Below are 46,222 nucleotides of genomic sequence, written 5' to 3'. Positions count from 1 at the left end.
GAAAACCAACAGTTCTAACCTGCCGTTTTCCTACATTTTACGGGTGCCTTTTACAAACACTTAAACATTAGTTTTACATCATAAAAATGCTACTTTTGTCTATATTCTGATAGTTAATTAGTTGTTTTAAGCTGTTTTTTCACATCTATTTATAATGAAATACCTTTAGTCATAGTAATTATTTAATTGTTTAACTGTAATTAGCTAAAAAGTTTTGAAAACGGGGTTATTTTTAAAGCTCATGCCCACTATGCGAGCTGTCTCCCTAGAAACAGTAGGCGGGGGGTCTATAAAGAAATAGAGAGCATACAATTAAGTACACACTCTATTAGATCGTATCTATTCTATTTTGATGTATTAATACACTCATGTGTAATAGCTATTTGTTGCTTGCTCTCAATCGTTTCATGAAGTCTTCATATGATTCTGTATGTAATTCAAACTTAGCACGTTCATAATAACAACTATCAATAGTATTTTTATCATAGGGCAAATTCTATAATTAATCTGAACAGAAATTAAAAAGCCCAAAGCAATCACTTACAATGGTAGTAGCTAATTCCAACCAATATAGGGAGTGATTACTTTGGGTACATCTACTTTATCACGTTTTCAACGTGGCGCACTAGCACAACTGGTCAATGAGGGGAATAAATCTTACCAAGTAATGGCTGACGCCTTAGGCGTCGCCAAAGCTACGATTAGCTATGAGTTGGACCGGGTTAAATCTTATGATCCAGAATTAGCTCAGCAAGATGCAGATCGCAAAAGGCGGAATTGCGGTCGTCGTTCGATGCTGACGGCAGCATTAGCGACTTTAATTACCAATCACTTACGATTAACCTGGTCACCAGAAACCATTGCGGCCGCTTATAACTTGAGCACTGCGTCAATTTATAATTGGCTTAATCGTGGCTGGCTTCCCTTCAAATTGACTGATCTACCCAATCGAAATGTCCGCCAGCACCGAGTGAGCGAAAATCGTGGGAAATTTACAAGTGGGACTTCCATCGAACAACGGCCAACAACTGTTAATCAACGGTTAGCTTTTGGTCATTGGGAAGTAGATACGGTGCTTTCTAGTCGAAGTGAGTCACGATCATGTCTGGTTACATTCGTAGAACGTAAGACCCGACTTCTATGGGCCATCAAAGCCCCTAATAGAACGGCTAAGGCTCTAAACACCGCCTTTGGCAAGTTTATGGGGGCCTTCGGTCCCCAAGTAAAATCCATTACTGTTGATCATGGTAAAGAGTTTGCCAATTATCAGGCCTTAGAACAGGATTATCAGATCAAAGTTTATTTTTGCCATCCATATTCACCATGGGAGCGAGGTTCCAATGAATATTTTAATAGACGGTTACGCTGGTTCTTCCCGAAAAAGACCAATTTTAGCCAAGTAACGACTGATGAGATCCTAGCAGCACTTGAACTAATTAATCAACGACCATTAAAAATACATCATCAACAGACTGCCATTGAAAGATTCCGGGCTTGTTCGGATTAAACTTGTAATTTGCCAATTGATGATAATGTAACAAAGCAATTAATGACGACCCTATATTCAATTAAGCAAAATACCTCAGTAGATCAATATGGGGTTTACGTGATTCAAAGTCCCAAGTTGAAATTATCGGAAACATTAAATAATTTTTGCCAAAAATTAGGAATGCATTATCATCCAGTGGTAATTGATGATAATCAATTTAATGATGCACCAACGACAGACCGTTACCCTAAAACAATTTATTATCGCTTATTGGCTTATAAATATTTACCAAAGAATTTGAAACGAATTCTCTATTTGGACGTTGATATTTTGGTTATTAACGATTTAATGTCTTTATATGAATTGGATTTAAAAGATTATTGGTATGCCGCAGCAAGTCATACATCATTAGATGTAACTGATAATTTGAATAAATTACGATTAGGTAATTATGAAACTGAAAGTTACTATAATTCAGGCGTGATGTTGATGGACCTAGAAGCAATTAGAGAACACGTTAAAGCCAATGATATTTTTAATTATATTGAAAAAATGGGTAAGGCACTTTTTTTGCCAGATCAAGATATTTTAAATGGACTATATGGACAACATATAATGAAGATTCCTGATGAACTCTATAATTATGATGCACGTATGAATCCTCTGTACTTTGCTAAAAGCAATGGTGAATGGGATATTGATTGGGTAATTGATAATACAGTTATTTTACATTTCTGTGGTCGAGATAAACCATGGCGCTCGGAATATAAAGAGCGTTATTCAGGATTATATAAGCATTATCAACACCGAGCAAAAAAACTAAGATTTGAATAAATACAGGAAAAGAAGTTAGGACATAACCCTAGAACAGTATAAATTGGCAGTCTAAACGTGGAACAGAACATAGCCTTCGAGCATGTTTTGTTCTATTTTTTTACAATTTGTCAATATTATTATGATTTTACTTTGATATAATGAAGCCATGGCAGATAAAACAATAGCATTAAGATTAGACAAAGATTTGTACGACTGAATAGCAGAAGATGCCAGTCGTGAAAATCGCAGTGTTAACAATTATATTGTCACTAAATTAAGTGATACGGTACCAACCAATAACCTTGAACAGCGCCAAATAGTAGGATCTGTGGTTAAAGGGGACAAGATCAATATGGCAAATGACTTGATTGAGGTTAAAGGTATCTATTATCGCATACTTATGGCTTTTCACAGAGATGGATTAAAAATGCAATTTCGAAGGGAGATAAGTAAGTTCTGATAAAAAATTATCTTTTATAATGATTTTTTAGTAAGAAGACTACGAATATGTATATTCAAAATATTGGAAACGCTTCTTTAATGCTAATTTAATTTGATATATTGTCGCAATATGTCAACAGGTCTATACTTTCTTATATGTATTAGGATTAATTTATATATATTTTGGGATTTATTAGGAGGACGAAGTGGGATCAGAACAAACTATCAGTATGATTCAAATATTTGGCATACTACGTAAACATATAAGGGCTATAGCCGGGACAACATTAGTTGTAACGCTGGCCGCAATTTTTGTGACTTTTTTTGTTATGACGCCTAAGTATAGCGCCACAACAGAGATTTTGGTTAATCGTAAGTTATCATCAGACATGCAGGCGGCACAGTTTCAACAAGTGCAAGCTGACGTGCAAATGATCAGTACATATAAGGACATTATTACTAGCCCAACTGTTTTAAGGGATGTGAATAAGCAGATTAGAGATTACCCTGGATATCCTGGATCAATGAGTGCATTGAAAGATTCACTATCAATTAGTAATTCTCAAAACTCTCAAGTATTTTCAGTAACGGCGAAGTCAACCGATGCAGGAACAGCAGCTGCAATTGCTAATGAAACGGCAAAGGTTTTTAAGAAAAAGGTCGTTAAGATCATGAGTGTCAATAATGTTTCAATTGTTTCTGAGGCTGAGACGAATACTAAACCAGTAAGCCCTCGTAAGACGTTAAATATTTTGGCGGGAATCATTTTAGGATTGATATTGGGGATAGCATTAGCCTTTATTCGTGAATTAACAGATCGAACAGTGAGTGATGAAAGTTTCTTAACTGACGATTTAGGCTTAACCAGTTTAGGAATTGTTAGTGAGATTGATCAAAAAGATATTGAACGTACTGCTGAACATAAGGACTTACAAGTACCAATGAACAACAGTGAATTTTCATCTAGAAATCACAGAAGGGTCTAGGTAAACTAATGCCATTATTTAAAAGTAAGACTAAAAAATTAGATAAATATAGCTTGAAGCATGGTGTTGGATTAATTACTTATGATGATCCGACCAGTGCTACATCTGAGCAATTTAATACTATTAGAATAAATATTCAGTTTTCATCAGTTGATAAAAAATTAAAGTCGATTTTATTTACATCTTCTGCACCATCAGAAGGTAAATCGACTGTCAGTAATAATGTGGCCGTAACTTGGGCCAATCAAGGTGAAAAGGTCATTCTAATGGATGCTGATCTAAGAAGACCTACAGTCCATAAAATCTTTAATGTCAGTAATAGAGTAGGATTATCCAGTTATTTATTGGGTAATGCTTCATTTGAAGAAATTATTCAACCTACAATGGTTAATAATTTATTTGTCATTACAAGTGGACCAATTCCTCCTAATCCTTCTGAATTGTTGGGAAGTATGCGTACAAAAGATCTATTGACAAGGCTTGAAGATAAATCGGATTTGTTGATATTGGATGCTCCACCAGCTAATTCCGTAACTGATGCTCAAGTTCTAGCTGCCCAAGTTGATGGCGTAATTATGGTTGTTCCACAAGGTATTGCTGAAAAAGCAGGTGTAGCACATGCTAAACAGGCTTTAGAAACAGTTCATGCCAATATTTTAGGCGTAATCATGAATCGAGTAACTAAAGAAAAATATTCCGGATATTATGGTGGATATTACGGTGGTTATTATGGAGCTGAGAAGAAAAAATGAAATTAATTGATTTGCATTGCCATATTTTGCCAGGAGTTGATGATGGATCTAAGGATTTACAGATGTCGCTGGATTTGGCTAGGGTGGCTGTAGATCAAGGTATTAGTCATGCACTTTTGACACCACATCATATGGATGGTGAATATGTTAATCATAAGCAAGATGTAATAGAAAAGACTAATGAGTTTCAAAAGAAACTAGATAGCAATCAGATATCGTTGACTGTTTTTGCAGGGCAGGAAGTTCATTTGACTGGTGAGTTGATTTCGGCCATAGTTGAAGATGACGTTTTATTTATGGATGAAACCAATCGATATTTGTTATTGGAATTGCCACATAATGGGATTCCTGAATATACGGCCGATATGATTTTTGATTTGACCACTAGGGGAATAGTACCAGTTATCGCCCATCCGGAGAGAAATTTGGGCTTTCAAGAAAAACCAGATAAATTGTATGAATTTGTAAAAATGGGTTGTTTGACTCAACTGACTAGTAGTAGTTACTTGGGTGTGTTTGGGAAACACGTTCAAGAATTAACTGAGCAAATTATCAAAGCAAACTTGGGATTTGTTTTTGCTTCGGATGCACATAACTTTAAGGGACGAAGGTACTTGATGAAAGAGGCCTTTGATAAGTTAGAACGCGAAGAAGGAAGAAATAAGGCCCAACAATTTAATATAAATGCAAAAAACATCATCAATGGCGATGATGTTGGGGATACAGATTATGTTCGTATTTCTGAATTAACTAAGAAGAGAAAGAGATTCTGGTTGTTTTAGATAATTCGATTGATAAAGGGGAATAAGGATATGGAGTATTTTGATGGTAGTAATAATAATAATAATTTATCAATTGATCCTGCTTACCAAAATAGACGATATGTTTATAAAGCGATTAAAAGGATATTTGATTTTGTCGCTAGTTTTTTAGGGCTAATATTATTGTCACCATTATTTTTAATTGTGGCAATTGCCATAAAACTTGAAGATTCGAAGGGGTCGGTATTTTATTCACAGGTTCGTTTAGGAAAAAAACAAGAACCGTTTAAGATGTATAAGTTTAGATCGATGGAAGTACATGCTGATGAACATTTGAAAGAGTTACTTTCTGAGAATGAAGTTGAAGGTGCCATGTTTAAAATGAAAGACGATCCTAGAGTTACTAAAGTCGGACGATTTATTCGTAAATATAGCATTGATGAGCTTCCTCAGTTAGTTAATGTTTTACTGGGGAATATGAGTTTAGTAGGTCCGAGACCACCGTTGCCCCGTGAGGTTAAAGACTATACAGATTACGATAAACAGCGTTTGGTTGTAAAGCCTGGTTGTACTGGATTGTGGCAAATTAGCGGCCGTAATGATGTTGGTTTTCCTGAGATGGTTCAATTGGACTTGAAGTATATAAATCATCGTGGATTAATGTTTGATTTGTATATAATGTTTAAAACTATAGGTGTGTTTGTAATGCCAAATAGTGCATATTGATAGACTAAAATTAGGGGATAATTATGAAAAAAATTGTACATGTGGTAGAAGCGTTTGGTGGTGGAGTATTTACATATTTAGCTGATTTAACTTCAGGACTAGTTGGAAAGTATGATGTATATATATTATATGGTAAAAGAAAGCAAACACCTGAGAATTTTCAAAATTATTTTGATAAAAGAGTAAAACTTATTAGAATAAATAATTTTACAAGAGGTATGAACTTATGCAAAGATTTCGCAGCCTATTGTGAAGTAAATAGATATATTAATTCATTAAAACCAGATATTATACATTTGCATTCGTCAAAGGCGGGGGGCATTGGTAGATTAATAAAATATAATGGAAAGCAAAAAGTTTTTTATACGCCACATGGTTATTCGTTCTTAGACTCGGGTAATGGTGAAATGAAGCTCAAAGCAAAAATATATTTTCAATTAGAAAGAATTCTGGGAAAAAAGAATGCAACCACAATTGCCTGTAGTTATGGAGAGTATATTGAGAGTGAAAAAGTGACAAAAAATGCTATATTCATCAATAACTCAGTCAATAGTAAAGAACTTTTGAATTACGAAACAAAGAATTCTAATACTCAAAAAGTTATTTTTACAATTGGCAGAATAAGTGATCAAAAAAATCCTAAATTATTTAATAGTATTGCTAAAAGATTACCTAATACTAAGTTTGTTTGGGTTGGAGATGGACCTCAACGGAATCTGTTGACGGCAAAAAATATCGAAGTAACAGGGTGGTTAAAAAGATCATCAGTTTTAAGACTAATTCAACCTTATGAATATTTCATTCTAACTTCAAAATGGGAGGGCTTACCAATATCATTACTGGAAGCAATGTTTTTTTCAAAAATCTGTTTTGTCACAAATATTATTGGGAACAAAAATGTTATAACAGATGCCAGCGATGGATATATTTTTAATAATGAAATTGATTTTTTATCCAAGTTTAAAAATTTTGAAAAAAAAGTTGGTCCGAAGGCAAATGAAATAATAAGAAAGAAGTTTTCAAAGGAAAAAATGATAGGAAAATATGTTAACGCATATGAAAAGCTTAATCAATGATAAAAAATGAAAGTAAATTAAATAGAACTCTGTTTACAGCAATTATAAATTGTATTTTTTTAATATTTTCTTTGTTGTTTTTTAACGAATGTCGTAATTTATTACCAAGTTATTTTTATAATGATAATTTGGTAATAAGGACATATATGCAAAACAACTACTTGAATACAGATAGAAGTTTTGCAAATACGGCCAAGTTCTTTACGGCTCTTAATTTTAATTACGATACGTCATATTTCATGGAATCATTTTTTTCGTGGATTGTTTTTTTAGCGTTATATTTAATAATAGTAATTAAATATAAAATTGATTTTTCAAAATATAATAATCTTATTTTGTTATTTATGTTTAGCATATTCTATGGTGCATATGCTGCACAATTTTCTAAAGAATTGGTAGTATTTATTTTAATGGACTTTGTATTGTTGATCTCTACATCTAAGTCTTTGAAATATAATTTGCTGATTTTTATATTAATATATGGAATTTTCTTTAGGACATATTGGATTTTAATATTTGTCCTATCAATATTATTTTACTTTGTTGCTAGAAATAAACATACAAATCTTTGGAGTTGGATAGCTTGTTATTTTTTAATAATTATTTGTATGGAATTATCTTATAATTTTGTTACTGGAAATTTTTTATCTAATTATAGATATAGTGTAAATGTATGGCGAGTAATGGATGTAAACTCAAATACTATTATTAATAATCCATTAATTAATAGCAATATATTGACGGACTTCTTAAATTTTTTGTATGGGTTATTAAATATTTTCATTCCAATTAATGGTATCAATTCTAGTAATGAAATTATTTATTATTTATGGATCTGGATTATTGTCTGGATAACATTTAGATCTATTTTGAAGAACAAGGACGACTTAATGGATTATAAGTTATATTTTCTTATTGGAATGATTAGTGTTCAGGCTTTTTTTGAACCTGATATTGGATCAATGCTGAGGCATCAAATAGTATTATTGCCAATATTACTTCTTTTTATTAATAGAGACACGTTTTTGAAATCTAATTTTGAAAGGAGTAAACCTAATTGAAAAAAAGCGTATGGTTTGTAGCAAGTAATCCGTTTAATCCTGATCCTAGAGCAGAAAAGCAAATGAAGTTTTTAAGCAATAATGGATTTAGAGTATCAGGTATTGGATGGGATAGGAGTAATAATAACGATTCAACTTTTAGTGTAAGTAATAATGTTAATGTTGAAGAAATGGGTATAAAAGGAGCTTTTGGAAGTGGTCTTAAGAACCTATTTCCTTTAGTTAAGTTCAATATAAGATTATTTTTTAAGTTATTAAAGAATAATGAAAAGATAGATATAATACAATCGGTAAATTTAGATACGGGGTTGACATGTCTGTTTTTTTCTAAGATTTTTAATAAAAAAATGACATATGATATCTATGATTATTATGCGGATGCCTTTCCAGTTCCTAGTATATTCAAGCCCTTAGTAAAAAAAATCGAAAATTTTGTAATTGATAAAAGTGACTCTGTAATATTGCCTATTGATTCCCGTAAAGCACAAATCAAAGGCTCCCATCCTAAAAGTCTTTTAACGATTTATAATACACCAGATATTAATGCAACTGAAGTATCTAATAAATATTATAAACTTTACCGAAAGGGAAAAATTAATATTTCGTTCGTTGGATCTTTAACACCTAATAGATTTTTGGATGAATTAATAGATATTTCTCGAAGGAGAAATGATATTTTTTTACATATAGCGGGATTTGGCAATGAAAAAATTGTTGATAATATAAAAGATAAGAGAAATGGAAACGTTAGATTTTATGGTAAGGTTCCTTATAAGGATGGATTAGCAATATCTAAAATGTCGGATATGATGGTAGCAATTTATAATCCCACTATTACTAATCATAAATATTCTGCTCCAAATAAATTTTATGAATCTTTATTATTAGGAAAGCCAATAGTGGTGGCAAAAGGTACAGGTATTGATAATCTTGTTGATGCATATAATGTAGGTTATTCGATTGATTATAATGAAAATGATTTCGAAAGTTTACTTAATGTATTAAATTACTCTAAATTAGAGAAATTTAAAAAGAATAATCAAAAAGTATATATGGACCATTTCAGTTGGTCAATGATGGAGAAAAGATTGTTAAATCAATATAGAAAATTGTAATTGATTTTCTTTGCTAATCAGGAGTTTTTATGAAAGTTATTAAAAATTATTTGTACAATGTCTCGTATCAGGTATTTGTTCTTCTAGTTCCCTTTATTACAATTCCATATTTAGCAAGGGTGTTAGGTCCTCAAGGAGTAGGAATAAATTCATATACTAATTCTATAATTCAGTTCTTTATCTTGATGGGAAGTTTAGGAACAAACTTGTATGGTAATAGGCAGGTAGCATTCGTTAGAGATAATAAGAAGAAGTTGTCCGAAACCTTCTATGAGATTTCATTGGTGAGATTAATAACATTTTCTATTTCATTCCTTTTGTTTGGAGTATTCATGTTATTAAATAATGAATTTCAAGTCTATTATTTAGCACAGGCAATATCTATTTTGGCTGCTATGGCAGATATAGCATGGTTTTTTATGGGAGTAGAAAACTTTGCGGTTACTGTTCTAAGAAATATAGTTGTTAAAATATCAACACTGATTTTGATTTTCATTTTTGTGAAAACTTCAAATGATTTGTTGACGTATATTTTTATTGTTTCTTTATCATTGATTGTAGGGAATCTGACTTTATTTCCGGATTTAAAGAGGTATATATATGCACCTGATTTTTCTAATATAAATATAGTTAAGCATATCATGCCATCATTAATTTTATTTGTTCCACAAATTTCTACGCAGATTTATGTAATAATTAATAAAACTCTACTTGGAATTATTGATAATGTACAAGTTTCGGGCTTTTTTGATCAATCTGATAAAATAGTAAAAATGATTTTAGCAATTGTCACGGCAACGGGTACAGTAATAATGCCACATGTGGCTAATGCATTCGCTAAGGGACAGAATGAAAAGACAAAGGATTTGCTGTATAGTAGTTTTTCGTTTGTATCTCTGATCTCGATACCAATGATGTTTGGTCTTGCTGCTATAGCCAGTGAATTTGTACCACTATTCTTCACATCAAAGTTTAATAGTGTTATTCCAGTAATGATGGTGGAATCGATGGTAATTGTATTTATAGCGTGGAATAATGTTATCGGAACTCAATACCTTTTTCCAACCAATCAAACTAAATTTTATACGAGGTCTGTCATATATGGGATAATTGTCAATTTAATAATGGATGTTCCGCTTATTATGATTTTTGAGGCCATTGGTGCAGCTATAGCAACTGTGTTATCGGAGTTTGCGGTGACTGCTTATCAATTGTGGTATATAAGAAGCCAAATTAATTATCATCGTTTATTTGAGGACAGTTTGAAATTTTTTATAGCAGGAATAGCAATGTTCATTGTTGTCTTTTTTATGAATATCATGTTGAAACATTCGTGGATTATGATAATATTTGAAGTCTTTGTAGGTATATTTATTTATATAATTTTTTTGGCTTTATTTAAAACAAAAATGATTTTAAAAATCAAAAAATTGATTTTAAACCATACTTTTTTGGGGGAGTAATATATGGGTAATAGTCATAGAAATAAAGGAAAAAAGAAACATACATTAAGAAATGTATTTCTAGTATTAATTTTGTTAATAGTTTTGGGGGGATCAGCATACGGTATGACCAAATATCGTAATGTAAAAAATGCTGTAAACAGCTCATTTACACCATCTGGTGTGACTAAACAACGAAATGTAAGTAAAGAGTTACAAGAAAAAAAACCGATATCTATTCTCTTAATGGGAACAGATACCGGTGCATTGGGAAGAGATTATAAAGGTAGAACCGATAGTATGATGGTTATAACGTTAAATCCATCAACTAATAAAACTACTATTACAAGTATTCCTCGTGATACGGCCGTTAATATTCCAGGTTATCAGAAGGATTCACCTGCTAAAATAAATGCAGCTTATTCTTATGGTCAAGCTAAGACCGCCATCACAACTGTTCAAAAGTTATTGAATGTTCCAATTGATTATTATGCACTTATTAATATGGGCGGTATGGAAAAAGTCATTGACCGAGCTGGGGGAGTTGATGTGACTCCAACTTTAACTTTTACATATCAAGGCTATACTTTTACTAATGGTGAGAAAACTCATATGAATGGTAAAAAAGCTCTGGCATATTCGAGAATGCGTTATGATGATCCTCAAGGGGATTATGGTCGTCAGACACGTCAAAGAGCTGTTCTAACAGCACTATTGAAGAAGAGTAGTTCGGTTAAGACGTTATTGAATCAATACTTCATTAACTCAATTGCCAATCAAACACAAACGGATATGACCTTTAATGATTTAACAAAACTTGCTAAGGATTATAATTCGGTTAGAAAGAATACTTCCGAAACTCATTTACAAGGTACTAGTGCACAAGTAGCTGACCAAAGTATGGAAGTTATGAAGAAATCCGAATTACAACGAGTAACTGATTTTATTCGTAAAAACTTAGATTTGTCAAAGGCTAAGACAGGTGATATACAATATGACCCTGCAACTCAAAGTTCTTCTACAACAAAAACTGATGAGGAAATTAAGAATATAGGTTCACAGCGTTCGACAACCTCTAGAGCAGGTTCAAATAGTTCGACATATGGTTATTCAAGTACTGGTTATTAGAATTTGAAAGCTAAATAATAAAAAAGTTACAAGGCAACGGCAATTAAGCTGAAGTTTTGTGACTTTTTTGTTTCTAATATTAACCAGATATTTTTAGTAAAATGATATGTATAATTTTTCGAATTTATCCTAAAATGTCCCCAATTTGAAATTGACTAAGTATAATTCCTCTGTTAGGCAATAAAACAAAATATTTATGGGGAATATAAAATGAGTAAAGATCATAAAATAACTAAATTTTTTTTGTTTAGTAATGCTGTTTTAGGGGGATTCTTCTTATGGAATTCGCAAATTATATTAGCTGATACTATTAATACATCTGATAAAGTAACCTTAAGCCAAATATCTAATTCTGATACAGATCAAAGTGGTATACAAAGTGATCAAGGAAAATCAAATAATAGTAATTATTCAATCAATAATAATACTCCATTGACTAAGAGTGTTACTACACAGAATCAGAATATAACTTTTATTGAAAAGGATAATCAGTATTATATTTATAATAACGAAAGCAAGAATTTCATATTGGCAACGCCTAGCCAAATACAAGACATTAATAATGCCAAGAATACAAATAGTATTCAAAACAATTATTTACCTGTTGATCGCCAGAATGAATTAGATAATGCAGTTAATGAAAAACAAAATACTGTTGATGATTATCAAATCAAACATGACGATGGTTATGATAAAAATAATGGTGATATTGCACTTCATTCTGATGAAAGTAAAAACAATTATTTGAATTGGTCTGATAACACAAATTTAGTTAATAGATTACAATCAGGAGAATTGAAGGCTGGAGATGATTTGGGGAATGGCTATATTTTACATATCGTTGATCAATTATCTAAGGTGCCAGCTTCGATAAATAATGATACTGATTATTATCAAACCATATCTAAAAAGATAAATGACCAAACTATCTATTTTTATGCTGATAAAAATGGAACTCTTCAAAAGTGGGATGACGGTAAACAAGATTTTAGTGATGTGACAAAAGATGATCAATTATATTCAGATTATAAAAATGAAAGTTATAATACTGAGTATCTTAATGGAGATAGTCGAAATGCGCCAATAGCAGATGCAGTTGAGAATAATAAGAACTATATTATTGAGAACGGTATTGTTTATAAAATTATTAAATCCCAAATTGCAAGAACAAATTAGTCACACGATAAATCCTATTAAATCAGTATTTTCATTAATATTCATATTTTATGGACTTAACTTAACCGGCGGAAGCAGCGGAGAAAAGCTCTTTGGGTGTTTGATAGCCAGTTTGCCGGCGCGGTAAATTGTTTAGCTTTGACTCAACTGCTTGAATATCATGAGGACCCAAAATATCCATGGATAGACCCTTGGGTACATCGTGGCGGATCATTCGATTATGCGCTTCGTTAGTCCCACGCTCAGAGGAACGATATGGATGGGCATAATAAAGGTCAGCGACACCGGTAAGTACAGCGCCAACTTCCGAGAACTCAGCGCCATTATCGGCAGTAACTGACTTCATGATTGATCCGTATTCTTGACAGATCTTGGCCAGCTCATAGTTGACCGAATCGGCATCACGACCATCGATCAAACGTAGAATTTGGCAGCGGGATTGACGCTCGATCAGCGTTAAGATCACACTCTCTTGACCGTTGCGCTTGCCCACCACGGTGTCCAATTCGAAATGGCCAAACTCTTGGCGCTGGTCGATACTTTTAGGCCGTTCATCAATACTCCGTCCGGCCAGACGCTTGTGCTTGATCGAGTGATGATGTTTGGCACGGTGGCGCGTTTTTTCGAGTAGATCAAGATTACGGACTTCAAGTAACTGGGCATCAATATAGTGGTATAGCGTCTTGGTCGAGACCATCTCCTCAGGTTGATATAAGCCTTCAAGTTTGGCCCGTCCTACTGCTGCATCAGGCGACCAACCATCTTGACGCAAATGAGTCGTAAAATAGTCGATAAAATCAGCGACACCGACGAGTTTCAAAGGTCGATGACAGTGGGCTCGATTAGCTTCGTACTTAGCTTGTGCTGTTTCTGGTGAGTATACAGCGTAATATTGGCGTTGACCATTCACTTTTTTTACTTGGTCGATCTCGCCGCGGCACAATTCATTATTGATTGTTTGATGACAAACATTAAGCGCTCTGGCAATTGCACGATTGGAATAGCCTTGGCTGTGCAGCGTAGCAATTCTGCCTCGTTCAAACGAAGTTAGGTGCTGACCTTTTTTTCTGACTGTGGTATTCTGTTCTTGCATCAAGACAATAACCTCTTTCATTGTTTGTGTAGGAACATCAATGATAACAGAGATTTGTCTTGGTGTTTTTTATTTTATCAATTAGCTAAAAGTATTTGGCTAACTTGATTATAAAACGCGCGTAATAATTGTATTGTCTTCTGCCAAATGTATTTCTTTACAATCTTTAACTTCACTAATAGTAATAAAGTTTTTACCATTAAAATATTCAAGTCGTTTTATATTATTGTCCTCCTTAATAGTATTATTGATTGTTTTATTCAAAATACTGACACAACTGACACAAGACTGACACAGACCACCGCCTTACTCTACCAACGCTTACGCCTAATTATGTGTCAGTGTGTCAGTTATTTTTAGAAAAACTTCCACTGTATAATTATTTCGTTTTATACTACTATTACTATCTATTATTTATTTTTTTATTTATATTATAAAAGTTAAATAAAGTGACACATGACACAAATACTCTGTAAATGCTATTATATCAACGTTTAAACGTGTGTCAGTTATGTGTCAGTGTGCTATTAATCGTAGCCATCAGTAATTACACGAACACCCATAAATCTAGAAACAGCATTGGTGGTATCTGATATTCCGTAGCCATTTCGACTTCTTTTTCTATGTATTCCGTACTTTTCTAATTTATTAGCCATCGTTTGAATACTCATTTTATCTGAATAGCCATTATTTTTTGCGTATTTTACCCATTGATCGTGTATGTAAATAGCCTTTTCACCATTGGTATCATCCTCAGTAAGTTCAAGACAATCCTCTACAAAATTCTTAAATTTGTTATTATCGTCTTTCCATTTGTTAGTGCTATCACGAACACTATCGGGGATAGTGAATCCGTTACGATCTAATACTTCACGAAATAACTGCATACATTTGACTGCAAAAGATGGAGCTTCCTTTTTAACTGCATTCATATCAATGTCGTTCCACCATTCGGGATGTCCGTTAGGCTCGTTTCTTGTATTAGGATTGATTGTATCAATAGTGATTAGTCTACTAGCAAAGCCGTCTGAATCATCCCTAAATTTAGGTAAGCTATTCGCTGAAAAAAGAAGTTTAGCATAATTTCTAAAATGAAAACCTTGTATACCTTTAAACTCTGCATTAATTGAATCACCACCAGTTAAATTCTTTAAAATAGCGGTATTCTCAATATAACTATCATCTATGTCTGCAACCATATTAACTTCTTTTCGAAACAATTCGGCTTTGTTAAATTTATTTTGTTTACTCCCCATTTCATTTGGTGGGATAGCTGAATTGTTATCATCTCCAATTACATTCTTTAAAACGTGGTTTATAAATGTACTTTTTCCATTACCACCAGTTCCGTGTAAGAACACGGCTTTATTGAACTTTGAATATGAATGATAAAACATATATCCTATATACTCTTGTAATGTGATAGAGGCATCTCCAAACATTTTTTTCATAAGATGGTCAGTAGCGGGACAACTATTATTTGAGGGATCAATACTGTAATTGTGATAGGTTAGTAAATAATCTTTGGAGGCATGTGGCTGTACTCTATTAGTTAGAATGTTATAAGTACCGTTTTTAAATGCTACTAATTCAGGTCGTGATGTATCAAATGGGGATGTATTACCTAGGGATATATCAAACATCATCCTTAGAATATAAAGTCTAACTTTAATAACATTCCCATTGTCATAAATTCCCCATGCACGTAAATCACGTGTTAATATGCTTTCAATAGTTGCCTGTGCCTCGTTTTTGCCGTATATATTCCATATACCTTTATCGGGTAAATAATTAAACCCCTCCATCATCCCTTTAGATCGTTTCATGATATGAGATTTAAGGAACTCATCTCCATAAATTACATCATCTACGTTATGTTTTAGAGTGATTTTACTTGATAATTTTTGGGTGGGCGGTGTATATGTAAACCATATGTTTAGCCATTTTGGAGTATCGTCACTAATTTGTTTATTGAATGCTTTTAACAATTCGGGATTGCTTGCCGTTATCTCATCCGGTGGAGTAGTGAAATTAATATCGTATGGAATCAATTTAGGCGACTTTTCAACTATCTTTATTTTGCTATCATCAATAGCTTTTTTAATTTCTTCGGGAATTTCTTTCATTGTCCACCATCCTTATTTACCATACTTCTAAAAATTTTATTTACCTCGCTTTCTTCAAGTGGTTCATCTATAAAATTCTGATTAATTACACATAACAGGTAGTAAATGTTTTCACGTTCTGCACCGCTATTAAGTAGTTTAGCTGTCATTCTTGTTAGCCAGTCGTTGCGTGTACCGTGGGTCGTACCTGTAACTATTTCGTCTATTAGTTTGCCCGTATATTTTTTCAATCTAATGCCGTTACTATTGTTGAAATTCAATATAATGTTTTTGGATTGTATTTTAGGCTTAGATTGGTTCATTAGATTAATAATGTCAGTGCTAGGTTCATTCATTGGTAAATGATTGTCCCACGTATAAGCGGTGTTATTTCTCTCACTAGGGGCAACCATTACATAATTATTAATGTGAGCTTTTATATCTACACCATCCAATACACCTATATTTTGACTTAGGCTAATGTCTTTAGGCTTTTTATAAAAAAATTGTTTTCCACCACTAGCCGTAGTCTGTGACAACGTTTCATTTAAGTTGATACCTTTAATAGATTTAAAGCCATCCGTATCATGTCCCGCCTCATTATCAATATCAACAACAAAAAATTGAACTGTTCGTAATCCTATTTGTGCATAGGGATATTTATTCCAGATTGTTTTAATATCATCAGATGTTAAAGAGGGATGATTTGCAAACTTAATAAGTGGTGTTTTGTCTTGTGATAAAGGTAAGACGTAAAACCCTTTTTCCGCATATCGTAGGGCGTATTCTAATAAGTTCTTAGTCATTGTTAACATCATTTATTGATAGCGATACATTCATGAGGTTATCTTGAATAGAATTTAAACCGCCGTGATCTAATAACGTGAGTATTGCCATTATTTTACTTTCGGATGATAAACATTGCGTTGTGTCAACCATATTTATAATTAAGTCTATTAATTGCTTGTTCTTTAAGTTGTCGTTTAATATAGATTGTATTTGTTCATTCATATTGTATGAATCTCCCTCAATTTCGTTTATAATTGAGTGTAAACATTGTTATGAATATTGATGGCTTATCCTTACTTTGGCGAGAGAGGATAGGTCTTTTTTTTATTTACACTCGATATCATAATTATTTGTCCGTTTTTTGATCGTATTCCATTGATTTTTCAAAAATTCTAAGAATTTCGGCAAGCCTAGAAGCATTTTTTGAAATTTCAATAGCTAAATCTGAACCGCCTACACGTTTATCGGAATCTGTATTAATTACAACACTGTCTTCTTCTACGGCTTTTAAGTCCCACTTTATTTCATCAGTTAAAAAATCAAATTCTTGTTCCATTTTGTCAGTCCACATATTTTTATCTCCAATTATTCTATTTGTATTAGTTTTAAACGCCCCGCTAGACTTGAATTATTGTTCTAATACAAATTGTTTTATTTCTTCTTTACTGTAAAGAGTGATACCTCTAACAACGTGGTAAGGCATCCCCATAGCAAGAAACTTATCAAGCGTATTATTCGATACACCTAAATATATACAAGCCTCTTTCTTACGAAAAAAGTCTTTACTATTAATACTGGCATCCTTACGAGCCTTGCTAATGGAATCAGTTACCAACTTGTAAATGTAATCCCCTAGGGATTCTTGTTGATCGTGTGATAGTGTAATCTCCATTTTATTTGTCCTCCTTATAAACAAATTTCTTTGATGTTAGCATCTAATCCTTTTGCAACTTTACCAATAGTGACAGCATTACCGCTTGTATGGGATTGTTCAAGGTTAATAAGTGTTCTAACAGTTACATTAGATTTCTTCGCTAGTTGTTCTAGCGTATATCCTTTGGATGCTCTTAATTCAAACAACTTAGATGAGTTTATTTTCATTTTTTCTCCTTTCTGTGACACAAAAATGTTAATTATGCCTCGTTAATAAACATAAACTATATTTCATTTATTTTCAAGTAATTGTGGCATTTCTCCTAAAAGTAATTGAAATAATGAGGCATGTGAGGTAATCTTATTTATGAAATATTATGAAAGGTCGTTATTTTTATGACTGAAATAAGAAATACTAGAAAAGATATTGGTCAAAGAATACAAGAAGCACGAAAAGCAAAAGGACTTAGTCAAGACGAACTTGCAGATAAATTAGGTTCTAAACGTACTACCATTGGTAACTATGAACGTGGGGAACGTTCTATTGATACTGATATGGTTAAGAAGATTGCTGATATTCTGGAAATACCATCATCTTTACTAATCGATGGTATTCCAGATGGATATACTGGTAGGTACTCTATTAAAGACTTGGTTAATGGGGATAGTAATTATTGGTCACAGTATTATTATGATGTTACAAGTGATGATCAAGCTGAATTTATTTATGGTATGGAAGATAAGGCAAACTCAATTAATACTTTTACATTGGATCTAATAGATTTATATAAGGATGATTATCTTAGTTATCTACAAAATTCAGTAAATATAATAAAAGACAAAATAATATTAAAAGAACAAAGGGACAAAATTAATGAATTAATTAAGAAATCAAATCCAATCCCTAAAAAAGAACTTAATAAAATAGAACAATATGACCCCTTTAAAGAATTAGCTAATAAACGTAAGAAATTAGAGAAGTTAAATTATCCCATAAAAATTAAAGGGGATTTTCAATCTGAATTTAGAGAATTAATTAAAAATTATGATAATCACATTCCTACAAAAAGGGAGTTACAAAATATACTTGATAAAATTGAAGATAATAAAAAACACGTTAGAAGAATTATAAATAATTAACCACCCACGAAACTAACACGCCCCGCTAGCGTTTAGGAGTAGGACAATGACAGAAATTAAAATGTACGAAAAAAAAGACGGTACTACCGCCTATATGTTTAGTGTTTATTTAGGAACGGATGAACTCACAGGAAAAGTAAAAACTACTACTCGTAGAGGTTTTCAGACACAAAAAGAAGCCCGCCTAGCAATGTCTAAACTACTATTAGACACTGACAAGCATGGCTTTCAGAAATTAGATAATAAGCCGTTTAAGGCTATCTATGAACAATGGTACGATCAATATAAATCAACGGTCAAAGAATCTACTTATACTAAAACCGATGAACACTTTACACTTCATATTTTACCAGAAATAGGTAGCATCCCTATGAATAAACTTAAAACTATTCATATTCAGACGGCTGTTAATAAGTGGTTTAAGGCTGGTTTAACTAGGTATAAGAGATTTTACAATTATATTAATAGAGTGCTTATATGGGCTTATAAGATGCAGATTATTAATGATAATCCCGCAAGTAGGGTTATTTTACCAGTTAACACAAGCCAATTTAAAACAATGAAAGATAACTATTATGATCTAAAAGAATTGAAACATTTTTTTGACTGTTTGAATGACTTGGATAATCCACAAGCATACATGTACTTTAGATTATTAGCATTTACAGGGATGAGAAAAGGCGAGAGTTTAGCATTACTTTGGACTGATATAGACTTTAATAATAATCAGATTAGTATTACTAAAACGGAATCGCAAGGCGCTCACGGCCGTTTATTAGTTAATACACCTAAGACAGATGCTAGTGTAAGAGTGGTTAATGTTGATAATAAAACTATGTCAATGCTGAAAGGCTGGCGTAAGACACAACGCAATGAGCTGTTAATGTTAGGTTTTAATACAATCAATAAAGATCAATTGGTTTTTTCTAACAATAGAAATACTATGCTTGTTCCTACTAAGCCTAGAATATGGTTACAACGTGTTGTACAACGCTTTGACTTAAAGAATGTAACTGTTCATGCATTTAGACGTACGTTTGCTACACTTGCGATTGAATCAGGTGCCACGTTGAAAGAAGTACAGGCACAATTAGGACACTCAAGTTATAAAACTACTGCCGATGTGTATACAGAAGTTACTAAAAAACAACGTAAAGATACAGCTCAAAAGTATGCTAATTATGTTAATTTTTAGAGGGTATATAGTCAAAATATAGTCAAAGGGTGTTATTTCACTAAATAAAAGGCTTTAAACGTTGGTATTACAGTATTCTATGATTGAGTATCTTGTTCCCAATATGCACGGTGTAATTTATTACGGAGTTTCAACTGATGAGTACGTTAAAGCAGATGACGGCGTTAGTGTCATTAAGTAGAGCGCAACAAGGCATGCCCAGCTTTCGAGCATTAAGGCAAATAGGCCCAGCAATCCCGAAGGATTGCTGGGCCTATTTGATTTAAGCGGAAAAAGCTATGCCTTGTTGCGCGTTTAAGCAGCATGTTTAAGAAAAACAAAAGGAGAAATCTAATCCCAGATTGCTGCAATAATTTGATTTAAGCAAAAAAGCTATACTTTGTTGCGCGTTTAAGTAGCAAGTTTGAGAAAGAAAAAAGGAGAAATCCAATCCCAGATTGCTGCAATAATTTGATTTAAGCAAAAAAAGCTATACTTTGTTGTGCGTTTATATTTATAAACTAAATCCTCAACAATTCCTTTTCAAAAGCTGGATTCCATTTCTCTACAGCAAAATGATTATTAGAAATTGCTTCAACTTTCTTTATCCAAGCTATTTCATTATTAGCTCGTACCTTTAAAAAGTCATTGGATGTTTCTGAAGCAAAGAAACTTTGATTTACTATCCACCAAGTATGAGCAATTTTAGTTCGATTCAAATCGTCATTAAGTCTCATTGATTCTAAAAATGGTGTAGGTTCAGGCAATGTGACCATTACGATTTCAGTTTGGCTTTTGTCTTGCAATTTTGGTAAAAGATCGATCATGGATTGTGGAATTTCGCCAGATGTTCTCTTAATTTCTTTAGCATATCTTTGAGTAGAATCTAATAACAATAGGGTGTGTCCAGTTGGTGCGGTATCAACTACGACTACATCATCTTTGTCATCAGCAATTAGCTTGGCAAATTCTCTAAATACGGCAATTTCTTGTGTACAAGGTGAACGAAGATCTTCTGCTACGTAGTCAACATCATCAGAATTTAGGGCTTTTCTAGCATCATCTAAAACTTCTTCTTGATATTTTCCTAGAGCATTTTTTTCATCAATATGATTAATGTGGATATTTGGATTATTGATATTAAAGTAAGATAAATGGTCAGCAGGATCGGTTGTAATTAAGCGGACTGATTTATTATTGTCGGCTAATTTTTTGGCAATTTGAACAGCGACGGTTGTTTTACCAACGCCACCTTTACCCATAGTAAAGATGAGCTTTTTATTAGTATTGATTAAATCATTAACTACTACATTGATATCTGGATAACTATTTTCAGGCAAGGTTATGTTTGATTCTTGAATTTGTTCGTCACTTAACATTAAACGAATGTTTTTTAGACTGGAAATATCATAAGGTCTTAAGGGAATATCAAAAGTTGTTAACTTGTTGATAAACTCTGCTGATCCTGATAAATCTCTTCTTTGTTGATCAAAAATCGTTTTTGAAAGATCATCGTCGTAGTCTTGCATGGTTCCATTAATAACAAGAACTTGATTATCCATACCGATTTTATTTAATTCATTTGATGAACATTTAGTTTCTTTCAGAGATGCTCTTTGTGGACGGGTAACTAAGATCAAAGTGGTTTTTGTAGAATCGGTCAATGTGGCAACGGCTTTTTCGTACATTTTCTTCTTGTCATTCAATCCAGACAATTGCCCTAGACATGAAACACCTCGATCATTTTCATCCAAATAATTATTCCATGCGGAAGGTAGCTGCAACATTCTTAGAGTATGTCCAGTTGGAGCGGTATCAAAGATAATATAATCGAATTTTTCGTCAATATTTGGGTCAGTCAAAAAATTAGCAAATTCATTAAAGGCGGCGACTTCAACGGTACATGATCCAGATAGTTGCTCTTCCATATTTTTGATGGCGGAGTCTGGTAATTTCCCACGGTATGGTTTTAAGACACTTTCTTTATACTCATTAGCCGCAGTAACAGGGTCAAAATTAGCTAGTTGCAATGTCTTAGCTTTATCAACTTTGCTAAGTTTATTTGTCAACTTCATTTCAAAGACATCTTGTAAGTTGCTGGCAGGGTCTGTAGAAACCATGGCTACTTTAAATCCCTTATCCACTAGCTTTAGGGCAGTAGCACTAGCAACAGAGGTTTTACCTACGCCACCTTTTCCAGTAAAGAATAGGTAGTGGGTTAAATTCATATTTAAGGGATCATATTTTTCCATAATAACCTCCTTATTGGCTCACTTTGGCTAAAGAAACTCCAGTATATTTTTCAAATTCTTTTACAGTTGGGTATTCACCCATCTTTACTATTTCACCATCAACTAATGTGATCGGTAGCTGATCATCGTCTTCTTTTTCATGAATAGCTTTTAAAACTTTAGAGTTTTCGATAAAAGATCTAGGATTAGATTTCAAATTATATCTTTCAAATTCGACATCAGGATTATCCTTTAGTTTGTTATAAATTAAAGTGATAGTGATCAAATTTTGATCTACTGATGGACCACAAACTCCTGTTGAACAACATAATGCTGGCTCATAAACTTGAACTTTTCTCATATTAATTCTCCTTAGTTTTATTTTGACAATGACAGATACATTCAGGGCCGCTTTCAAAAAGGGTATTAACATTGTTATTGAACTCAGTTATAAATGAATCTTTTAGAGTGTAATGCTGCCATTTTCCAATTTTTTTGGCGCTGACAATATTAGCTTGTTGAAGTATTTTCATGTGATGTGACAATGTCGGCTGTGTGAAATCAAAGTGGTCGAGAATATCACAGGCGCACATAGTACCACAGGATAATATGTCAACTATTTTTAGTCGATTGGGATCTGATATTGCCTTTAGTTGTTTGCTAAAATTTTCGTAATTCATTAAAAAACTCCTTCTTGAATCCCCTTACATTAAACATAGACGTATATCTATATGAAGTCAATATAGTTTGATAAAATAATCACAAAATAAAAAGAGTGTAACAAAAGGTGTTCTGCCACCGGAACATAGCCTAGAGCCACGAATGATTGGTACCATCAATCATTTGTGGTTCGTAGCTATGTGGAGGTTGCAACCTTTTGTTGCACGTTTAGGGTATAAAAAAACAGAAATCAAAAATAGATTTCTGTTTAAAATATTTATAATTCAGATTTGTTCTGATCCCGTAAAATAAACTTTGATTCAACTGAAAACTGCTTAGTTTCATTGCTGATTGCTAATTCAAAGGCCAATCTGCCAATTTCGTGGAAATTATGATCAATGGTTGGTAAATTCAATAATTGACCGGACAATTGATTTTCCTGACCAATTAATATAGGAACAGGTAAATTGTGATCTAAATAAAATTGTCTGGCACCAGTCGCCACATCATCACTATTGGCAAAAATCAAATCAGGAGTGACGCTATTTTGAGAAAATGATTGGGCGGAATTGTAGCCATCATCGTAGGTAACAATACCGGTTCTTAAAAGAGAATCGTTTGGTTCATTATCAAATGTTTTTATAAAGGCTTTTCTAGTCAATTGACTGGTGGCACTTAGTTCAAAACCACGACTTAGTAAAATAGCTACGTTATGTGCATTTTGTGATTTAGCCCAAGAAAAAGCTTTTAAATAGGAGTCGATTCTTTCAGTGTAGGCGGCGGAGATATTATAATCACCTGGATCATGGCAGCACACTATTGAACTGTATTTTTGATATTCGACTAGATCATCAAGTGTTACACCGTGTGAAGTAAAAATGATTGCATCATAAGCTTTTCGACGAAGCCGATTGAGATAGTTCATTTCAATTTTTGCATTATACATTGAAGGCAATAAAACAATCCTATATCCAGCTGGAAATGCTGCATCCATTATTCCATTGATGATGCCGGTGTAGTAGGGATGTCTTGTGTGAGGCATAACGACACCAATATTGTGAGTTTTTCCATTACTCAAATCTCTGGCAACGTCGTTAGGAACATAATCATATTCTTTGATAACTTTTTGCACAGCTGATTTGGCATTTTTGGACACGTATTCTCGATTGTTGATAACTCTTGAGACAGTCGCGGCCGAATAACCACTTAACTTTGCGATATCATGAATATTCATAATTTCCTCCTAATTTAGAATAAATTTCTTGATTCCAAAGGCTACCCCATCTTCAGTATTACTTTTAGTGATTAAATTACTGTATTGTTTTACTTCATCAACGGCATTTTCCATGATTATAGGTTTTTCGACCATTTTTAACATGGGGATGTCATTGTGACCATCGCCAAAAGCAGCTAATTCTGATCTTTTCAAGTTATTTAGGTTTTGAACGTATTTTATACCATGTGACTTTTGAGCAGCGTTGTTGGTAACTTCCAAATAACTGTTTCCTGATTGTTGAACAGTAATGTTGTCTATTGGCAAATTGTTAATAAATTCGTGCAAAGTTACAACCTCTTCAGAAGTAGGAGTTATTAACATTACTTTAAAGAAATTATCGGTATTTTTTTGGAATAATTCTTCAAAATTAACAATAGTAGGATCAATTGAAGTTATTTTAGATTCGTACTCAATTCCAAAGTCGATCTTTTCAGAGTACCAATTGTCAGTATCATAAGTGCTGACGCTGACATCAGGAAAATTACTTTTGACTTGTTTGACAACTTCTTTAACAGTTTCTAAAGGCAGATAGTGTTCAGAGATTTTTTCGATAGAATCATTAACCGGCTTGAAGATTAAACCTCCATTGAAAGCTATTTGAGCACTAGTCAAATTCAATTTTTCAATTGTGTCCTTCATTTCCATTGGAGCACGTGCGGAAACAAGTGTAAAAGGGATTTTACTATCTTTAATAGCATGAATGTTACCTTCACTTACAACTCCTATTTCATTTAGAAGGGTATTATCCATGTCTGAAAAAATATGTTTTATCATTTTATTCTCCGATCGATTTATATATAGTTTAATTTCTGAAACGCGTTTCAGGTCAATAAAGATTTTGTTAATAGTTTAGAATTGTGGTTCAATTAGAAAAAATGAGGTGATGAGATGTTAACAGATGGACATACACATACGGAATTTTGCCCACACGGTAGTGGTGAACCAGTTGAAAAAATGATTCAACGGGCGATTCAACTTGGTTTTAAAAAGTATTGCATCACAGAACATGCACCGATCCCTAAAGACTTTGAGAAAGTTTACGCTGGAACACCAGATGGTTACGAAACTGCAGGTATTGCCATGGATGATTTGCCAAACTACTTTAAGGAAACACGCCGACTTCAGAAAAAATATCAATCTGACATTAAAATTACGATTGGATTTGAAGTTGACTACTTAGAAGGATTCGAAAACTGGACTAAAGATTTCTTAGATGAATATGGTCCAGAAACACAGGAAAGTATTCTTTCAGTGCATTTTATGAAAGGAACTGACAACAAAGAATGGTGTATTGATTACGATCCAGAAAATTATCAAACTGGATTTGCTGATTATTTGGATGATCCGCAATATATCTTCCAAGTTTATTATGACACGGTTAGAAAATCAGTTGAAGCTGATTTAGGCGAATATGTACCGCAGAGAATTGGACATATGAGTTTAATTAGAAAATTTCAAGATTATTTTAATCTAACAGAAGATTATGATGAACAAACTATCCAACAAATCAGTGAGATCCTGAAGATTATTAAACAGCAGAACCGAGAATTAGATCTGAATTTGGCTGGATTATATAAGCCTCTTTGCAATGATTATTATCCAGGTAAACAAATAACAAAAATGGCTCAGAAATTGAATATACCAATTAGATTCCGCAATTTTTGCTTGACAAACTAAATCACAACTTCTATAGTTATCACTAAATTAATTTTTAATTAGAAAAACTAATTTAAATTTAATAAAAGTTGTGATTAGGAAAAGTAAGTAATGACCAATCAAACAGAGAGCCTTGGTAGCTGGAAACAAGACAGAAGTCATTATTGAAAACACACCTATGAACTGTAGAGCTGAATTCAGTAGGCTTTACCGATATTTGGTTCGTTATCCAAGTTGACTCAGCCAACATGAGGTCTAATTCGCAAGGATTAGATAAAATGAGGTGGAACCGCGTTTATACGTCCTCTTAGCATTTATTTGCTAAGGGGACTTTTTTTGTATAGAGGATGAAACAAGGCGATTAACTCTTGAGTATTACCTAGGATAGCGAACCAATTTTCAAAATTAATTAGGAGGCGTTAAGCATGAAGAACAACTTATTACCATTAGGTACGCGTGATGAATTTGGCAGGCGTGCAGTTGCTAAGCAAAAGGTGATTTCGGTGATCCAACGACATCTAAGTCAACGTGGGTTCTCAGTGATCTCGACTCCATTATTAGAAAAACAAGAAGTATTCGATCAATACCAGTTAGGAAATTATCAGATGTACCGTTTCTTAGATTCAGAAGGTGATACGATCGTCCTTCGTCCAGATATGACATTGCCGATTGCTAGATTTCTAAGTTCAACTAACATTCCTTTACCACAAAAGTTTTTTTATGTGGGTGATATTTTTAGGATCAGTCGTCGATTATCTGGTTCATATAATCAGCTGACACAGGCTGGAATTGAGTTGATTGGGTATGACTCCATGAAAGCTGAATTAGAATGCTTAGTGATAATCAATCAATTGAGTCAAGAATTATTAAAAAAGAACGTGGAAATAGAATTAGGTATTGCTGATTTTGCACCAACTTTATTGGAGTTTTTAACTACTAATAAAGAATTACAAAATAAAATTACACAAGCACTTTATGATAAAAACATCCCTGAATATTCAGAGTTGATTCAGCAATATTCAGATTTACCACAATATAAACTATTAAATAAATGGCCGCGATTATTCGGTGATCCAACGACTGTTTTTGATGAATTGAATAACTTTGATTTGTCATTTGAATTGCAGTCCAAAATAAGCGACTTAAAAGAGATTATTACTTGGATCAAAAAAGTTATGCCGGAACAAAAAGTATCAGTTGATCTTAGCAGTCGTGCTCCACAAATTTATTACACTGGATTGACTTTCCGAGGATTTTACCAAGATGGAAATGATTATTTATTCAGTGGTGGACGTTATGACAAACTCTTAGCTAATTTTCAAGATCAAACAGAACCAGCCGTCGGTATGGGGATCGACGTAGATATGATTGCAGATTTAACTAGCCCATCTAATAAATCAAAGAAAACCATGATTTATTTTGACAAGGATCAGTGGCAAGAAGCTGAAGCTAAATTAAAGGAATTACCAAATAGTATTTTGTCATTATCGGAAACTAAAGATGATGCAGAAATAGAAGCTAAAAACAGCGATGCGACACTATTAGATTTGACAGGAGATGACAGGCGTGAATAAAAATCGTATCAAAATTGCTTTGACAAAGGGGCGAGTGGAAAAACAAGTTGTGCCGCTCTTAGAAAAGGCTGGCATCAATTGTGATCAGATAAGACAAAAAAAGCGTCGTCTGATTTTTGATTCACCGGTACAGCCATATGAATTTATTTTAGCCAAAGGTCCAGACGTTACTACTTTTCTTGAACGCGGTGCTGCTGATATTGGTATAGTCGGCAGTGACATTTTAGTAGAACATCGTAGTAATCAATATGAATTGTTAGATCTAAAAACAGGAGAGTGTCAATTTGTTTTAGCTTCCACTAATGACTTTGATCCTAATGAACCGAAACGAAAAATTATCGGAACGAAATATCCTAATATCACTAAGAAATATTTTGATAGGTTAGGACAAGACGTTGAAATCATTAAAATAGAAGGTTCAGTTGAATTGGCGCCATTAACCGGTTTAGCAGATGCCATTGTTGATATAACAGAAACCGGAACAACTATAAAAGAAAATAATCTCAAAATTTATGACTATTTAGATAAAGTGTCAACACGATTAGTAGTTAATCGGATGTCTTTAAAACAACACTCAAAAGAAATCTATGTGTTAGTAGACAAACTAGAAGGAGCCATTAAAGATGAAAATTTATCAAAAGAGTATTAGTGAATTGGAACAGATTGTTCAAAGAAAAACGATGCAGTTGAGTGACCTAGAAGTAGAAACAACAGTTAGTGACATCATAAAAAATGTTATTGAAAACGGAGATTCTGCTTTAAAAAAATATGAAGAAAAATTTGATGGAGTAAAAGTTTCTGATTTCAAATTACCTCAAGAAGTTATCGATTCTGCTTACGATAATCTGGACCCTGAGGTTAAAAAAGCCTTGTTATTAGCAAAGAAGAATATCACTAGTTTTCACGAAAAAGAAAAGACTACTGGCTTCGTTGATTCTGAACAGAAGGGTGTTTTGAGAGGTCAAAAAGTTTTGCCATTAAAACGCGTTGGATTATATGTACCCGGTGGTACTGCTGCGTATCCTTCAACCATTTTAATGAGTGCTTTACCTGCTAAAATTGCGGGCGTTGATCAAGTCGTCATTGCGACACCAGCTCAAAAGAGTGGTATTAATCCAGCTGTTTTTTGGCGGCCGCTAAAATTGCCGGTGTCGATTCGATTTATCAAGTTGGTGGTGCGCAAGCTATTGCTGCTTTGGCATTTGGAACTGAATCAATTGCAAGTGTAGATAAAATTGTTGGACCAGGAAATATTTTCGTTGCGACAGCTAAAAAACAAGTCTTTGGACAAGTCGATATTGATATGGTAGCTGGACCATCAGAAATTGGAATTATTGCTGATTCGTCAGCTGACTATAAACAAATTGCTGCTGATCTATTGTCACAAGCAGAACATGATAAACGTGCACGTCCAATTTTGATCACTAATAGTTTAGAGTTGGCTAAAGCGGTTGATGTAGAGGTTAATCGTCAACTAAAGGTTTTACCAAGAGAAGTAATTGCTACTGCGTCGGTCAACGACAAAGGCTTTATTGCAGTTGTTAAAGAAATTGACGATATGTTTACTTTGATGAATGCCATTGCCCCAGAACACTTGGAGGTTCAGGTCAAAAATCCAACCCAATATCTCAATCAAATTAAAAATGCTGGATCAGTTTTCTTAGGAAAATATGCCAGTGAGCCATTAGGGGACTACGTAGCCGGACCAAATCACATTTTGCCAACTGGTGGAACCGCTAGATTCTCATCACCACTAGGTGTTTATGATTTTGTTAAACGAACATCGTTTATTCAGTACACTAAATCAGCCCTAGAAAAAGAAGCTAAAGCAATCACAACTTTGGCTCGAGTTGAAGGTTTGGAAGGGCATGCTAGAGCTATTGAATCACGCTTTGGGAAATTTTACGACTAGGAGAGAACACTATGAGACAAGCAACTATTGAAAGAAAAACAAAGGAAACTCAAATCAAAATTAGTTTAAATCTTGATGAACAGACAGGAATCGATATTGATACCGGAATTGGCTTTTTGGATCACATGTTGAATCTCTTTGCTAAACATGGACGCTTTGGATTAGTTGTTAAAGCTCATGGTGATTTGGATGTCGATCCGCATCATACGACTGAAGACACTGGGATCGTACTTGGTGAATGTTTCAAGCAAGCTCTTAGTGACAAAACTGGAATCGAACGTTATGGTACGCAGTTTGTACCAATGGACGAAACATTAGGGCAAGTCAGTGTTGATCTATCAGGACGATCATATTTGGTCTTCAATGCTGAATTTACTAATCCTAGACTAGGTGGACTAGACACCGAAACAGTTGAAGATTTCTTCCAAGCAGCCGCTTTTGCAGCTGAAATGAATCTTCATGCAAGAATCCTTTATGGAAGAAATACGCACCACAAAGTTGAAAGTCTCTTCAAAGCATTCGGCCGGGCAATGCGTGAGGCAGTGACTATCAATCCCGATATTATCGGAGTTAATTCTACAAAGGGTGTCATCTAATGTTTGCCATTGTTGATTACGATACCGGCAATACTCGTAATTTAATGAAGGCTTTTAATTATTTAGGAATCGACAATGAATTAACAGATGATAAAGAAAAGATTTTACAAGCAGAAGCAGTAATCCTACCGGGAGTGGGTGCTTTTAAAGCCGCTATGGCAGAACTGGAAAAGAGAAATTTAGTGAATACTCTAAAAAAGGTAGCAACTAATAAAACTCCAATTTTAGGTATTTGTTTAGGAATGCAATTATTGTTCGACAGCAGCCAGGAATATGGGTTAACCAACGGACTAGGATTGATTACTGGTAGTGTTGAACAGATTCCTGATACCGGATTGAAAATTCCTCAAATGGGTTGGAATCAAAATAGGATCATTCAAAATAGTCCTTTTGATGACATAAATGGACAGTTTACTTACTTTGTTCATTCATATTATGCCAATTGTGATCGGAGAAATATTATTTCAGCAGTGGATTATGGAATCTCGATTCCAAGTATTGTCCAGAATAAAAATGTTATTGGGATGCAATTTCATCCTGAAAAAAGCGGCAGTGTTGGCTTAGAGTTATTAAAAACTTTTCAAAAGATGGTGAAGACAAATGATTTTTCCAGCAATTGATTTATATAAGGGCCAAAGTGTCCGCTTGTATAAAGGTAATTATAAGGAAGTAACTTTGATCAATAAAGATCCTGTCGCACAGGCTAAGGAGATTTTTCAAACTGTGAAACAACTTCATTTGGTAGATTTAAATGGAGCTAAATCAGGTGTTCCTGAAAACCTTGAGATCATCAAACAGATTCGTCAAAATTTTGGGGGTTTCTTGGAGTTGGGCGGTGGTATTCGTGACTATAATACAGCCAAAGTTTATCTCGATATGGGAATTGATCGAATTATTATCGGTTCAGCGGCAATTGAAGATCCTAAACTAGTTAAAAAATTATTGAATGAATATGGTGGAGATCGAATTGTAATCGGAATTGATGGTAAAGATGGTAAAGTTGCCGTCAATGGTTGGCTTGATCAGTCACAGATCAAAATGTCTGATCTTATTTCAGAAATGGTCAACTTCGGTGCTAAGTCATTTATCGTAACGGATGTAAATCGTGATGGAACTATGACCGGACCTAATCTAGATTTATTGATGAGTTTGACCCAAAAGTTACCGCAAATAAATGTCGTAGCTAGTGGTGGTGTCCGTGATCTTAGAGATCTTCATCAATTAAAAGCTTTAGGAATTCGTGATGTAATTATTGGCAAGGCATTATATGAAAAGACAATTACCTTAGAGCAGATTGCGGAGGTAGAAAATGTTAGCTAAAAGAATTATTCCTTGTCTAGATGTTGATGATGGTCGAGTTAAAAAAGGCGTAAATTTTGTCAATTTAACCGATGTTGGTGACCCAACTGAAATTTCGGCGGAATATCAAAGACAAGGCGCAGATGAATTAGTTTTCTTGGACATTACGGCTACTAATGAACATCGAAAAACTATGGCGGATATTGTTGAAAGTGTTTCTTCACAAGTTTTTATGCCCTTAACTATCGGTGGTGGAGTACACGATGTTGCAGATATTCAGAGATTACTAAAAGCTGGAGCCGATAAGGTAGCAATTAACTCTGCTGCGGTTTCAGATCCTGAACTTATCACTAAAGGTGCGGAGAAATTCGGTAATCAATGTATTGTTGTGGCGATAGACGTCCAAAAAACAGCGGGAAAATATTTAGTCCACACTCATGGTGGAAAAAAGGCAACTGATATTGATGCTATTGAATGGGCCAAAGAAGTGGTGAAACGTGGTGCTGGTGAGTTATTGATCACAAGTATGGATAAAGATGGGACTAAAAATGGATTTGATATTGAGCTTTATCAAGCCATCAATAAAGTAGTTAATGTACCGATCATTGCTTCTGGCGGTGCAGGAAAGGTTGAAGACTTTACAGAAGTTTTTGAGAAAGCGGATGTTGACGGAGCTTTAGCAGCTTCAGTATTTCATTTTGGCGAGTTGTCCATTAATGACGTTAAACAAGCGGTCAGAAAAGCAGGTGTAGTTGTCAGATGATAAAACCAGATTTTTCTAAGGGATTATTAACTACTGTTGTGGTAGATGCAAAGACAAAAGATGTTTTGATGGTGGCATGGATGAATGAGGAGAGCTACAAACGCACTCTTGAAAGTGGTCAGACGTGGTTTTGGTCACGGTCCAGAAAAGAGCTTTGGCACAAAGGCGAGACAAGTGGAAATTTCCAAGATGTTGTTGATCTGACATTGGATTGTGATTTGGATACTTTACTTATTAAAGTTAATCCACATGGTCCAGCTTGTCATACTGGTCATCGCAGTTGTTTCTTTCAAAACGTGGAATAAGGAGGTAAGTAAGATGCAAAATTTAGATGAATTGTATGCAGTTATTAAAGAAAGACAAAAGAATCCTCAAAAAGGTTCGTACACCGATTATTTATTTGGTAAAGGATTAGACAAGATTCTTAAGAAATTTGGTGAGGAGTCAACTGAAGTTATTGTCGCCGCCAAGAATGAGAATAAACCCCGTGGGGATGATGAATTAGTTTACGAATCAGCTGATCTTTTGTATCACTTATGTGTTTTGTGGGCTGAAAAAGGTGTTACCGTTGATCAGATCAAAGAAGAATTAGCTAAACGTGAAGGACTGATGAGTGAATTTAAAGATCGTCCCGAAATTCAGGATTTATAGGAGGTCAACATGAAAAAAATCATTCAAGATTTAAGTCCATATATCCCCGAAAAGCCTTTGAATGAATTACGAGATGAATTAGGTTTGGATAAATTAGTACGTTTGTCAGCTAATGAAAATCCTTATGGAACCTCCCAGTCAGTCAAAAAATCCGTTATTAGTTGGGCCAAAACAAGTCACAGTAATCGTTATCCTGACAGTGCTGCTAATCAGTTGCGTCAATTAGTGTCTGAAAAATTTGATTTAGATCCAGAGCAATTAGTTTTTGGCGTGGGGTTAGACGAAGTTATCGTCATGCTGTCACGAGTTTTTTTATCACCTGGGGATGCCGAAATGATTTCCGTTCCAACATTTTCTGAATATGCCTTACATGCTGAAATTGAACAAGCAAATATTCAAAAAATTGCTACAAAAAAAGATGGTCGAATAGATTTCTCGGCTATGTTAGAAGCCATTACACCAGAGACTAAATTGATCTGGATCTGTAATCCTAATAATCCAACTGGAACTTATGAAACAGTGGACGAAATTGAAAAATTTGTTTCGCAAGTTCCTGATAATGTAATGGTTTTAGTTGATGAAGCTTATATTGATTTTGTAACTTGTGAAGAACCAATATCTGCTATGCAGTTGACTAAAAAATATTCTAATATCGTCGTCATGAGAACCTTTTCTAAGGCATACGGTTTAGCGAATTATCGTGTTGGTTATGCAGTATTTTCTAAAAACGTTGCCGGCGATGTTCAAAAAGTTCGTTTGCCATACAATGTAAATTCGATTGCTCAAGTTGCGGCTGTGGCTGCTTTTATGGATCAAGAATTTGTCACAAAAGTAGTTGAAAAGAATGCTTTAGAACGTCAAAAGATGCAGAACTTCTTTGATGATAAAGCAATTCATTATCTTGACAGTCAGGCTAACTTTATTTTCTTTGAGTATCCTGAAGCTGATAAACTTGCTGATTATTTGTTGCATCATGGATATTTGATCCGGACTGGTTTAAAGGAAAACTGGTTGCGAATGACAATTGGGACTAAAGAAGATAATGCTGAAATTAGAAGTTTAATTGAGGATTACTAGACTTTTATTCGACCTCTGACTTAGGTTCGTTGAAATTTGAGTAGTTCATTGAATATAGAAGTCTAGAGAAAAAGAGAAAATGACATAAGACATATTCTCTTTGGCTTTTTCCGAACTTTTATAGACTAAACGTGCAACAAAAAACTGCAACCTCCACATAGCTACGAACCACAAATGATTGACGGGGCCAATCATTCGTGCCTCTAGGCTATGTTCCGGTGGCAAATCATTTTTTGTAGCACTCTCTTCAATATAATTCGTAGGCGGAAATTTAACTACTATAATGCTATATTGTAGATATAACACAACTCTGGAGGCAACTTAATTGATATTAGAACGAGAAAACATGATCAATGTTAATCAAATCAAAAAAGAATTAGGTGAAGTTTTCTTAGGTAATGAAGATGTTGATGACTTCAGTGCTTTAGTTAGTTATTATCAACTTTGTCGAGCCGCCGTAGGTGAGTTTGGAACTAAACTAGAGAATCTTGATTCTGATTATCAAGTTCGTCATGATCACAATCCAATTCATCATATCGAAGTTCGTATGAAAGATGTTGGAAGTTTACTAGGTAAGTTGAGACGTAAGGAACTCCCTGTACGTTTTAGCAGTATACCGGATCATATCTATGATATCGGTGGGTTAAGAGTCATAACAAATTATCTTGATGATGTTTATACAGTGGCAGATAATTTGTTAGCGCAAGATGATGTTAAATTAATTAAAAGAAAAGATTATATTAAAAATCCCAAACCAAGTGGTTATCGCAGCTTGCATTTGGTAGTAACTGTTCCTGTATTTCAAGCAGATAGTGTGCAAGTAACTCCTGTAGAAATTCAAATACGTACAGTTGGGATGGATATGTGGGGTAGCTTGGAACATAAGTTACGCTATAAGACAGAAGCCCCAGCTGAGAAAGTTGAAAAATATTCTAAAGAGTTACAAGGATATGCAGATGAGATAAATAACATTGAATCTAATATGCAAAATATTTTTCATAAACTTTAATAAGACCAAGAGAGTGGAACAAAACATAGCTTTTTCCGCTTAAACCAAATAGCGCCAGTAATCCGAATTCGGATTACTGGCGCTATTTGCCTTAATGCTCGAAAGCTGAACATGTTTTGTCCCACTCTCTATGCACTTTTAAACTAAATTTTGTTCAGATGATTCTTTAGTAAAGTCCATCTTCTTAATACGTGATCTACGACGTATAAAGAATAGTAAGCAAAGTACAATAAATACTAAACTGACTAGAGTTGCGTAAATCATTTGTGGTAGAGCCGAGTTTCCTGTCATTAATGTATTTCTTAGACCACTAACTGTATAAGACATTGGCAGCCATGGATTAATAACATTGAAGAACTTATCTGATAGTTGAATTGGATAAGTTCCGGCTGATCCTCCTAGTTGTAGAACTAGTAAGACTAAACTGATAAAGGATCCAACTTTTCCTAGAACTAGATTTAGCCAGGAGACTATCATCATAAACATTAATGCTGTTAAGAAAATCATGATGAAAGTTGCACCGGGATGAATTGGTGCTAGGCCATCAACTACTTTCATTAGGAAGTAGACGATAACACTTTCACCTACAACAAAAGCTGTATTAAGTGAAGCTTTACTTGCCCACCATGAAATACCGCTGCTAGGGTATTTTCTAGGTGTATAAGTATCAAACATCAAGTTAAAGGCTAAAGCTCCAATGAATAATGAAACTGAAAGCATATATGGAGACATACCTGTACCGTTATTTGGCGCGTCGTCTCTTTCAGTATGTTTAGTTGTTGTAGGTTTAGAGATTTGACTGTAAGTTAACTTAGTAGGGTTGACTTTAGCCTTTTTTGCACCATCTGAAAGCTGAGAAGCTAATTCTTTATTACCATTATAAACTTGGTTTATTCCGTCACCCATTTGGGCTGATCCACTAGCCAATGTTTGAGAACCACTAGCAATTTGTGTGGCACCACTATTTAAAGAATTGGCACCAGATGTTAATTGTGATCCCTTTGATTGAAGAGTATTCAAACCAGATGTTAATGTTTGAGCACCTGAATCAAGTTGTGAAATACCACTTTGTAGTGCAGGCATTTGACTATTCATCGAACCGATTCCACTAGCAAGTGTGGCAGCACCGTTATTTAAACTAGAACTATTACTTGATAGTTGTCCGGTACCAGCAGCTAGTTGAGTGGTTCCATTAGCTAATTGGTAACTGCTTGAATTCAATTGGTTAATACCTTGTGTTAATTGATTCATACCACCAGATGCAGTTCCTAATTGAGTAGTGATAGTTTGAGATCCACTAGCCAATTGTGCTAAAGCTGTAGCAAGTTCTGCTTGTGAATTTCCAGCAGTACTTAGAACACTTTGTAATCCAGATAACTGGCTTGATCCACCACTTAGGTTTGATAAGTCATTATTCAAACTTGCAGCGGCACTTTGAAGTGCTGAAGTGTCTGATGAACCTGTATCAGCACTATTAACAGCGGCCAACATGGCATTCTTTTGATCTGCTGTTAAGTTTTGTTGATCGGCTGCTTCAGCAACTTTTTGGGCAATGTTTGAAGTGTTTGAGTTAGATTGAGCTGCAATTGCTTGTTGTAAAGCCTGCATATCAGATTTAATTGCATTAGATTGAGTTGTTGAATTTGATAGCTGACTTTGAGCGCTTTCTAAAGCACTACTTAATTGTTTTAGCTGTGATTGACTACTATTAACGCCATCGCTAACTTTTTGTAGTTGTGAAGTTAATTCTCCACTAGCTGTATATAGTTGGCCAATACCAGAATTTAAAGTATTCGAGCTGGTAGCTAATGTTTCGGTACCATTAACTAAAGCACTAGTTCCAGAATTTAGTGTGTTAGCAGCTGAATTTAATTGATCAACTCCAGAGGTATAACTTTGAACACCTGAACTCAAAGTATTAGATCCAGTTGCTAATTGGCTGACACCACTAGCTAAAGTTGATGACTGGCTATTCAATGTATTAAGACCGCTAGTCAACGTTTGACTACCAGAAGCAGCCTGATTAACACCGGAAATGTATTGATTCAAACCATTACTTAAAGTAGTAGCACCGTTTGAAAATGTTAATGTGCTGCTAGATAAAGTATTTAATCCAGATGTGATTTGTTCATTAGCTGAAGCTAGTTTTTTACTACCAGAGGTCAACTTATCTCCACCTTTAGCAGCATCTTGCATCCCTTTGCCTAGTTTTTGAATAGCTGCAAAGAGGGTTTTAGAGTATGTTTTTGTTACTTGCCGTGAAACTTGTTCAGCAGCAGTTTTGGCAGCCGATGCTGTCATTTTTGATGCGATAAAATTATGGCCAGCACTAGTTTTATAATGAAGGACCATCTTATTAGGTTTTTTCTTTAAAAGAGTAGTTGCATTCTTGGAAAAGTCTTTGGGAATAGTGACTACCATGTAGTATTTACCGTTATCTAATCCTTTTGAAGCTTCTTCTTTAGAATTTAGTATTTTGAAATCCATTGCGTCGGATTTTTTGAGGTTTTTAGCTAAATCGTCCCCAACTGATAACTTGGTACCACGATAGGTTACTGACTTGTCATTATTAATTACTGCTACGGGAAGGTTACCTAATTCTCCGTATGGATCCCACATCGATTTTAGGAAGGTAACTGAGTAAATCGATGGGACAACCATAATAACAATCAGAACAAGCATCATAAATTTGTGTTTCAGCAAATATTGCCATTCTGCTTTAATCATATTTTTCTCCCAATTTCAAAAAAGTGTTGTATTATAGATGTGAATACTTAATACTCACATGAGTATAAATAATAATAACTATAGAAACAAAATTCCACAACAAATTTGCTTGATGTGAGAATTAAATCGTATATCTTTGCATGATAGCGTTTTGTTTCAAGGGGCAAGATAATGAAGATCGATAAAAGAGTACAAAGAACTAAACAATCATTAAAAAAATCATTTAGAGATTTATCTAAGGTACATAAGTATCGAGATATAACAGTTAAAGAGCTGACAGACAACGCCAACATCAATCGAAAAACGTTTTACTTACATTACGATTCAATTGATGATTTTGTTAATACATTTGCCGATGATATGGCTAATCAATTGCTAGAGATCATAGTAGTTAAACCGTTATATAATACTTTGAAACATCCGGATGATCTGTTTGATGGAATAGTTGATTACTTTGAACAATCCCGAGAATTTTATTCATTTGTAATTACATCAGATGAATATAGTTTTCTTTCAAGAAGAGTTGAACGTCTGGTTTGCGAAGGATTTGCCGATGCATTAAAAGATTCATTTAATATTACGCAGATCGATGCTTATATTAGTGCTAGTTTTATGATTCGAAATACTTTAATGCTTTTTAGATTATATGAAAAAGGGCAAGTCCAATTAACAAAAGATGAATTTAAAGACCGCTTGATTCGCTTAAATCAATCAGGTTTAAAAACTTTCTTGAATTAAAAAATCCCTCACGCTCAATTTGAGTGAGAGGGATCTTTTGTCAAGGAATCGTTTAAATCTCAACTCCCTGTAATAGTAAGTCATTAATAGTATTAGTTAATTGATCAGGATCAATTTTTGATTTTTGTAATTTCTCAGCATTTTTTAGTAGTTGTTTTTTGATTCCTTCGTAATCTATATCAACGTTTGATTTAGCAACAATGGCTAAGAATATATTGACTGGCTTGTCGTCAACGCTTACCCAATCAATTGGCATTTCTGAAGTGAAGGCAAATATTTGAGGTTCAGATACTTCGCTGGCACTGGCTTTTGGTATGGCAATTTTTTCACCGATCGATGATGAACAAGTTGCTTCACGAGACAAGAAACTGCTTTTTACTTCTTGTTCTGAAATATTAAGTTTCTTGGCAACAGCATATGAAATTAAAGATAGTGCCTTGACCTCATCGTAATTTGACATTGGTAAGTTTGCGAAAACATTATTTTTGTTTAGTTTCATCATAAAACACTCCTTTAACATTTGTTCAATTGAAGTGTAAGGTGTGAAACGCGTTTTAGGTCAAGGGGTATTTAAAAGAAACTTGGAAACCCTTACAGACAGTAGTTGAGAAAATTTTCAGTTATAATTTAAATATCGAACCCGTTTCATAATGCAGAAAGGAATTTAAATGAACGTTTCTCAATTAACTAATCAAATTATATTGATGTTTTGTCTGATGCTAGTTGGTGTCTTGATAAATAAAGTCGGATTTATGAAAGAGTCGACTTCTAATGATTTGACTAATATTTTGCTATACGTAGTTTCACCATGTCTGATAATAAATGCTTTTGAACAAGATTATTCGTCTAAAAGAATTCAACAATTTATCCTAGTAGCAATTGGGATACTTTTGTTTTATATTATTGCTATTATTGCTGCACATTTTATTTTTGGAAGAATAAAGAATCCAAACCTTAGACGGATAACACAGTATGGAAGTGTTTATTCTAACGCTGGATTTATGGGAATACCTTTGGTTAGTTCTTTATTTGGATCTGAAGGAGTTTTCTTCGCCGTTGTATCGTTAGCTGGATTTAATATTTTTAGTTGGACCCATGGAATATCATTGTTCAGAACTAAAGAAAATAAAGAAGCGATAGATTGGAAACAAATTTTATTAAATCCTAATATTATTGCTATTATTTTGGGACTTCTAATGTTTTTGACCTCATTTAGAATTCCAGGTACTTTGAATCAAGTGGTTAAATACGTCGGTTCCGTAAATACACCATTGTCGATGATAATTATCGGTAATAGCTTAGCTAATATTAAGTTTTCAAGAGAGATGCTAGACAAAAATATTGGCTTAACTATTCTTTTAAGAAACATTATCTTTCCTATATTAATGGTATTTTTGTTGAAAGCTTTAGGAGTATCAGAAGTTGCCTTGTATACAACAGTCATTATGGCAGCATGTCCAGTAGCTGGGATAGTTGTATTATTCACCTTACAAGCACATGATGATGCCGGACCAGCAATTTCATTAATGAGCCTATCAACTTTATTAAGTTTGATTACGATTCCGTTAGTTTTTGCGTTTGTATAATTTAAAAAAAGCTAGATATTTTATCCGAATATACCAAGATAAAATACCTAGCTTTTTTGGTTTATTTCTTATTTTAAATACTATAGAACTTCATTAGTCTCTGGACGCAAGAAATGTTGATAGCAGTGTAGGTTGCGTTATGGCTTTAGCCATTACGCAACGGAACGAGTTTTGAAATTCGCGTAACTGCGAAGTTCAAAACCGAGCTTGGAGACCTTGGCTCCAAGCGTTTCCCACAGCGTAAACATTTCTTGCGTCCAGAGGCGGCAGTTAAAGATCTAAGTATTTACTTTCTATATAATAACCATCCTCAATTTGTGCCCAAATACTTTGATTATCTAATTGGATCAAACGAATAACAAAGACTTGTTGGCCTCCTTGATAACGATTATTTATCATATTTCCATAAGGAGTTTCCCAAGCTGTTACACTTCTATCCGAGTAATATAAAACCTTAACTCGACGATTAATATCAATACTGTCAACAATTTGATAAGTAAAACTGATATTATCAACATTTGTTGCCAATGGGGTATTGAGCATTTTTTGAGTCATAGTATAGTTCTTGATATTTAGCGTTTTGATATTTTCTTGACTAGATACCCAGGTGCTTCCACCTAAGTTATACCAGTAAGTATCACGATAAGTTTCCTTTAAGGCTTCGTAAACATGCCAAGAAGTATTATAGGGAATTTGTTTTTCTAAAGGGTAGGGTGCATTTGGTTGTTCGTAGACATTAGAGTTACTTAAAGTTTGAACAAACAAGTTATCAGGTATATCAACTTTTTCTAGTGAAGCAGTATTATAGACGAATTCGTATTCTTTTACTTCATTAGAGAAGGTGCCCTTTGCTGACTTTTGATTTTTAACAAGATATTTAGCAGCGTCTTCTAAAGGTTGAGCATTATATGATTTATTCAATTCTCCAGTTAGATATTCTGGATTAGAAATAAGTTCACCTCTAGTATTTCGATGGTACACAACAACAGGGGCAGCTATTTGTTGAGAATAGATCAAAGATATTCCTTCTTCACTAGGAATAAATGTTTGTTGGAAATGTCTTATAGATGATAAAACATAACCAGGAATCGATTTCCAAGGGATTTCTAACTTATCTAAATAATGGCCCTCTAAAGTTACAGCATCCGCAACTGGATTTCCAAGTGAATCAATGTAGCGTATTGTTATTGAAACATCTTTACGATTTAGTCTTTTTACGTTTTGAGAGATTAAATTATTTGTCATTTCCATTCCCCCGATTTAATTTCTCAGATTACTCTGGCAGTATATAAATTACAGTAATTCTACCATATTAAAATCGGAAACTTTGCTCTGTGAACTGGATATCAGATAACTTAATAGAAATATAAAAAACACGAAAGAATTTTTTAAATTCTTTCGTGTTTTATTAAATTATTTGTCTTCTTTGACATTTGCGGTTGCGGGTTCATCATATTTAGTAATATTGATAGAACCGTTGTTTATTCTGGCTTCAAGTTTCTTATCATTTGGATGATCCAAGTAATAATCAGCCACTTTATCTTCAATTTGTTCTTCGATAACTCTTCTTAATGGACGAGCACCCATCTTAGGGTTAAATCCAAGATCAACTAATTTTTCTTTGGCATCTTTAGTAACATGGATACTCAAACCTTGATCAGCAATCATCTTGTTTGTATCATCAAGCATTAAGTCAACGATACTCAAGAGGTTAGTCTTAGTTAGAGAATTGAATTCAACGATACCATCAAATCTATTTAGGAATTCTGGTTTAAAGAATTCAGATAAACGATTCATGATCGAATGTGTATTACCATTTGCTTCGGCACCGAATCCAACGTTTGCTTCTTGCAATCCTTGTCCGGCGTTAGATGTCATGATAATAATAGTATCCTTGAAACTTACAGTTCTACCTTGAGAATCAGTCAAACGACCATCATCAAGAATTTGTAAGAACATGTGCATTACGTCTGGATGTGCTTTTTCAATTTCATCTAACAAAATTAAACTATATGGATTACGACGAACTTGTTCAGTTAATTGACCAGCTTCTTCGTAACCAACATACCCTGGAGGTGAACCGATAAGTTTTGACACACTATGTTTTTCCATATATTCAGACATATCAAAACGAATCATTGAATCTTCAGTACCAAATAACTCACGAGCAAGTTGTTTAGCAAGCTCAGTTTTACCAACACCAGTAGGACCTACAAATAGGAAGCTACCAATGGGACGACCGGATTTATTGAAGCCAACTCTATTACGACGAATAGCTTTGGCTACTTGATCAACAGCTTCATCTTGTCCAATAACATGTGATCTTAGATCTGGCCCAAGATTCTTTAGTTGAGCTTGTTCATTAGACTTCAATTCACCGACAGGAATATTTGTCTTTTCTTCTATGATCTTCTCAATATCTTTTTCGCTGATGATACTCTTATCAACGGGTTCATCTTTAGCTGAGTCCTTCATATCTTGGAACTTAGTAACTTGGTCTCTGTAATAAGCGGCTTTTTCGTAATCTTCATTACGTAGGGCGGCTTGCTTTTGAACCTCGGCATCAGAGATCTTATTATCAATTTCAGCCATATCGACGTGATTGATTTGTAGATTCTTCTTAGAACCAGCTTCATCGATCAAATCGATTGCCTTATCAGGCAAGAATCTGTCTTGAACATATCTAGCAGATAATTCAGCGGCAGCTTTTATAGCTTCATTTGAATATTTAACGTGATGATAGTCTTCATATTTAGGTTGGATACCCTTAAGGATCTGAACTGTTTCTTCAACACTAGGTTCATTAACTTGAACAGGTTGTAAACGACGTTCAAGAGCTGAATCTTTTTCAATAGTTCTATATTCTTTAAGTGTAGTTGCACCGACTAGTTGTAGATCGCCACGAGCTAGGGCAGGTTTTAAGACGTTACCAGCGTCCATTCCACCTTCAGCATTACCAGCTCCGACAATTTCATGGATTTCATCTATAAATAGGATGATTTCGTCATTTTGTTGTAATTCCTTGATCAATTGTTGCATTCTTTGTTCGAATTGACCACGGACACCAGTACCTTGTACTAAGGAAACAACATCTAATCTTACAACGTGTTTATTTTGTAATTTTTCTGGAACATCGCCATCAACGATCTTTTGAGAGAGTCCCTCAACAACAGCTGTTTTACCAACACCTGCTTCACCGATAAGAACCGGATTGTTTTTAGTTCTTCTATTTAAAATTTCAATAACTCTCTGGATTTCCTTGTCACGGCCAATAACTGGGTCAATTTGACCTTTCTTGGCAAGTGCAGTTAAATCAACACCATACTGATCTAGGATCCCGTTACCACCTTGGCGACCACGTCCATTACCGTTGCCTCCACCAGTTTGGGTTTGGGGACCTTGTTCAACACCGCTAGCCATTTGAGGATTACCTAAGGCATTAAACAAATCTTCGAAACTAGAAAAACCGTTTGGATTTTGTGCCATATTATTTATACCTTCGTTAGCTTGATTTCTTAGACGTTGATAGCAATCTTGGCAGAGATTAATTTCTGTCCGTTGACCATTAACGCTTGTATATAAATGAATAGTTGCTTCATTTTTATGACAATTTTGACAAAGCATTTGCACCCCACCTTTCCTCTTTTAGGATACAAGGGTAGTATATAATTAGCACTCGACGAATGCAAGTGCTAAGTCTTGAGTATTTTTTCTACATATATTAATTAAATGAGCATCACAAAGATGAACGCTTACAAAAGACTTGCACTGTAAGCGTTATATGGCTTAACATGTAAAGGGTTTGTTACATTTTTTTAAACTAAACCCTTGTGAATAAAACTAGTTAATGTTAAATTAATTAGTGAATATTTGTAGGATTACTACAGAATAATTTTAAATATGGTGAGGTATTATATTATGGAAAAGAAAGAATTTCACATTATCGCAGAAACAGGTATCCACGCACGTCCAGCAACTATGTTAGTACAAACAGCTAGCAAGTTCAGCTCAGACATCAACATCGACTTTAACGGTAAGTCAGTTAACTTGAAGTCAATCATGGGTGTTATGTCACTAGGTGTTGGCCAAGGTTCAGATGTTACAATCTCAGCTGATGGTGACGATGCTGCTGATGCAGTTGCTGCTATTGCAGAAACAATGACAAAGGAAGGACTTGCTGAATAATGGTGAAAACTATCAAAGGAATTGCCGCAAGTGATGGCATTGCTACCGCAGAAGCATACCTTTTAGTTCAACCAGATTTGTCTTTTGATAAGAAGAGTATTTCAGATGCGGACGCTGAAATCAGTCGTTTACAAGATGCTATTTCTACATCAGATGATGAGCTTACTAAAATCCGTGACACTGCTAAAGAGTCATTAGGTGAAGAGGAAGCTCAAGTTTTTGATGCCCACAAGATGATTTTGGCTGATCCAGAATTTACTGGTGCTGTCGAACAACAGATTAAAGACCAAAGCGTTAATGCTGAACAAGCATTAAACGATGTGTCAAATAACTTTATCTCAATTTTTGAAGGTATGACAGATAACGCATATATGCAAGAAAGAGCTGCAGATGTACGTGATGTTACTAAGCGTGTAATGGCTCATCTTCTTGGTGTTGCCTTGCCAAATCCTGCATTGATCGATCACGAAGTTATTATTGTGGCTCATGATTTAACTCCAAGTGACACTGCACAATTAAACAAAAAATATGTTAAAGGATTTGTTACTGATATCGGTGGCCGTACAGCTCATTCAGCTATTATGGCTCGTTCACTTGAACTACCAGCCGTTGTTGGTACAGATACTATTACTAAAGATGCCAAAGAAGGCCAAACTATTATCCTTGATGGATTAAATGGTGCAGCTATTCTTGATCCATCTGATGAAGATATCAAACATTACCAAAAATTAGCTAAAGATTTTGCTGATCAAAAAGCAGAATGGGAAAAATTGAAGAATGAAGCCACAGTTACTGCTGATGGCAAGCATTTTGATATTGCTGCTAATATTGGTACACCTGATGATCTTCAAGGTGTTATTGATAATGGTGCTGAGGGTATCGGTTTGTACCGTACAGAATTCTTGTACATGCAATCTGAGGAATTACCTTCAGAAGATGACCAATTTGAAGCCTATAAAAAGGTTGTTGAAGGTATGAATGGCAAACCTGTTGTTGTTCGTACAATGGATATTGGTGGGGACAAGCATTTACCATACTTGCCACTTCCAGATGAAATGAATCCATTCTTAGGTTATCGTGCTATTAGAATTAGTTTGGACAGACAAGAAATCTTTAGAACACAATTAAGAGCCTTATTACGTGCTTCAGCATTTGGTAAGCTTCGTATTATGTTCCCTATGATCGGTACTGTTCAAGAATTCCGTGATGCTAAGAAGGTCTTTGAAGAAGAAAAGGCTAAGTTAGTTGAAAAGGGCGTAAAGGTTTCCGATGAGATCCAATTGGGTATGATGATGGAAGTTCCTGCTGCTGCAATTTTGGCTGACCAATTTGCTAAAGAAGTTGACTTCTTCAGTATTGGAACAAACGATTTGATTCAATACACAATGGCCGCTGATCGTGGTAATGAACATGTTTCTTACCTATATCAACCATATAACCCTTCAATTTTGAGACTGGTTAAGCACGTTATTGAATCAGCTCATAAAGAAGGCAAGTGGGCTGGTATGTGTGGTGAAGCTGCTGGTGATAACATTATGGTTCCACTACTTCTTGGTATGGGATTAGATGAATACTCAATGAGTGCTACTTCAGTACTTCGTGTAAGAAGTTTGATGAAGAAGTTGAGTACAGCTGATCTTAAAGAATTAGCAGAACGTGCTGTTACAGAATCAGTAACTAACGAAGACAATAAGAAACTTGTTGAATCATACATTAACAAATAAAAACTGAAAATCGATTTGAGTTTATACTCGGTCGATTTTTTTATTTGGAATAAAAATTTGTTGACAAACCGACTAAATTAGAATAATCTAATCACATTAAAAATAAATGAATTAAACGGCAAAAAAGTGGAGCAGTAATCAGTCGGGTTATATTACAGAGAGCCATGTTATCTGAGAAATGGTATTGATTCATTGATGAAAGTAGCCACGGAGCTGGCAATGCAAGTTAAAACGAGTGTTGCATGGGTGCACCCATTATAGTGCTAGCGTATTTTTGTACGTGAAGTGGTATTGTGCAAACAATACAATTTAGGGTGGTACCGCGCGTGAGCGTCCTTTGAAAGTTTTAGTAACTTTCATGGGGCGCTTTTTTTGTTTATTTGAACTGGAGGCGGTCAGTTTTGAATTATTTAAC

General features: G+C 34.2%; 43 protein-coding genes, 1 pseudogene and 2 other annotated features. Of the genes and pseudogenes, 29 read left to right on the top strand and 15 right to left on the bottom strand.

Going from position 1 to position 46,222, the window contains the following annotated elements; all coding sequences use genetic code 11:
* Window positions 1-586: 586 nt before the first annotated feature.
* The 11 genes from FC72_RS04195 (at window position 587) to FC72_RS04140 (ending at window position 12,969) form a co-directional block, all read left to right on the top strand.
* The gene (locus FC72_RS04195) at window positions 587-1,507 is read left to right on the top strand and encodes an IS30-like element ISLsa1 family transposase (RefSeq protein WP_057765091.1); all 921 of its coding nucleotides are present in this window, start codon (window positions 587-589) and stop codon (window positions 1,505-1,507) included.
* A 9-nt stretch (window positions 1,508-1,516) separates the two neighbouring features.
* A complete protein-coding gene (locus tag FC72_RS04190; protein ID WP_338025124.1) occupies window positions 1,517-2,323 on the top strand; it encodes a glycosyltransferase family 8 protein in 807 nt (268 codons plus the stop codon).
* Window positions 2,324-2,952: 629 nt separating this feature from the next.
* Entirely contained in the window at window positions 2,953-3,732 is a 780-nt protein-coding gene (locus tag FC72_RS04185; RefSeq protein WP_057765089.1) for a YveK family protein, read from the top strand.
* 8 nt (window positions 3,733-3,740) lie between these two features.
* A complete protein-coding gene (locus FC72_RS04180; protein ID WP_057765087.1) occupies window positions 3,741-4,484 on the top strand; it encodes a CpsD/CapB family tyrosine-protein kinase in 744 nt (247 codons plus the stop codon).
* Complete coding sequence (locus FC72_RS04175; protein ID WP_057765085.1) at window positions 4,481-5,266, top strand: tyrosine-protein phosphatase; 786 nt, start codon at window positions 4,481-4,483, stop codon at window positions 5,264-5,266. Before FC72_RS04180 ends, FC72_RS04175 begins: the two co-directional genes overlap by 4 nt.
* 30 nt (window positions 5,267-5,296) lie before the next feature.
* A complete protein-coding gene (locus tag FC72_RS04170) occupies window positions 5,297-5,971 on the top strand; it encodes a sugar transferase (protein WP_057765083.1) in 675 nt (224 codons plus the stop codon).
* A 23-nt stretch (window positions 5,972-5,994) separates the two neighbouring features.
* Window positions 5,995-7,047 carry a glycosyltransferase gene (locus FC72_RS04165; protein ID WP_057765081.1) on the top strand — a complete coding sequence of 351 codons (1,053 nt, stop codon included), beginning with the start codon at window positions 5,995-5,997 and terminating at the stop codon, window positions 7,045-7,047.
* A 1,057-nt stretch (window positions 7,048-8,104) separates the two neighbouring features.
* Window positions 8,105-9,223 (top strand): glycosyltransferase, encoded by a 1,119-nt coding sequence (locus tag FC72_RS04155; RefSeq protein ID WP_057765077.1) that lies wholly within the window; start codon window positions 8,105-8,107, stop codon window positions 9,221-9,223.
* Between the two features lie 29 nt (window positions 9,224-9,252).
* Window positions 9,253-10,686, top strand: a complete 1,434-nt coding sequence (locus tag FC72_RS04150; protein WP_057765076.1) for an oligosaccharide flippase family protein — start codon at window positions 9,253-9,255, stop codon at window positions 10,684-10,686.
* Window positions 10,687-10,689: 3 nt separating this feature from the next.
* Window positions 10,690-11,793, top strand: coding sequence for an LCP family protein (locus FC72_RS04145; RefSeq protein WP_057765074.1), 1,104 nt, complete (start codon window positions 10,690-10,692; stop codon window positions 11,791-11,793).
* A gap of 210 nt (window positions 11,794-12,003) precedes the next feature.
* Complete coding sequence (locus FC72_RS04140; RefSeq protein ID WP_057765072.1) at window positions 12,004-12,969, top strand: hypothetical protein; 966 nt, start codon at window positions 12,004-12,006, stop codon at window positions 12,967-12,969.
* A gap of 61 nt (window positions 12,970-13,030) precedes the next feature.
* Here FC72_RS04140 and FC72_RS04135 read toward each other — a convergent pair whose 3' ends face one another.
* The 6 genes from FC72_RS04135 to FC72_RS04105 all read right to left on the bottom strand — a co-directional run bounded on the left by FC72_RS04135 (window position 13,031) and on the right by FC72_RS04105 (window position 18,057).
* Complete coding sequence (locus tag FC72_RS04135; RefSeq protein WP_057765070.1) at window positions 13,031-14,062, bottom strand: IS30 family transposase; 1,032 nt, start codon at window positions 14,060-14,062, stop codon at window positions 13,031-13,033.
* A gap of 527 nt (window positions 14,063-14,589) precedes the next feature.
* Complete coding sequence (locus tag FC72_RS04130; protein WP_057765068.1) at window positions 14,590-16,188, bottom strand: DNA primase family protein; 1,599 nt, start codon at window positions 16,186-16,188, stop codon at window positions 14,590-14,592.
* Window positions 16,185-16,973, bottom strand: a complete 789-nt coding sequence (locus FC72_RS04125) for a bifunctional DNA primase/polymerase (protein ID WP_057765066.1) — start codon at window positions 16,971-16,973, stop codon at window positions 16,185-16,187. Before FC72_RS04125 ends, FC72_RS04130 begins: the two co-directional genes overlap by 4 nt.
* A 329-nt stretch (window positions 16,974-17,302) precedes the next feature.
* Complete coding sequence (locus FC72_RS04115) at window positions 17,303-17,527, bottom strand: hypothetical protein (RefSeq protein ID WP_057765061.1); 225 nt, start codon at window positions 17,525-17,527, stop codon at window positions 17,303-17,305.
* A gap of 57 nt (window positions 17,528-17,584) precedes the next feature.
* The gene (locus FC72_RS04110) at window positions 17,585-17,848 is read right to left on the bottom strand and encodes a MerR family transcriptional regulator (protein ID WP_057765060.1); all 264 of its coding nucleotides are present in this window, start codon (window positions 17,846-17,848) and stop codon (window positions 17,585-17,587) included.
* Between the two features lie 14 nt (window positions 17,849-17,862).
* Window positions 17,863-18,057, bottom strand: a complete 195-nt coding sequence (locus FC72_RS04105) for a helix-turn-helix transcriptional regulator (RefSeq protein ID WP_057765058.1) — start codon at window positions 18,055-18,057, stop codon at window positions 17,863-17,865.
* 168 nt (window positions 18,058-18,225) lie between these two features.
* Here FC72_RS04105 and FC72_RS04100 point away from each other — a divergent pair, with 168 nt between their 5' ends.
* The gene (locus FC72_RS04100) at window positions 18,226-18,969 is read left to right on the top strand and encodes a helix-turn-helix domain-containing protein (protein ID WP_057765056.1); all 744 of its coding nucleotides are present in this window, start codon (window positions 18,226-18,228) and stop codon (window positions 18,967-18,969) included.
* A 46-nt stretch (window positions 18,970-19,015) separates the two neighbouring features.
* Window positions 19,016-20,164, top strand: coding sequence for a site-specific integrase (locus FC72_RS04095; protein ID WP_057765054.1), 1,149 nt, complete (start codon window positions 19,016-19,018; stop codon window positions 20,162-20,164).
* A 500-nt stretch (window positions 20,165-20,664) separates the two neighbouring features.
* Here the strand turns inward: FC72_RS04095 and arsA are convergent, their stop codons facing one another.
* The 5 genes from arsA to FC72_RS04070 all read right to left on the bottom strand — a co-directional run bounded on the left by arsA (window position 20,665) and on the right by FC72_RS04070 (window position 25,084).
* Window positions 20,665-22,395 (bottom strand): arsenical pump-driving ATPase, encoded by a 1,731-nt coding sequence (gene arsA / locus FC72_RS04090; RefSeq protein WP_057765052.1) that lies wholly within the window; start codon window positions 22,393-22,395, stop codon window positions 20,665-20,667.
* Between the two features lie 10 nt (window positions 22,396-22,405).
* Complete coding sequence (gene arsD, locus FC72_RS04085; RefSeq protein WP_057765050.1) at window positions 22,406-22,735, bottom strand: arsenite efflux transporter metallochaperone ArsD; 330 nt, start codon at window positions 22,733-22,735, stop codon at window positions 22,406-22,408.
* A gap of 1 nt (window position 22,736) precedes the next feature.
* A complete protein-coding gene (locus tag FC72_RS04080; protein ID WP_057765047.1) occupies window positions 22,737-23,054 on the bottom strand; it encodes an ArsR/SmtB family transcription factor in 318 nt (105 codons plus the stop codon).
* Between the two features lie 257 nt (window positions 23,055-23,311).
* Window positions 23,312-24,268, bottom strand: a complete 957-nt coding sequence (locus tag FC72_RS04075; protein ID WP_338025123.1) for a LacI family DNA-binding transcriptional regulator — start codon at window positions 24,266-24,268, stop codon at window positions 23,312-23,314.
* Window positions 24,269-24,277: 9 nt separating this feature from the next.
* Window positions 24,278-25,084, bottom strand: coding sequence for a Cof-type HAD-IIB family hydrolase (locus tag FC72_RS04070; RefSeq protein WP_057765043.1), 807 nt, complete (start codon window positions 25,082-25,084; stop codon window positions 24,278-24,280).
* Window positions 25,085-25,198: 114 nt separating this feature from the next.
* Here FC72_RS04070 and hisJ point away from each other — a divergent pair, with 114 nt between their 5' ends.
* The 12 genes and pseudogenes from hisJ (at window position 25,199) to FC72_RS04010 (ending at window position 34,847) form a co-directional block, all read left to right on the top strand.
* Window positions 25,199-25,987, top strand: a complete 789-nt coding sequence (gene hisJ, locus FC72_RS04065) for a histidinol-phosphatase HisJ (protein ID WP_057765041.1) — start codon at window positions 25,199-25,201, stop codon at window positions 25,985-25,987.
* A gap of 61 nt (window positions 25,988-26,048) precedes the next feature.
* Window positions 26,049-26,276 (top strand) — a binding site (T-box leader).
* Between the two features lie 115 nt (window positions 26,277-26,391).
* Window positions 26,392-27,540 (top strand): ATP phosphoribosyltransferase regulatory subunit, encoded by a 1,149-nt coding sequence (locus FC72_RS04060; protein WP_057765039.1) that lies wholly within the window; start codon window positions 26,392-26,394, stop codon window positions 27,538-27,540.
* The gene (gene hisG / locus FC72_RS04055) at window positions 27,533-28,189 is read left to right on the top strand and encodes an ATP phosphoribosyltransferase (RefSeq protein WP_157051099.1); all 657 of its coding nucleotides are present in this window, start codon (window positions 27,533-27,535) and stop codon (window positions 28,187-28,189) included. The genes FC72_RS04060 and hisG overlap by 8 nt, the downstream gene beginning before the upstream one ends.
* Window positions 28,164-29,452: pseudogene (gene hisD / locus FC72_RS04050) on the top strand (histidinol dehydrogenase). Before hisG ends, hisD begins: the two are co-directional and overlap by 26 nt.
* 11 nt (window positions 29,453-29,463) lie before the next feature.
* The gene (gene hisB / locus FC72_RS04045) at window positions 29,464-30,048 is read left to right on the top strand and encodes an imidazoleglycerol-phosphate dehydratase HisB (RefSeq protein ID WP_057765034.1); all 585 of its coding nucleotides are present in this window, start codon (window positions 29,464-29,466) and stop codon (window positions 30,046-30,048) included.
* Window positions 30,048-30,668 carry an imidazole glycerol phosphate synthase subunit HisH gene (gene hisH, locus FC72_RS04040; RefSeq protein WP_057765033.1) on the top strand — a complete coding sequence of 207 codons (621 nt, stop codon included), beginning with the start codon at window positions 30,048-30,050 and terminating at the stop codon, window positions 30,666-30,668. Before hisB ends, hisH begins: the two co-directional genes overlap by 1 nt.
* A complete protein-coding gene (gene hisA / locus FC72_RS04035) occupies window positions 30,649-31,368 on the top strand; it encodes a 1-(5-phosphoribosyl)-5-[(5-phosphoribosylamino)methylideneamino]imidazole-4-carboxamide isomerase (RefSeq protein WP_057765031.1) in 720 nt (239 codons plus the stop codon). The genes hisH and hisA overlap by 20 nt, the downstream gene beginning before the upstream one ends.
* A complete protein-coding gene (gene hisF / locus FC72_RS04030) occupies window positions 31,358-32,110 on the top strand; it encodes an imidazole glycerol phosphate synthase subunit HisF (protein WP_057765029.1) in 753 nt (250 codons plus the stop codon). The genes hisA and hisF overlap by 11 nt, the downstream gene beginning before the upstream one ends.
* Window positions 32,110-32,415 carry a phosphoribosyl-AMP cyclohydrolase gene (hisI, locus tag FC72_RS04025; protein ID WP_057765097.1) on the top strand — a complete coding sequence of 102 codons (306 nt, stop codon included), beginning with the start codon at window positions 32,110-32,112 and terminating at the stop codon, window positions 32,413-32,415. Before hisF ends, hisI begins: the two co-directional genes overlap by 1 nt.
* A gap of 13 nt (window positions 32,416-32,428) precedes the next feature.
* Window positions 32,429-32,761 carry a phosphoribosyl-ATP diphosphatase gene (gene hisE / locus FC72_RS04020; RefSeq protein WP_057765027.1) on the top strand — a complete coding sequence of 111 codons (333 nt, stop codon included), beginning with the start codon at window positions 32,429-32,431 and terminating at the stop codon, window positions 32,759-32,761.
* A gap of 9 nt (window positions 32,762-32,770) precedes the next feature.
* Entirely contained in the window at window positions 32,771-33,838 is a 1,068-nt protein-coding gene (hisC, locus tag FC72_RS04015; protein ID WP_057765025.1) for a histidinol-phosphate transaminase, read from the top strand.
* A gap of 325 nt (window positions 33,839-34,163) precedes the next feature.
* Window positions 34,164-34,847 carry a GTP pyrophosphokinase gene (locus FC72_RS04010; protein WP_057765023.1) on the top strand — a complete coding sequence of 228 codons (684 nt, stop codon included), beginning with the start codon at window positions 34,164-34,166 and terminating at the stop codon, window positions 34,845-34,847.
* Window positions 34,848-34,985: 138 nt separating this feature from the next.
* On the opposite strand, the gene FC72_RS04005 is transcribed toward FC72_RS04010, so the two are convergent.
* Window positions 34,986-37,574, bottom strand: coding sequence for a YhgE/Pip domain-containing protein (locus FC72_RS04005; protein WP_057765021.1), 2,589 nt, complete (start codon window positions 37,572-37,574; stop codon window positions 34,986-34,988).
* Between the two features lie 171 nt (window positions 37,575-37,745).
* On the opposite strand from FC72_RS04005, the gene FC72_RS04000 reads away from it, so the two are divergent.
* Window positions 37,746-38,312, top strand: a complete 567-nt coding sequence (locus FC72_RS04000; protein ID WP_057765019.1) for a TetR/AcrR family transcriptional regulator — start codon at window positions 37,746-37,748, stop codon at window positions 38,310-38,312.
* A gap of 52 nt (window positions 38,313-38,364) precedes the next feature.
* Here FC72_RS04000 and FC72_RS03995 read toward each other — a convergent pair whose 3' ends face one another.
* The gene (locus FC72_RS03995; protein WP_162253520.1) at window positions 38,365-38,814 is read right to left on the bottom strand and encodes a PTS sugar transporter subunit IIA; all 450 of its coding nucleotides are present in this window, start codon (window positions 38,812-38,814) and stop codon (window positions 38,365-38,367) included.
* A 166-nt stretch (window positions 38,815-38,980) separates the two neighbouring features.
* Here FC72_RS03995 and FC72_RS03990 point away from each other — a divergent pair, with 166 nt between their 5' ends.
* Window positions 38,981-39,898 (top strand): AEC family transporter, encoded by a 918-nt coding sequence (locus FC72_RS03990; RefSeq protein WP_057765015.1) that lies wholly within the window; start codon window positions 38,981-38,983, stop codon window positions 39,896-39,898.
* Window positions 39,899-40,168: 270 nt separating this feature from the next.
* Here FC72_RS03990 and FC72_RS03985 read toward each other — a convergent pair whose 3' ends face one another.
* Entirely contained in the window at window positions 40,169-41,143 is a 975-nt protein-coding gene (locus tag FC72_RS03985) for a MucBP domain-containing protein (RefSeq protein WP_057765013.1), read from the bottom strand.
* Between the two features lie 168 nt (window positions 41,144-41,311).
* On the bottom strand, window positions 41,312-43,522 hold the full coding sequence (locus FC72_RS03980; protein WP_057765010.1) for an ATP-dependent Clp protease ATP-binding subunit: 2,211 nt from the start codon (window positions 43,520-43,522) through the stop codon (window positions 41,312-41,314).
* Window positions 43,523-43,816: 294 nt separating this feature from the next.
* On the opposite strand from FC72_RS03980, the gene FC72_RS03975 reads away from it, so the two are divergent.
* Window positions 43,817-44,083: a phosphocarrier protein HPr gene (locus tag FC72_RS03975; RefSeq protein ID WP_057765009.1), complete on the top strand. Its 267-nt coding sequence runs from the start codon at window positions 43,817-43,819 to the stop codon at window positions 44,081-44,083.
* The gene (gene ptsP / locus FC72_RS03970) at window positions 44,083-45,807 is read left to right on the top strand and encodes a phosphoenolpyruvate--protein phosphotransferase (protein WP_057765007.1); all 1,725 of its coding nucleotides are present in this window, start codon (window positions 44,083-44,085) and stop codon (window positions 45,805-45,807) included. Before FC72_RS03975 ends, ptsP begins: the two co-directional genes overlap by 1 nt.
* A gap of 112 nt (window positions 45,808-45,919) precedes the next feature.
* Window positions 45,920-46,148: a binding site (T-box leader), on the top strand.
* Window positions 46,149-46,222: the final 74 nt, after the last annotated feature.

The organism is Companilactobacillus tucceti DSM 20183, from assembly GCF_001434665.1.
Classification (GTDB): Bacteria; Bacillota; Bacilli; order Lactobacillales; family Lactobacillaceae; genus Companilactobacillus; species Companilactobacillus tucceti.
Note: the sequence above shows the minus strand (reverse complement) of the source record. Positions and strands in the feature narration are given on the sequence as shown.

Bases quoted from the DNA above. Each gene is read 5' to 3' on its own strand.
- ptsP (WP_057765007.1), top strand. From the start codon at position 44,083: ATGGTGAAAACTATCAAAGGAATTGCCGCAAGTGATGGCATTGCTACC.
- FC72_RS04105 (WP_057765058.1), bottom strand. From the start codon at position 18,057: ATGAAAATAAACTCATCTAAGTTGTTTGAATTAAGAGCATCCAAAGGA.
- FC72_RS04140 (WP_057765072.1), top strand. From the start codon at position 12,004: ATGAGTAAAGATCATAAAATAACTAAATTTTTTTTGTTTAGTAATGCT.
- FC72_RS04130 (WP_057765068.1), bottom strand. From the start codon at position 16,188: ATGAAAGAAATTCCCGAAGAAATTAAAAAAGCTATTGATGATAGCAAA.
- hisF (WP_057765029.1), top strand. From the start codon at position 31,358: ATGTTAGCTAAAAGAATTATTCCTTGTCTAGATGTTGATGATGGTCGA.
- FC72_RS04060 (WP_057765039.1), top strand. From the start codon at position 26,392: ATGAAGAACAACTTATTACCATTAGGTACGCGTGATGAATTTGGCAGG.
- hisB (WP_057765034.1), top strand. From the start codon at position 29,464: ATGAGACAAGCAACTATTGAAAGAAAAACAAAGGAAACTCAAATCAAA.
- FC72_RS04180 (WP_057765087.1), top strand. From the start codon at position 3,741: ATGCCATTATTTAAAAGTAAGACTAAAAAATTAGATAAATATAGCTTG.
- FC72_RS04165 (WP_057765081.1), top strand. From the start codon at position 5,995: ATGAAAAAAATTGTACATGTGGTAGAAGCGTTTGGTGGTGGAGTATTT.
- FC72_RS03985 (WP_057765013.1), bottom strand. From the start codon at position 41,143: ATGACAAATAATTTAATCTCTCAAAACGTAAAAAGACTAAATCGTAAA.
- FC72_RS04125 (WP_057765066.1), bottom strand. From the start codon at position 16,973: ATGACTAAGAACTTATTAGAATACGCCCTACGATATGCGGAAAAAGGG.
- hisH (WP_057765033.1), top strand. From the start codon at position 30,048: ATGTTTGCCATTGTTGATTACGATACCGGCAATACTCGTAATTTAATG.
- FC72_RS03995 (WP_162253520.1), bottom strand. From the start codon at position 38,814: ATGATGAAACTAAACAAAAATAATGTTTTCGCAAACTTACCAATGTCA.
- FC72_RS04115 (WP_057765061.1), bottom strand. From the start codon at position 17,527: ATGTGGACTGACAAAATGGAACAAGAATTTGATTTTTTAACTGATGAA.
- FC72_RS04100 (WP_057765056.1), top strand. From the start codon at position 18,226: ATGACTGAAATAAGAAATACTAGAAAAGATATTGGTCAAAGAATACAA.
- FC72_RS04110 (WP_057765060.1), bottom strand. From the start codon at position 17,848: ATGGAGATTACACTATCACACGATCAACAAGAATCCCTAGGGGATTAC.
- FC72_RS03980 (WP_057765010.1), bottom strand. From the start codon at position 43,522: ATGCTTTGTCAAAATTGTCATAAAAATGAAGCAACTATTCATTTATAT.
- FC72_RS04175 (WP_057765085.1), top strand. From the start codon at position 4,481: ATGAAATTAATTGATTTGCATTGCCATATTTTGCCAGGAGTTGATGAT.
- hisA (WP_057765031.1), top strand. From the start codon at position 30,649: ATGATTTTTCCAGCAATTGATTTATATAAGGGCCAAAGTGTCCGCTTG.
- hisE (WP_057765027.1), top strand. From the start codon at position 32,429: ATGCAAAATTTAGATGAATTGTATGCAGTTATTAAAGAAAGACAAAAG.
- FC72_RS04080 (WP_057765047.1), bottom strand. From the start codon at position 23,054: ATGAATTACGAAAATTTTAGCAAACAACTAAAGGCAATATCAGATCCC.
- arsD (WP_057765050.1), bottom strand. From the start codon at position 22,735: ATGAGAAAAGTTCAAGTTTATGAGCCAGCATTATGTTGTTCAACAGGA.
- hisJ (WP_057765041.1), top strand. From the start codon at position 25,199: ATGTTAACAGATGGACATACACATACGGAATTTTGCCCACACGGTAGT.
- hisC (WP_057765025.1), top strand. From the start codon at position 32,771: ATGAAAAAAATCATTCAAGATTTAAGTCCATATATCCCCGAAAAGCCT.
- FC72_RS03975 (WP_057765009.1), top strand. From the start codon at position 43,817: ATGGAAAAGAAAGAATTTCACATTATCGCAGAAACAGGTATCCACGCA.
- FC72_RS03990 (WP_057765015.1), top strand. From the start codon at position 38,981: ATGAACGTTTCTCAATTAACTAATCAAATTATATTGATGTTTTGTCTG.
- FC72_RS04000 (WP_057765019.1), top strand. From the start codon at position 37,746: ATGAAGATCGATAAAAGAGTACAAAGAACTAAACAATCATTAAAAAAA.
- FC72_RS04005 (WP_057765021.1), bottom strand. From the start codon at position 37,574: ATGATTAAAGCAGAATGGCAATATTTGCTGAAACACAAATTTATGATG.
- FC72_RS04150 (WP_057765076.1), top strand. From the start codon at position 9,253: ATGAAAGTTATTAAAAATTATTTGTACAATGTCTCGTATCAGGTATTT.
- FC72_RS04135 (WP_057765070.1), bottom strand. From the start codon at position 14,062: ATGCAAGAACAGAATACCACAGTCAGAAAAAAAGGTCAGCACCTAACT.
- FC72_RS04070 (WP_057765043.1), bottom strand. From the start codon at position 25,084: ATGATAAAACATATTTTTTCAGACATGGATAATACCCTTCTAAATGAA.
- FC72_RS04170 (WP_057765083.1), top strand. From the start codon at position 5,297: ATGGAGTATTTTGATGGTAGTAATAATAATAATAATTTATCAATTGAT.
- arsA (WP_057765052.1), bottom strand. From the start codon at position 22,395: ATGGAAAAATATGATCCCTTAAATATGAATTTAACCCACTACCTATTC.
- FC72_RS04145 (WP_057765074.1), top strand. From the start codon at position 10,690: ATGGGTAATAGTCATAGAAATAAAGGAAAAAAGAAACATACATTAAGA.
- FC72_RS04095 (WP_057765054.1), top strand. From the start codon at position 19,016: ATGACAGAAATTAAAATGTACGAAAAAAAAGACGGTACTACCGCCTAT.
- FC72_RS04075 (WP_338025123.1), bottom strand. From the start codon at position 24,268: ATGAATATTCATGATATCGCAAAGTTAAGTGGTTATTCGGCCGCGACT.